At 38.6% G+C, this 40,442-nt stretch carries 36 protein-coding genes, 2 pseudogenes and 2 riboswitches; of the genes and pseudogenes, 15 read left to right on the top strand and 23 right to left on the bottom strand.

Translation table 11 applies throughout. The features are described from left to right. Positions 1-24: 24 nt before the first annotated feature. The 3 genes from murC to LACDD01_RS08250 all read right to left on the bottom strand — a co-directional run bounded on the left by murC (position 25) and on the right by LACDD01_RS08250 (position 5,281). Entirely contained in the window at positions 25-1,356 is a 1,332-nt protein-coding gene (murC, locus tag LACDD01_RS08260) for a UDP-N-acetylmuramate--L-alanine ligase (RefSeq protein WP_019292248.1), read from the bottom strand. Between the two features lie 50 nt (positions 1,357-1,406). Next, complete coding sequence (locus LACDD01_RS08255) at positions 1,407-2,036, bottom strand: hypothetical protein (RefSeq protein ID WP_019292249.1); 630 nt, start codon at positions 2,034-2,036, stop codon at positions 1,407-1,409. Positions 2,037-2,170: 134 nt separating this feature from the next. Continuing rightward, positions 2,171-5,281, bottom strand: coding sequence for a DEAD/DEAH box helicase (locus LACDD01_RS08250; RefSeq protein WP_061414318.1), 3,111 nt, complete (start codon positions 5,279-5,281; stop codon positions 2,171-2,173). Between the two features lie 561 nt (positions 5,282-5,842). Between LACDD01_RS08250 and LACDD01_RS08245 the strand changes: the two genes are divergently transcribed. Continuing rightward, entirely contained in the window at positions 5,843-7,183 is a 1,341-nt protein-coding gene (locus LACDD01_RS08245) for an amino acid permease (RefSeq protein WP_061414315.1), read from the top strand. A gap of 73 nt (positions 7,184-7,256) precedes the next feature. Here LACDD01_RS08245 and LACDD01_RS08240 read toward each other — a convergent pair whose 3' ends face one another. Both LACDD01_RS08240 and LACDD01_RS08235 read right to left on the bottom strand, forming a co-directional pair. Beyond that, positions 7,257-8,201, bottom strand: coding sequence for a serine hydrolase domain-containing protein (locus LACDD01_RS08240; protein WP_061414312.1), 945 nt, complete (start codon positions 8,199-8,201; stop codon positions 7,257-7,259). After that, complete coding sequence (locus tag LACDD01_RS08235) at positions 8,198-8,974, bottom strand: CppA family protein (protein ID WP_061414309.1); 777 nt, start codon at positions 8,972-8,974, stop codon at positions 8,198-8,200. The genes LACDD01_RS08240 and LACDD01_RS08235 overlap by 4 nt, the downstream gene beginning before the upstream one ends. A gap of 77 nt (positions 8,975-9,051) precedes the next feature. On the opposite strand from LACDD01_RS08235, the gene LACDD01_RS08230 reads away from it, so the two are divergent. From LACDD01_RS08230 to LACDD01_RS08215, 4 genes are all read left to right on the top strand, one after another. Beyond that, positions 9,052-9,840, top strand: coding sequence for a CPBP family intramembrane glutamic endopeptidase (locus LACDD01_RS08230; RefSeq protein ID WP_019292254.1), 789 nt, complete (start codon positions 9,052-9,054; stop codon positions 9,838-9,840). Positions 9,841-9,874: 34 nt separating this feature from the next. Continuing rightward, a riboswitch (TPP riboswitch) is annotated at positions 9,875-9,973 on the top strand. Between the two features lie 55 nt (positions 9,974-10,028). Beyond that, positions 10,029-10,565: an energy-coupled thiamine transporter ThiT gene (thiT, locus tag LACDD01_RS08225; protein WP_061414306.1), complete on the top strand. Its 537-nt coding sequence runs from the start codon at positions 10,029-10,031 to the stop codon at positions 10,563-10,565. 12 nt (positions 10,566-10,577) lie between these two features. Next, the gene (locus tag LACDD01_RS08220) at positions 10,578-11,057 is read left to right on the top strand and encodes an aminoacyl-tRNA deacylase (protein WP_061414303.1); all 480 of its coding nucleotides are present in this window, start codon (positions 10,578-10,580) and stop codon (positions 11,055-11,057) included. A gap of 108 nt (positions 11,058-11,165) precedes the next feature. After that, on the top strand, positions 11,166-11,522 hold the full coding sequence (locus LACDD01_RS08215) for a DUF3397 domain-containing protein (protein ID WP_019292257.1): 357 nt from the start codon (positions 11,166-11,168) through the stop codon (positions 11,520-11,522). Positions 11,523-11,592: 70 nt separating this feature from the next. On the opposite strand, the gene LACDD01_RS08210 is transcribed toward LACDD01_RS08215, so the two are convergent. Together LACDD01_RS08210 and LACDD01_RS08205 are read right to left on the bottom strand one after the other, a co-directional pair. Beyond that, complete coding sequence (locus tag LACDD01_RS08210) at positions 11,593-11,808, bottom strand: YdbC family protein (RefSeq protein WP_003133281.1); 216 nt, start codon at positions 11,806-11,808, stop codon at positions 11,593-11,595. A 48-nt stretch (positions 11,809-11,856) separates the two neighbouring features. Beyond that, entirely contained in the window at positions 11,857-13,122 is a 1,266-nt protein-coding gene (locus tag LACDD01_RS08205; protein ID WP_061414301.1) for a UDP-N-acetylglucosamine 1-carboxyvinyltransferase, read from the bottom strand. Positions 13,123-13,354: 232 nt separating this feature from the next. On the opposite strand from LACDD01_RS08205, the gene LACDD01_RS08200 reads away from it, so the two are divergent. Beyond that, positions 13,355-14,074, top strand: coding sequence for a hypothetical protein (locus LACDD01_RS08200; protein WP_019292259.1), 720 nt, complete (start codon positions 13,355-13,357; stop codon positions 14,072-14,074). A 104-nt stretch (positions 14,075-14,178) separates the two neighbouring features. Here the strand turns inward: LACDD01_RS08200 and LACDD01_RS08195 are convergent, their stop codons facing one another. After that, a complete protein-coding gene (locus tag LACDD01_RS08195) occupies positions 14,179-16,272 on the bottom strand; it encodes an ABC transporter ATP-binding protein (RefSeq protein WP_061414298.1) in 2,094 nt (697 codons plus the stop codon). A 52-nt stretch (positions 16,273-16,324) separates the two neighbouring features. Beyond that, positions 16,325-18,058, bottom strand: coding sequence for an ABC transporter ATP-binding protein (locus LACDD01_RS08190; RefSeq protein WP_019292261.1), 1,734 nt, complete (start codon positions 18,056-18,058; stop codon positions 16,325-16,327). 317 nt (positions 18,059-18,375) lie between these two features. Here LACDD01_RS08190 and LACDD01_RS08185 point away from each other — a divergent pair, with 317 nt between their 5' ends. From LACDD01_RS08185 to LACDD01_RS08175, 3 genes and pseudogenes are all read left to right on the top strand, one after another. After that, positions 18,376-19,590, top strand: coding sequence for a cation diffusion facilitator family transporter (locus tag LACDD01_RS08185; protein WP_061414295.1), 1,215 nt, complete (start codon positions 18,376-18,378; stop codon positions 19,588-19,590). 1 nt (position 19,591) lies between these two features. Continuing rightward, entirely contained in the window at positions 19,592-20,050 is a 459-nt protein-coding gene (locus LACDD01_RS08180; protein WP_061414293.1) for a MarR family transcriptional regulator, read from the top strand. A 96-nt stretch (positions 20,051-20,146) separates the two neighbouring features. Continuing rightward, positions 20,147-21,332, top strand: a pseudogene (locus LACDD01_RS08175) (MFS transporter). A gap of 10 nt (positions 21,333-21,342) precedes the next feature. Here the strand turns inward: LACDD01_RS08175 and LACDD01_RS08170 are convergent. Continuing rightward, on the bottom strand, positions 21,343-21,882 hold the full coding sequence (locus tag LACDD01_RS08170) for a folate family ECF transporter S component (RefSeq protein ID WP_019293643.1): 540 nt from the start codon (positions 21,880-21,882) through the stop codon (positions 21,343-21,345). Positions 21,883-21,925: 43 nt separating this feature from the next. Continuing rightward, positions 21,926-22,024: riboswitch (THF riboswitch) on the bottom strand. A 156-nt stretch (positions 22,025-22,180) separates the two neighbouring features. Next, positions 22,181-24,721 carry a M1 family metallopeptidase gene (locus tag LACDD01_RS08165; RefSeq protein WP_019291800.1) on the bottom strand — a complete coding sequence of 847 codons (2,541 nt, stop codon included), beginning with the start codon at positions 24,719-24,721 and terminating at the stop codon, positions 22,181-22,183. A 235-nt stretch (positions 24,722-24,956) separates the two neighbouring features. On the opposite strand from LACDD01_RS08165, the gene LACDD01_RS08160 reads away from it, so the two are divergent. Beyond that, the gene (locus LACDD01_RS08160) at positions 24,957-25,757 is read left to right on the top strand and encodes a hypothetical protein (RefSeq protein ID WP_061414290.1); all 801 of its coding nucleotides are present in this window, start codon (positions 24,957-24,959) and stop codon (positions 25,755-25,757) included. A gap of 9 nt (positions 25,758-25,766) precedes the next feature. Beyond that, entirely contained in the window at positions 25,767-26,243 is a 477-nt protein-coding gene (locus LACDD01_RS08155; RefSeq protein ID WP_061414287.1) for an effector binding domain-containing protein, read from the top strand. Between the two features lie 33 nt (positions 26,244-26,276). Here the strand turns inward: LACDD01_RS08155 and tsaD are convergent, their stop codons facing one another. From tsaD to tsaB, 4 genes are read right to left on the bottom strand one after another with little or no spacing between them, the layout of a single operon-like run. Beyond that, positions 26,277-27,296 carry a tRNA (adenosine(37)-N6)-threonylcarbamoyltransferase complex transferase subunit TsaD gene (gene tsaD, locus LACDD01_RS08150; RefSeq protein ID WP_019291803.1) on the bottom strand — a complete coding sequence of 340 codons (1,020 nt, stop codon included), beginning with the start codon at positions 27,294-27,296 and terminating at the stop codon, positions 26,277-26,279. Position 27,297: 1 nt separating this feature from the next. Then, the gene (gene rimI, locus LACDD01_RS08145) at positions 27,298-27,732 is read right to left on the bottom strand and encodes a ribosomal protein S18-alanine N-acetyltransferase (RefSeq protein WP_061414284.1); all 435 of its coding nucleotides are present in this window, start codon (positions 27,730-27,732) and stop codon (positions 27,298-27,300) included. Then, a complete protein-coding gene (rimI, locus tag LACDD01_RS08140) occupies positions 27,722-28,258 on the bottom strand; it encodes a ribosomal protein S18-alanine N-acetyltransferase (protein ID WP_061414281.1) in 537 nt (178 codons plus the stop codon). The genes rimI (LACDD01_RS08145) and rimI (LACDD01_RS08140) overlap by 11 nt, the downstream gene beginning before the upstream one ends. Further along, positions 28,242-28,952 carry a tRNA (adenosine(37)-N6)-threonylcarbamoyltransferase complex dimerization subunit type 1 TsaB gene (gene tsaB, locus LACDD01_RS08135; protein ID WP_046400855.1) on the bottom strand — a complete coding sequence of 237 codons (711 nt, stop codon included), beginning with the start codon at positions 28,950-28,952 and terminating at the stop codon, positions 28,242-28,244. The genes rimI (LACDD01_RS08140) and tsaB overlap by 17 nt, the downstream gene beginning before the upstream one ends. A gap of 408 nt (positions 28,953-29,360) precedes the next feature. Here tsaB and LACDD01_RS08130 point away from each other — a divergent pair, with 408 nt between their 5' ends. The 3 genes from LACDD01_RS08130 to LACDD01_RS08120 all read left to right on the top strand — a co-directional run bounded on the left by LACDD01_RS08130 (position 29,361) and on the right by LACDD01_RS08120 (position 31,980). Continuing rightward, the gene (locus LACDD01_RS08130) at positions 29,361-29,591 is read left to right on the top strand and encodes a DNA-directed RNA polymerase subunit epsilon (protein ID WP_017369648.1); all 231 of its coding nucleotides are present in this window, start codon (positions 29,361-29,363) and stop codon (positions 29,589-29,591) included. A 120-nt stretch (positions 29,592-29,711) separates the two neighbouring features. After that, on the top strand, positions 29,712-31,400 hold the full coding sequence (gene rnjA, locus LACDD01_RS08125; protein ID WP_061414278.1) for a ribonuclease J1: 1,689 nt from the start codon (positions 29,712-29,714) through the stop codon (positions 31,398-31,400). Between the two features lie 118 nt (positions 31,401-31,518). Then, positions 31,519-31,980: a VanZ family protein gene (locus tag LACDD01_RS08120; RefSeq protein ID WP_019293650.1), complete on the top strand. Its 462-nt coding sequence runs from the start codon at positions 31,519-31,521 to the stop codon at positions 31,978-31,980. Here LACDD01_RS08120 and add read toward each other — a convergent pair. The 6 genes and pseudogenes from add to LACDD01_RS08090 all read right to left on the bottom strand — a co-directional run bounded on the left by add (position 31,977) and on the right by LACDD01_RS08090 (position 37,800). Next, positions 31,977-33,026: an adenosine deaminase gene (gene add / locus LACDD01_RS08115; RefSeq protein ID WP_061414275.1), complete on the bottom strand. Its 1,050-nt coding sequence runs from the start codon at positions 33,024-33,026 to the stop codon at positions 31,977-31,979. The two genes, LACDD01_RS08120 and add, sit on opposite strands and share 4 nt — an antisense overlap. A 182-nt stretch (positions 33,027-33,208) precedes the next feature. Continuing rightward, the gene (locus LACDD01_RS08110) at positions 33,209-34,006 is read right to left on the bottom strand and encodes a DUF6273 domain-containing protein (protein ID WP_061414272.1); all 798 of its coding nucleotides are present in this window, start codon (positions 34,004-34,006) and stop codon (positions 33,209-33,211) included. A 106-nt stretch (positions 34,007-34,112) separates the two neighbouring features. Beyond that, the gene (locus LACDD01_RS08105) at positions 34,113-34,337 is read right to left on the bottom strand and encodes a hypothetical protein (RefSeq protein ID WP_061414269.1); all 225 of its coding nucleotides are present in this window, start codon (positions 34,335-34,337) and stop codon (positions 34,113-34,115) included. 11 nt (positions 34,338-34,348) lie between these two features. After that, positions 34,349-35,153, bottom strand: a pseudogene (locus LACDD01_RS08100) (DUF6273 domain-containing protein). A 99-nt stretch (positions 35,154-35,252) separates the two neighbouring features. Then, the gene (locus LACDD01_RS08095; protein ID WP_061414266.1) at positions 35,253-35,687 is read right to left on the bottom strand and encodes a SprT family protein; all 435 of its coding nucleotides are present in this window, start codon (positions 35,685-35,687) and stop codon (positions 35,253-35,255) included. Further along, on the bottom strand, positions 35,668-37,800 hold the full coding sequence (locus LACDD01_RS08090; protein ID WP_061414264.1) for a Tex family protein: 2,133 nt from the start codon (positions 37,798-37,800) through the stop codon (positions 35,668-35,670). Before LACDD01_RS08090 ends, LACDD01_RS08095 begins: the two co-directional genes overlap by 20 nt. Positions 37,801-37,896: 96 nt before the next feature. On the opposite strand from LACDD01_RS08090, the gene LACDD01_RS08085 reads away from it, so the two are divergent. Beyond that, positions 37,897-38,508 carry a nitroreductase family protein gene (locus LACDD01_RS08085; RefSeq protein ID WP_061414262.1) on the top strand — a complete coding sequence of 204 codons (612 nt, stop codon included), beginning with the start codon at positions 37,897-37,899 and terminating at the stop codon, positions 38,506-38,508. Between the two features lie 67 nt (positions 38,509-38,575). Here the strand turns inward: LACDD01_RS08085 and LACDD01_RS08080 are convergent, their stop codons facing one another. Together LACDD01_RS08080 and murQ are read right to left on the bottom strand one after the other, a co-directional pair. Continuing rightward, complete coding sequence (locus LACDD01_RS08080; protein WP_231863411.1) at positions 38,576-39,508, bottom strand: serine hydrolase domain-containing protein; 933 nt, start codon at positions 39,506-39,508, stop codon at positions 38,576-38,578. A 13-nt stretch (positions 39,509-39,521) separates the two neighbouring features. Beyond that, a complete protein-coding gene (gene murQ, locus LACDD01_RS08075; RefSeq protein ID WP_050810933.1) occupies positions 39,522-40,376 on the bottom strand; it encodes an N-acetylmuramic acid 6-phosphate etherase in 855 nt (284 codons plus the stop codon). Between the last annotated feature and the right edge of the window lie 66 nt (positions 40,377-40,442).

Raw genomic sequence — 40,442 nt, 5'->3', positions numbered from 1 at the left:
TCTGTTAAGGAAGTCTTTTTGTTTTTACAATGTATTTTTTGTCAACTGACTGAGCAAATCCTCAAAGGCTGCTTCATATTGTTGGATATTACCTGCGCCCATGAAAACATAAACGCCGCGGTTGTGATCCAAAAGTGGCGAAACATTTTCCACTGAAATAACACGAGCAGGCTTACGTACTTTATCCGCAAGGTCTTGTGCTGTAATTTCATGGTGGTCAACTTCACGCGCAGAGCCATAAATTTCAGCAAGATATACAGTATCTGCAGAATCAAGGACTTGAGCAAATTCATCTGCAAAGGCGATTGTTCGTGTAAATGTATGAGGTTGGAAAACGGCTACAATTTCACGATCTGGATATTTTTGACGCGCTGCATCAATCGTTGCTTCGATTTCGGTAGGATGATGTGCGAAATCATCAATAATGATTGTTTCGCCAACTTTTTTCTCTGTAAATCGGCGTTTTACACCAGAGAAAGTCAACAAATGATCAGCAATATCATTCATATCCAAGCCAAGCTGATGTGTTACACCAACTACCGCTAAGGCATTTGCAATATTGTGCTTCCCATAAGCAGGCACGACAAAGTGTCCGATTTTTTCACCACGGAAATAAGCATCAAAAGATGAGCCGCGTGTTGAGCGGATGATATCTTTTGCTTGATAATCATCTCCATCTTCAAAACCATAATAGTAAATCGGTGCTTCTGCTGTAATTTTACGTAAATAAGGATCTTCTCCGAAAACGAAAATACCTTTTTTAATATTTTGAGCATAGTCTTGGAATGCAGAGGCTACATCATCGATATTTTGGAAATAATCAGGATGGTCAAAATCAACATTTGTAATAATTGTATATTCTGGATGATAAGGCATGAAGTGACGTTCATATTCATCAGATTCAAAAACAAAATACTCACTGTCCGCATTTCCACGTCCTGTACCATCACCAATCAAGTATGACGTATCTACAGCGTTTTTCATGACATGAGCTAAAATTCCTGTCGTTGAAGTTTTACCATGCGCCCCCGCAACCCCAACACTGATAAAATCTTCCATGAAATGACCTAAAAACTCGTGGTAACGTTTAAAAGTGAAGCCATTTTTTTCAGCAAAAGCAATTTCTACATTATTGTCCGTACGGAAAGCATTCCCTGCAATCAACTCAACTTCTGGTGTAATATTTTTCTCGTCAAAAGGAAGAATAGGAATACCCGCTTCCTCAAGTCCACGTTGTGTAAAATAGTAGTCAGTTGTATCTGAACCTTGTACTTTTTTACCCATTTGGTGGAGCATAAGAGCGAGTGCACTCATACCTGAGCCTTTAATTCCTATAAAATGATATACTTTTTCCATGATAAATAAGAAATTTCAGTCGGAACTGAAATCTTTTCTCCTTCTTTTATTTAAAGTCCGCGGTCAAATAAGTTCTTCCGTTTATTATCGAAATACTCATTTTTTGCAGTTTTAGCCTTATCTTCTCCTTTTTGAGGAGAGCCAGAAATAATAGCTTCATCGAGGTTTAATCCTCGTTTTTTCATATCCCGAATCGGATTATTAGTGGCTGGACGTCTTGGAGACATCGGCTTTTGTTCGATTGTCTTCTTTTCACTCGATGCCGGTTTCGCTGCATTAAGTACTGCTGATGAACGGCGTAAAGAAAAATCATCTTTATCACGCTCTAGCGGATGAACATAGCCTTTTGGACGTTTAGGAGGTACCGCTGCTTCTCTTTTGGCCTTTTCTTTTGATTCATCAACACTCGTTTTTTTAGGCATTTTATCAAAAGAACTATACCCACTATGATTGCTATTTAATGGACGATGTTGAGTGCTATAGCTGACCTTTGTTTTTATTGGCTTATAGACATCTGAACGTTTTTTATCAGACATTTGAACACCACCAAAAGAAGCCTCGTCTTGTTGACTAGGATTCTTAGTAATCAGTTGTGAATTTGTCATGATGACGCGTGTGTCTTTTTCAAGCATTTCATCATCATCTATGATTGGAAATACGACTCTTCTTCCTTCGTTCATTGCTTGCCCTACTTAATTTTTTGTTTGTCTTGAAACTTTTCCTCTACGTTCCTTAAAAAGTTTGTTTAATCTTATTTTTTTCTTAGGTAAGTGTTTCAATTATTATTATATCGCATTTTCAGTGATTTTTAAAGTTATAGTCCCAAAATTTCTCTGATTTCTGCTTCGCTGAGCGTCTTATCAATCACATCACCGTCTAAAACATTTGCAATCAAATCTTTTTTACGTTCCTGAATCTCCATGATTTTTTCTTCAATCGTTCCTTGTGTAATCAAGCGAATGACTTCAACAGTACTCTTTTGCCCCATACGATGGGCTCTTGCAATGGCTTGTTCCTCAACCGCTGGATTCCACCAGAGATCGACCAGGATAACAACATCAGCACTTGTAAGGTTCAGACCTACACCACCTGCTTTCAGTGAGATGAGGAAAGCATCACGACTTCCAGCATTAAAGGCTTGCACCATTTCTAACCGTTCTTTGACTGGAGTTGAACCCGTTAGCTTATAAGCTGTGAGATCCAATTTTTCCATGGCTTCTTCAATGTAAGGGAAGGTTTTGGTAAACTGTGAGAAAATCAAAGGGCGATGACCAGATGCCTTGACTTGCTCTAAAAGCTCCATCAAACTGTCTAACTTCCCAGAACCACCTTCATAGTTGTCCATGAAAAGTGCCGGTGTATTACATATTTGACGGAGTCGTGTGATTCCTGCCAAAATTTCAATACGTGATTTCTTAAGACTCGCACTGTCCATTTGACGGACAGATTGTTGCATCAATTCCAATTGTGCTAAATATAAGAGCTTTTGCTCTTCAACCATGTTATTGCGTAAGGTCATTTCCATCTTATCAGGCAACTCTGTCAGAACTTCTTCTTTTTTACGACGCATAATAAATGGATGGATAATACGGGCAATAACTTCTGGCGACATCTTATTAAATGTTTCCCGTTTTGGTAAAAAGCCAGGCATGACCACTTGGAAAATAGCCCAAATTTCTTCTAAGCGATTTTCCAACGGCGTTCCTGATAAAGCAAAAGTATGCTCAACATTCAGTTGACTAAGTGCTCTATTTGTTTTACTGCTGTAGTTTTTCACAGCTTGTGCTTCATCCAAGAGAAGATAGTTAAGCTTCTTGTCTTGATAATCATCGAAATCCTTAAGGAAACTTCCGTAACTTGTAATATAAACTTGATGTTTCCCGTGAATCAAAGCATCACGATCGGCCTTCATCCCATCAACAACCACATAATCTACCGTGTCCGTAAATTGCTCAAACTCACTGGCCCAGTTGTAAATAAGGCTGGCAGGAGCAGTGACTAAGGCTGTTTCATCTTCTTTTAGATTTGATAGTAAATAGGTGATTGCTTGTACTGTTTTACCCAGCCCCATGTCGTCTGCCAACACACCTCCTAAGTGATAGTGCGTTAACATAGACATCCAACGAACTCCTGTTTCCTGGTAACTTCGCAGCTCTGCTTTGACATGCTCAGGTTTTTCGTAAGGGAAGGTTTCTGGGTGCGTTAAGTGCTCATAGAAGGCTTTAAATTCATTCGAAAAATTGCTACTTGAAATATTTTCAAATATTTTAGAAACTTGGAAGCTACGTGTCACATTGACTTCTAAGCTCGTTCCACTAATGGTAAAATTATCATCCAGTTCTCGTAAAGCTGATTTCAACTCACTGAACTTCTGGTCAAAGATAAATAATTTTCCGTTTTCACTGACATAATATTCCGCATTATTTTGCAGTTGTGCAATAACATTTGCAAATTCATTTTCGCCGATGCTTGGCATTTCAAAGGCGATATCCAACAAGCCTCCTCGACGATCAATCATGATTTCCGGCACTTCATCGACTTTCATATCCATTAGTCCAGGAGACAGTTTTACTTGACCTAATTTCTGGAATTGAGGCAAAATTTTAATAAAGAAAGTTTCTGCAAATTGTGCCGAAAGCGTAACAGAACTTGTAAAAGAACGTGTGAAACCAAAACGAGCCATGAGCGTAAATATCTTATTTTCTAGGCGTAAGTCTCTTGAAAACTCGAGTGTTTCTAATTCATGGAAGTGTTCCACTTTAAAATTTCCATAATCAAATTGAACCGAAAGTTCTATATTTTGTCCATCAGGATTAGCAAAGTTAAAAATCGGTGTAAAGGGGCGAATAACAAAATTTTCAGGAGCTGAGATTTGACCTAAACTAGAAAGTTGTTGCAGTGCTTGTGCTACTTTGTCCTTATCCATATATGAAAATTGATTATGTTTTTCACCCTCAAGTTCTTTTTGAACCAGCTGCAACAACCGTTTTTGTTCATGATCAACCTTATAAAAGACATGATTATAATATAAAAGCGAACCACTATAAAAAGTGCTGAAGGCATTATCTTCGATTTTTAACTCAATAAAGTCTCTTTGGCTTGTCACACTAAATTTAAAAATTTCTGAATCCTCGTCAAGAGTAACGAAGGTGAAATAGTTAACCAATGCACCTGATAATCTCAAGCTAAAACGTGACAAGTTAGAAGCCAAATCCATTGCCTCTTCAATAAAAAGATAAGGGAAGTTGAGGTAACGTCCATTTTTAATATATAGTTGATTGGCCATTTGGGCATCAAGTTTGCCATGTATTTTAAGCAAGAAATTCAAAAAGTCTTGACTGGCTTCATCGAAATTATCAAAAAAGAGATCAACATAGTGAAGAGCACCAAGCGAATATTGTCCAAAGTTTTGCAATGTTCTCAAAAAATATGGAATATCCTTAATCACATAAGCCCTACCTAAGCGTTCGCTATATAAGCGTAAGTCAAAATACATGAAGTAATCCATAGAAAAAACATCATAGAGTTGTGAATTATCTTCAACATGTACTTCAATCGAAAATTGCTCTGCTCCGAAATTAACTTGTGTTTCCCCATTCAAGGCATCTAAAAAGGCAGCGTTGGCAGCCAATTCATCATTTGCCACTAGCTCAATCTTTTCTATATTTTTTTTATCGTCTTCGATTTCTTTATTTTCATTCTTGAGGTATTCTTCTACTGCAGCAATGTGCTTACAATAGCGATGATTACGCTGAAAATCAGCACAAGAACAATAGTCCTGCGCTCCATCCATATCATAAATTACTTGTTCTCCGGCAACCTCTGCAGAAAGTTTAAATTCTTCTATTGACGGATCAATTAAAAGCCCCTGACTATACAGGGCTATTCCTTCACTGCGTACACGTGCTGGCATCATTCTGCTCATTTTATCTTTATCCTATTTTTGATGCCTTTTTGCACCAACTCTCCGTCTATTTTTTCTTCTAAATCCCTTTAAAATGTGCATACATTATACCATATTTGACTAATTTTTTCACGAATGCCCTAATAAAAAACGTATGTCCGTCTTCAATAAAAATTTTTTCTAAGACTTAGTTCCTTCAGTGTAAGTCAATGTAAAAACCTTTTGACATAAAAATTTTTTAAGTCCACTTTTAATTTTTTAATTTGTGCAAAAATTTGAATTTTTGTATTATTTGTATTATACTTTACACTATTAAAATAAAGAGGCTCAAAAAATGATTAACGCTTATCACACAGTTTTGTTGTTGATTATGGGCTCACACTAAGTACTGTAAAGTAAAGGTGTGAGTCCTCTTTGGCGTTGGTCAAAAAGGGGCAAAGAGATGTCCCTTTGGGCATCTTTTTTTAATTTATTTTTAACGATTATTGCTACTCAAACGTGACAATAAAATGAGAGGAGACTTAATTTGACTTAGAATTTTAAATTAAAAATATTTATTTTTATAACGAGAGGAATTTATAATTGGAAAATAATCAAAATTTACAAAAGAGAATGGCAACACGCCATATCACTATGATTGCTCTAGGTGGAGCAATTGGGGCTGGACTCTTTAAAGGGAGCGCTTCCGCTATAGAATCTGCTGGTCCTGCTGTCCTTCTTTCTTACTTTATCGGAGGCGTGGTTTTATTCTTCGTGATGAAGAGCTTAGAAAAATTAGTTCTCAGCTCGGATGAACCACATGGCCTTTCAGGTTTGGTTCAACCTTATCTGGGTAACCATGCGGCCGACTTTACCGACTGGGTGTATTGGTCACTTTGGATGATTAATATTATTGCCGAAGCTGTCGCTGCTGCTAGCTTTATACAGCTTTGGTTTCCTAATATCCCTTCATGGGCTTTTGTCTTACTCATCGCTATCCTAACGTCACTTATTAACCTACTGTCAGTAACATTCTTTGCCGAAACAGAATACTGGCTTGCTTTTATCAAAATCAGCGTTATCATTCTTCTTATTATTTTTGGTGTCATTTTAGTTGCACAAAACATTTTTAATACCAACTTGATATCTGCATTTTCAGGGATGACAAAATATGGTGGCTTTGCGCCACACGGACTTAAAGGCGTTATCAATTCTTTATTGATTGTTATCTATTCCTACGGTGGTTCTGAACTCATTGCCATTACTGTTAGTGAGACAGAAGATCCTAAAACTGCTATCCCACGCGCTATCCGAGGCGTTATTGGACGTATCATTTCTTTTTATATCGTCCCAATGTTCCTCTTGCTCCTTATCTACAACTGGAACGACTTGGCAACATCAACAATGAGCCCGTTTGTCATGGTCTTTAACAAAATGCATATTCCATTTGCTGCAGACATCATTAATTTCATTATTATTCTGGCGCTCTTTTCTTCAATCAACTCTGGCATTTATGCCTCTTCAAGAATTTTATTCTTCCGCTTAAAAAATCATAAAGGGAAGTTTTCGCAAAAAATTGCTACTTTAAATAAAAGCAAGGTTCCTCAAAGAGCTGTGCTCTTCTGCTCTGGGACATTGTATATTGGTGTTGTTCTTTCTTACTTCTTAGGAAACAGCTTATTCAACTATCTCGCTGGTTCTTTATCTTACACTGTCCTTTTAGTTTGGTTCTTAATTAGTCTTGCAGGCTTCTTATTAGCGCGTAAGACCAAAGCTTTAGGTACCATGAGCATGAGTCTTATTGCTCTTATTGCTTTGTTATTGATTTTCTTTGGTATCCTTACTACTAATCCTGTTGGAGTAACCCTCTTTACCGCACTACTTTACTTTATTATATTGATCAGTTATCGGAAAAAGAACGATCCTGTAGACAATATCAGTTAAGAAATATTAAACATTTTCCTTTTTAAAAGGAAAATGTTTTTTTATGTGGTAGTAAAAAAAGCTGACAGGACTGTCAGCTTAAATTTTTTATGAGTATTTCAATCAATACATCGCGATCTGCAATCCATTGTGCCCGCTCATCTTTCAGATGCACACGATTGGATAAGAAAATCACCGCTTTTTTTGCTTCCAGATTCATCAGGATGAAAGTTCCTGTGTAACCTGTGTGTAGCAACCATTGGTCATGTATGAAGTCCCAAGCTAAACTTCTTGGACGTTGACCCGCTGCAAAATTTTTCTGTAGGTCCAAATATTTTGTGTCTGAAAAATAACCTTGAACAAATTTCACCAAATCATTCATCGGTGCAAAAAGCCCTGCTGATCCACAATGTTTTCCTAACACTTTTGCTTTTGGATCATGAACTGTTCCCACTCTCGTATCTAGACTTGTCGGTACAGCATTGGTAACAGGACCAAAAGATGTGGCAGACATGTCCCATTTTTCAAAAACCTCTGCTTTAAAAACTACGTCTAAAGATTTCCCATAAAGCTTTTCAAGCATAAAGCCCAACAAAATAAAGTTAATATCTGTGTAGTGACAACTTTTGTCTTCCGTTACCTCGATATGGTCAATCGCCTCTTTTAAACCTTTAAAATCTAACTTATCACGGTTTTCAATAAACGGATTGATACCTGTTGTATGAGTAAGAAGCTGTCTCAAAGTGATGCTCTCATCATGAAAATCAGGATAATAATCCGTAAACGGAGCATCCAGACTTAACTTTCCTGATAAAACGAGGTTAATGACTACTGTTCCTGTACCTACAACTTTTGAAACGGAAGCTAAATCCCATTTTTTCCCTGCAACCAATGGTTCGACTTGTGGAAGTATTGCTTGATTGCCTCGAACAAACTCTTGAACCTTTGTTCCTTCTACAATAGCAATCTGGCAGCCTGGGAAAATTGCTTCTGCCACATAGTCATCAATTGTCGCTAAAAATTCTTCTTCATTTTTCATAGGCCTTGTTTTGTAAACCAAAGTTCCATGTGGTGTGGGATGTCAATAGCCAATGTCTTTGCTTTTTTATCCAGATACAATTTTTCATCAGGTAAATCATATGCAAACTGAGCCAAATCAAAAGATGGCGACACTTGAAAACGTAAAAGCATCAGGTCTAGCTTTTCATCCATATTAGCTGTCAAGTCAGGTCCATCATTTTGACACAAGACCAGATGCAAGCCAGCAAGATCTAAAAGATTCCCTTGCGCTTTTACACCAAGAATTTTTTCGTACTCTGAAATAATAGACTTTTCAGCAATATTAATTTGCACCTCTTTAATAGCGAAATCGGATAATCCTGTAAATTCTCCCTCATCAAAGTCAACTTCAGATTTAGCAACTTCCGTTAAGTCTGACCAATCATTTACAGATACCATCAGAAAAACATCACTTTCTGGAGAAACAGCTTCAAAAGCCCAACTGTCTTTTACCTGATAAAGATGTGTGACTTGGTCCAGATTGCGCGCTAAAAGCTGTTCGATTTCATCCTCATCAGCTTGGATGACTGTACGTCCATGTTTTTTCACACCTTGAACTGGAACTACACCTGGTGATTCCTCTAAGATTAACCTTGGTTGCTTTGCTGCATAACCAGATAAAAAAACTTCTGCATTTTCTTCGTGCAAGACTTTCATGCCAAGCACATCACGATAAAAATTTAAATTTTCTTCGCGATTGAGTACACGGTAGCCTGGTAAGCAAACTTCTAAATTATTTATGAATTCTTTCATTCTGATTCTCCATTTATCTTCTTATATTTTATTAAAACTTATACAAATTATCAATGATTATATGTTAGAATTGTTCTATGATTAAATTTCGAGACCTTATTAAAAAACCTTGGACCTGGACAATTCTTCCTGCTCTTCTCTTTGCCCTTCCTTTTTCTTTACGGGCTGGTTGGGGGCAATGGTTAGGACTCAGCCTCCTTCTTTATCTAATTAGTTTAATTTTTACTTATAAAAAATCAATCTGGCTTGCTTTCTTTGTACTTTCTTTATTGCCAAGTTTTGCTACGTCACTCATGAGCCAATTGCATTCTGGAAGAGCTTTTTCTTCTCTTGACCAAGTGATCTTTTTTATGATTTTCTTTATTGCTCTTGGCTTATCTTACTTTCTTGCTCGCCGCCGTAATATTATTCCACCGATTGCTATCAAAGAATTTCCCTTGGGCAAAATCGCCCTCGGATTTGGTGCGCTTTTCTTAGTTTCACTCTGTGTCAACATTTTAGCACAGGCGCTTGGTTTACACGCAAGTACAGAAAATCAAGAGGCATTGAATAGTCTCGCCCAGGTTATTCCTTTAGGCATCTTTGCTGTCCAAACGATTTTTGCCGGTTTCTTTGAGGAACTCACTTACCGTGTTGGCCCTTTCGAAGTTCTCTTCACAAAAAATAAATTTTTAGCTTTCATGACAGCAGCTCTGCTTTTTGCAGGTATGCACAGTCCAACAGATCTTTACAGTTGGCTTGTTTATGGCTCAATGAGTCTGGTGTTAACCACATTCTATTTTAAATACCGAAATTTTTACCTCAATATGGCCATTCATATGGCTTGGAATTTTCTGGGAATAAGTATGACATTTTTGCTAAAGTAAACATCTTATGGTATATTAAGATTGTAAAATTAAAAATTTGCACAATGGGTGCTCTAAGGGAAACCAAGAGCTGAGAAACACCATTTGACCTGATCTGGTTAGTACCAGCGTAGGAATGTGTTTGTATAGGGGACTGCTGTCTTCAATTCTCTCTAACCCTCCTTTGTGCCAACAAAAGGAGATTTTTTATGTCTAATTCTAAAGTTTTAGAACTTACCGAAACAGCTATTGCTGCTGCATTAGCTCTTGTCTTGAGTTTCATCTCGATAAACTATGCTCAAGTTTTTTATCTTGAGCTGGCAGTTATTCCCTTACTGGTCTTAGCCTTGCGCCGCGGCGTCTTTTGGGGCATGACAGGCGGGCTAGTATTTGGCCTACTTCTGATTGTATTAGGTCAAGCTACTATCTTGACTCCAGTACAGGCCTTGCTTGAATATATTGTTGCACCGATTTCTCTTGGTTTAGCTGGTGTTTTGCGCAAAAAGGACTCTAGCCAAACACGTACAATCTTTGCTGTAGCTTTTCTCGGCGTTCTTATCAAATATTTTTGGCACTTTGTCGCTGGTGTTATTTTTTGGGGACAATATGCTTGGAAAGGCTGGGGGGCTATTCCCTATTCATTTGTTGTCAATGGAATAAGTGGACTTGCGACTGCGGCTCTTGCTTCTCTAGTCCTTGTTCTGCTCTCCAAGAGTGCACCTCAGATTTTTCAAGCGAAAAAGTGATATAATGAACGCATGAGCAAGAAAAAGAAACTGAAAAAAACATTAGTTGAACAAATTCTGGACAAAGGTCAAGTCAATCATGAAGGGCTTGCTCTCAATGCTTTAGAAACAGAGCTCATGCCTGAAGACATCCAACGTCGTGACATTTATAAAACGCTCGCACTTATAGGAGATAAAACGGGTCCAATCGTAGGGATGCTTCCTCTGACAGAGCATCTTTCTGAAAAGAAATTAGCAAAGGTCTCCGGAAATAAGAAGGTCCACATGATTCCTCAAAAAGATTTGCAGAAAACTACTGGATACATCCATGGTGCTAATAATCCTGTCGGTATCTGGCAAACCAAAAGGTTCCCTATCTATATAGATACCATCGCACTGGATGCAGATAAAATCATTGTATCTGCCGGTGAAATCGGCCGTTCTATACGCCTCAACCCAAAAGAACTCGCAACTTTTGTACAAGCTGAATTTGCTGAAATTCGTGAAATTTAAATAAAAAGGAAAGCTTAACTATGGCTTTTCTTTTTATTTTTACATCTCGATTTATTGTTCCGACAAATAACACTTTACAAAAGTACCCAAAACCGCTAAAATTAAGCTATGTTACCTAAGATTATTGCCACTTTATATCCGCTTCTCAGCTGGATCGTATTGGTTTTCGCTTTTAAATTTTTACGTATTCGCCACTTGACTAATCGAAAACTTCGCATTCCTGATATTTTTGTCCTCTTTTTAATTTTTGGACTCCAACTTTTTTCAGAGCAATTTACTGCTATCAATATTTTGCCTTACTACTTTTTGATTCTTTCCTTCTTAGCTCTCGTCTTGTTGCTATTAGATTTGTTCTATTTTAAAGACTTCAAATATAAACGTTTCTTTAAGCTTTTTTGGCGCATTACTTTTGTGATTACTTTTGCTCTTTACATCGCTATGATTGTCATGATTTACATGCATTGATAAAAGAACCATACTAATGGTTTTTCTTTTTATATATGATTCATAAAAAAAACCAGAAAAACTGGTTTTTTTATTTGTTTCCGAGTTCTTTCAAAAGAACAGCAAATTCTTCATCTGTCAGCGTAATTCCCTTGCCCATCTTTTCATGGTCGGGCGACCACTGGCGCAAATCATACTTAGCTTCCATGCCATTCCATGACACGCGGTTAAGCTCTTTTGTCCAGCCTTTAGCATTTTCAGATAGAGTAATAAGATGCTCCTCAATTTCAAATTTTAAATCAGCCATATACACCTCCTATATTAATGATACGTAAAAAGTGTTAACTTTTCACAATTAATCTTCAATAAGTTGAATATCAACACCTAAAGCCGTCATTTTTTCTATGATACTATCGTAACCTCGAAGAATAAATTCAATATTTTCAATCGTTGTTGTACCTTCGGCGATAATACCAGCCAAAACTAAACTTGCTCCTGCACGCAAGTCGGTAGCACGAACATGAGCACCTTGAATCTTATTAGGTGCTTCATAAATAATATGATCATCTACAGTTGAGATTGTAGCACCCATCCGTGCCATTTCTGGCACATGGTTGACACGTTTTTCATAAATCGTATCCTTAATCCAACCACGGCCTTGTGCTTTCAGTAATAACGGTGTGATTGGTTGTTGTAAATCAGTCGCAAAACCAGGGTAAGGTACTGTCTTAATATTGATAGCTTTTAAGTTTTCTGAGCGATGAACCTCGATAGAGTCCTCACGAATGGTCATGCGTACACCCATTTCTTCAAGTTTAGCAATAAAAGATTCTAAGTGTTCGTAGATAACATTGTCAACGATGACACCGTCTCCCATAGCTGCAGCCAAAGCAAGATAAGTTCCTGCTTCAATACGGTCAGGAATGACCGTATGACGTGCACCGTGCATTTCTGATTTTCCTGTAATACGAATCACATCTGTGCCAGCCCCACGTACCTTTGCGCCCATGTTATTCAAGAGTGTAGCTACATCAATAATTTCTGGTTCACGTGCTGCATTTTCAATAATGGTTACACCTTCTGCTGTACTCGCTGCAAGCATTGTATTAATTGTTGCACCTACAGAAACCATATCCATATAGATGGTTGTGCCATGTAATTTTTCTTCTTTAGCTTCAAGGTGCATGGCATCTTCAAGGTAAGATAACTCTGCTCCTAAAGCTTCAAAAGCTTTAACATGAAGATCCATAGGACGTGGACCTAAATCACATCCCCCGGGCAAACCAACTGTTGACTTCCCAAAACGACCAAGAAGTGCTCCATTAAAATAATACGATGCACGCAAAGAGTTTATCTTACCATAGGGCAATGGCTTTGAAACAACGTCACGTGTATCAATCGTCAAAATACCCGCATCAGTATCACGTTGAATTTTTGCGCCCATGATTTCCATGATATCAACCAAACTTGCAACATCTGAAATATCGGGAACGCCTTCAAGTGTAACAATATCGTTAGCTAAAATCGTTGCCGGAATAAGGGCAACTACACTATTCTTAGCTCCAGAAATCGTTACCTTCCCTGAGATACTTTTACCACCATTGATTACTATTTTTTTCATAAATTTATTACTCTATCACTTATTGTTTTATTTGAGACATGAAATACATGTACCCTCTATTCTACCATTTTTCCCGTCTTTTGAATAGATGAAAAGCATCCTTTTTTCTTCGCAGATCTTCATCTATGAAATGTATTCATTTATCTGTCTAAAATCTCATTGTATATTATTATTTAACATTAGAAAAAAATGATAATATAACATTAAACACCAAAAATAAAGAAAGGGATAAATGATGAATTTTTCACTCAAAACTTCTTTCATCCCAAACAAAAAGAAAGCAACCTTTTTTAAAGCAAATTATTTTTTCAATATTAATAATGACATGCTCAACCATTTGGAACGTGCTCAAATAAGTCCAGTGCCTTCTCTTAATGAAGCAGATTATCAAGCTTATAATAAAATAATAAGTGCTGAAGGGAAATGGATTGGCATGAGCTCGGAACTCCTTCCTAAAAGTCAAAGCTATTCTCTCAAGAACAAAACCTTAAAGCTCCCCGGCTATACCTTTGAAGGATGGGCTAAAGTCCGTAACCGTCACAATGTACTTGCTCACCCCCAATCTCAGGAACAAGCCCAACTGTATGCTGGACCAACTTCAGTTATTCATCGCACCAGAGTCTATAATCCCAGCTTCCTCTGGAAACCTCAAGAAAAACATCACTTCGAGCCTATTGGGCAAATCTATGACTTTCATGCACAATGGACACCAATCAAATATCCTGTACGCTACAGCGCTAAAACAATTTGGAATGAACCACTTGAGTGGGACCATCCTGAAGGTATGCGAAGCATTGAACAAGGCTACATCTCACCAGCCAAAGTCAAATTACCTCACTATCACTTTGTCGGCTGGCAAGTAGAGGATGCTCCCTTAAGCAAAGAGCAGCTAATTATTCCTGCTGGTATTGGTCCTGTCGATATTATCGCTATTTTCGAGCAAATATCCTGATTCAGTATGATCAGCACTTTCCCTTATTTTAGGAAATCTTGACCACATTAAAAAAAACGCTCGTTAAAGCACGAGCGTTTTTTATATTAAGATACTTCTTAATTTTATTCAAAGACAAATTGGTTGTGATAAAGCTCAGAGTAGAAGCCACCAAGATTTACAAGCTCATTGTGGTTTCCTTCTTCAATAACTTCGCCGTCCTTAAGAACAACAATTTTATCTGCATTAAGTATTGTTTTCAAACGGTGGGCAATAACAAATGAAGTACGACCAGCAATTGCTGCTTCCATAGCCATTTGAATTTGTTCTTCTGTCACCGTATCAACGTTTGATGTTGCTTCGTCAAGAATAAGCAAATCAGGGTTAGTCAAGATAGTACGGGCAATCGAAATTTGTTGTTTTTGACCTACAGAGAAAACATTATCGTCGTCATCCACAAGCGTTTCATAGCCATCTGGTAAGCTCTCAATGAATTCGTGGATATGTGTCGTCTTGGCTACTGTGATAACTTCATCCATAGTCGCATCTTTTTTACCAAACTTGATATTGTCCGCAATGGTTCCAGAGAAAAGGACAGATTCTTGCAAGACGATCCCAACTTTTGAACGTAATGAATCTAAGTCAAATTCACGAATATCGGTACCGTCAAACTTTATTCCCCCTTTGTCCACATCATAGAAACGATTCATGAGGTTCATAACAGTTGTTTTACCTGATCCTGTTGGACCAACCAAGGCAACCATTTGGCCTTTGTTTACATTAATGTTGACATCTTTGAGGACCGGCTTGCCAGGAAGATAACTAAAGTCAATATCTTCAATGTGTACACCTTCAGAAATACCTTCAAAAGTTTTACCATTTTCAGGACGTACTTCTTCTTTTTCATCAAACATCACATTCAGACGTGTTGCACCAGTTACCGCAAGTTGCAATTGACCGAAAGATGAAGAAATCTGCATGATTGGGTTGTAATATTGTTGCGCATATTGGATAAATGTAGCAAGCAAACCAAAGGCTGCAGCAGTTGATAATGAAGCATCATTAAGGAGGATATTAGCACCTGCAAAAATAACCAAAGCCAAAGTCAAGAGGGAGAAGCCATTCATCAATGGGAAAATCATACCTGACCAAGCTTGAGCTGCGAAGGTTGTTTTACGTACTTTATCATTACGTACTTCAAAACCTTCGATTGCATCTGCTTGAAGTCCTTCAACGATAATCGCTTTTTGCCCAGAGATTTTTTCATCCATATAAGCATTAAGTTCGCCGACTTCTTTTTGTTGTCTATCCGTGTATTTCTTAGCTTGAATAATGATAATCACAGCGCAGAGAACGGCCACAGGAGTTGTAGAAATTGTCACTAATGCCATCTTGACATTTTGGTCGAAAATCATATACAAAATCCCGATGAACAGGGCAAAGTTAGTGGTAACGTTCACTGCTGCTTGATTCAATGTGTTTTGAATATTATCCAAGTCTGAGGTAAAGCGGGCGAGAATATCTCCATCCGCATGACGGTCAAAATACGAAATTGTTAGGCGTTCCAACTTACCAAAGAGACCTTTACGCATACGGTTTGTTGAGTGTGCAACGATACGTGTAAAGAGCAAGCTATAGATAAGTTGCGCAATACCTGTCATCACGTAAAAAGCAAGTAGCATCCACATTGAACGCATAAAGTCAGCCTTGCTTGGTGCATGTGATGTAGCTACCTTCATCAAGTCAGAAATTGACTGACCGTTAAGGTTAGCACGAATAGCTTCTGGAACATTGGCATCTGTAAGCTGGTGCCAATCTGTCGGAATATTAGCCATGGCTTGAAGACTATCAATTGTTGTTCCTGAAGGAAGGTTAGAAGTTACCGCAGTTGGTACATTAGCAGATGTCAGACTATGCCAATCAACCACTTGTCCAGTAGCTTTCCCCATTTGCGCAGCAATCTGCTGCAAGGCGTCCTGAGCTTGGTTTGCTCCTGCCGCTATTTGTTGTAAACCTTTCATCGCTTCATCAGCGTGTTGATGACTAAAATAATCACCAACGTAAGTCGAAAGATGTGTGATAGAATCCCCGAGAAGTACGGGCGCTTTAACTTGCAGATAAGTAGCCGCAATGATAAATATCGCAATCACGAGGAATTGTAATTTATATTTTTTGAAGTAGAGATAGAAGAACTTCAATGCACGAGATGTATCATTCATAATCTTTTTTCATTTTCTTGTTTTTCATAAACAATTGAAGAACAATGAAAATTTAGTCCTCCTTTGCTTTCTGTGTATCATAGATTTCACGGTAAACTGCAGAATTCTCAACGAGCTCTGCGTGTGTGCCTTGCGCCACAAGTTTACCTTCATCAAGGACCAGAATATTGTCCGCATGAACGACAGATGAAATCTTTTGAGCGATAATAATTGTTGTCGTATCTTTTAAGTCATTGCTCAAAGCTTCTTGTACTAGTTTTTCTGACTTGGCATCAAGCGCTGATGTTGAGTCATCTAAGATAAGGACTTTAGGATCTTTGATAATACCACGCGTGATCGACATACGTTGCTTTTGTCCGCCTGAGAAGTTATTCCCACGTTCTTCAACCTGTGATTCATAATGATCGGGCAGTTTTTCAATAAACTCTGCTGCCTGCGCAATGCTGGCTGCACGGCTCATTTGCTCCAAGGTCGCATCTGCTTTCCCTTGTTTCAGGTTGCCAGAAATTGTCCCAGAGAAAAGAATTGCTTTTTGTAAGACAATTGAAATTGTGTTTTTCAGAGTAGCTTTAGAAACATGGCGTAAATCTTTTCCACCTACACTTACTGTACCTTCAGTTGGGTCAAAAAGACGCGGAATCAATTGAGCCAGGGTTGACTTACCAGAACCCGTTGCTCCGACAATACCAACCATTTGTCCAGGTTGAATTTCAAAGCTGATGTCTTGTAAGGTTGGATGTTCATCGTTAGGATAAGCAAAAGAGACATGATCAAACTTAACAGAACCGCTAAGTTCTTCGTCCGCAACATCTTCAAACACCATCGCAGGTTCAGTTTTTAAAATTTCGTTAATACGTCCAATAGAAACGAAACCACGAGAGGCAAACATTGACATCATACCGCCCATGATAATCGCCATCATGATTTGCATCATGTATTGGATAAAGGACATAATCCCACCAAGCGTATTAGCGGCGGTATTCAAATCACGTGTTACATAAGTAGAAACCAGTAAAATTGCGCCAAAAACAGCCAATTGTGAAATGATTGTAAATGCGGGAATCATCGCAGCAAAAGTGTAACCTACAGCCATATTATGACCCAATAACTCATCAGATGTGGCATCAAATTTTTGGATTTGATCTTTTTCTTGAACAAATGATTTAACGACACGAGCACCACGTAGGTTTTCTTTGGCAATTCCATTAATACGGTCCATCAATTTTTGGAAAACCATAAAGTGAGGACCCATAGATTTCATGGATAACATCGTCACTAACACAATAAGAACAACCATCACAATAATAATCCACCAAAGTTCTGGCATCGTGATAATAGACAAGATAAAAGCACCAATAAAGAGCAACGGTACTCGAATCAAGACTTGGAAAGTCATCATTAGAAGTGTTTGCACTTGGTTGATATCGTTAGTCATCCGAACAACAAGATTACCTGCATTAAACTTCTCAATATTTTCATAAGAAAAAGTTTGGATTTTTCGGAAGGTTTCTTCACGGATATCCGCCGATACAGACTGAGCAATCTTTGCAGCAGTTACTGTATTAAGGATAGAACCAATTAATCCCACAGCGGCTATAAGTAGAAGATATACCCCATAATGATTAATTTTATCGACCTTGTCCGATATCGAAATAGATTCTGCCATAACACTCAAAATGTTCTTCATATATTGGGGCTGCCAAAGAGCGGCACCAACTTGAAGAAGCATGGTAGCAAGGGCAGCGAAGACAAGCAATTTGTACTTGCCGATGGCTTTCATTACCATAAATAAAAAAGTTTCCTTTCATTTTCTTGTCAAAAATAACAAGAATAAATACGTTAGCTGAAAAATTATAACATTTAAGCATCTATTTTGCAATGCTAATAACTAACACTATTAGTCTTTTCTTTAGTTTATAACAAAAATAAACTAACAATTTAATTTTACCGTTTTTTAATAAGAGTGTCAATCATTTGCGACAACTTATTAATAATAGAAATTAAGCTCAAAAGCTTCCACGTTCAAAGCCGAAAAGCGACCTTATAGGATATTATTTCGTCCTTTAAAAGCAGCTCCTCTGCTTTTTTGTTATAATTAAGCTTATGAATAATAGCAAAATATCACGCTCTCATAACCTTAAACTCGCCGAACGAGGCGTGTGGGTCAGTATAGCGGCTTATATATTTCTGTCTCTTTTACAACTTGGTGTAGCTCAAATCACCAATTCAGCCTCCCTTCTCGCGAATGGTTTTAATAATGTCACCGATATTTTAGGAAATATTGCTATCGTGATTGGTTTGCGTATTGCGCGTATCCCTTCTGATAACGACCATACGTATGGGCACTGGAAGGTTGAATCAATTGCTAGTCTGATTTCTAGTTTCATCATGTTCTTCATTGGCTTTGAAGTTTTGCGCCAAACAATCGTTGGTTTTATAGAAGGAAGTTCCACTGAAATCAACCCCGTTGGTGCAGCAGTGGCTTTATTTTCTGCCTTTGTGATGATTGGCGTTTACCTCTACTCTAGCCGTTTAGCGAAAAAAACTCAATCGAAAGCACTTGAAGCTTCCAGTAAAGATAACCTTAGTGATGCACTAACATCCTTGGGTACAACTGTCGCCATTGTGGCAGCTGCCTTGCATTGGATATGGCTTGACCGTATTATGGCTCTTGTTATCTGCGGTTTCATCCTGAAAACGGCTTATGATATTTTCCGTGATAGTGTTTTTTCACTTTCCGATGGTTTTGATGACAATCTTTTAGCAGATTATAAAGAAGCGATTGAGCTCGTAAACAAAGTCAAGTCTGTAAAGATGATTCGGGGTCGTACCTATGGCAGTAATATCTTTCTGGATGTTGTCGTTGAGATGTCCCGTGATCTTTCTGTCTATGAAAGTCATGCCGCTACCGAAAAAATAGAACGCATGCTCATGGCTGGTTTTGATGTTTATGATGTTGATGTCCATGTTGAACCCGCTGCGTTACCTGAAGAAGAACACTTTGCTTCACGTGCATTAGAGCTTTTGCCCAAAGAAGAGACCCTTCTCAACGGTAAACATCTTGATCAACTTTTAGCGCCTCAATTTCAAGCAATTACGACAAAGGGTAAAATTATTCAACAGGAAGAATATATAGCAAGTGCTGTTGAAACAGAAGATTTAGCCATCAAAAATTACCAAGCAGAGCAAGTCAGCAAAAAGACATTTATCCTCACCTATCATTACTTGGACAATCAAAAAAGTTACACTGTATCAAGTATCTGGCGCAGAAATGAATATTGGCGTTGCATTTATCGTCAAGTGACAGGAGAAAGCTAGTATGAAACAACAAGAAGAAATTATGCTGAGCCTTACAGATCTCTTTAATAAAATGGATCAACTTCGAAAACCTCAAATGGTCGAAAAATTCAAAGGTTATTCTTTTTTGGAAATCGCCTGCATTGAGTTCATTGCCAAGCTTAATAACCCAAATGTCACACGGTTGGCAGAAGAACTATATGTCACTCGAGGAGCAATTAGTAAAGCAACAAAAAAACTCCTCCAAAAGCAAGATATTATAACATTTAGAAATCCCAACAACAACAAAGAAATTTATTTTAGACTGACTTCAAAAGGAAGAAAAATAAATCAGCAGCACGAAGATCTTCACAAAGCTTTTCTACTCAATGATCAAGCAGTCTTTGATTCCTTCAGTTCTGAAAAATTAGAAACGATACTAGAGTTTACTCAACTTTACAATCAACACCTTGATAAAGAACTCCGTAACAACTCCATATAGAATGGGGTTGTTTTTCTTAATTTAGTTTTTGTTGACAAAGAAACAATAATAAGTTATACTTTTATAGTTTCCGCGGAAACATTAATAAGGAGTTATATGCATACACTAAATAAACACGCATTGAGCTTTGGCTTATTTTCCGTTTTTCTTACAGGCCTTGGCTTTACCATTATCAATCCTGTGGTTCCTTTTTTACTGGAGCCCTATACCTCATCACAAAATCAACCCTTAGTCATCAGCTTCTTGACCTCTATCTATGCCTTATGCACTTTTCTTGCAGCGCCAGCTCTAGGAACATTGAGTGATCGCTATGGCCGTAAACCGATTTTACTTTTCTGCTTACTTGGCTCTGCCTTGGGTTATCTCATCTTTGGCATGGCTGGAGCACTATGGCTCTTTTTCCTTGGCCGTATCATCGATGGTATTTCCGGAGGAAATATTGCCACTTTATTTGCCTACTTTTCCGATATTACGCCAGCTGCTTCCCGCACTAAAATCTTCGGATGGATTTCTGCCCTTGTTGGAGTCGGAACATTGTTAGGTCCAACTTTTGGAGGACTGTTAGCTCATTATGGTAACCGCGTTCCCTTTTATTTTGCTGCTGTTCTCAGCTTATTCAATCTCCTCTACGGCCTTTTCTTTATGCCTGAAAGCCTTTCACCAAAAGAAAGACTTATTAAGCTAGATCCACATCAGCTTTATCCCTTTGCACCTCTCAAAAACTTATTTGAGATAAAACAACTGAACCGTTTATTTCTAGCTGCACTGTTGTTGTGGCTTCCAAATGGTGCATTACAAGCTATTGTTGCTCAGTTTTCTTTAGATAACTTCTCTTGGCAACCCGTACAAATCGGTCTTCTATTTTCTATTATGGGACTTCAAGATATTTTTAGCCAGGCGCTCATTATGCCTTTTCTATTAAAAAAATTGACGGACCAATCCATCATTAAATGTGCGATAGTTGCGGAACTCTTTGGCTATATTTTTATGGCTGTCTCTGCCTTTACCCTGCACCCTTTCTATTTTGTAATTGGTATTTTTATCTACGGTTTTGGTGATTCGATTTTTGCCCCACCATTCAATGGAACTCTCTCTAAATCAGTCACTGAACACCAACAAGGACAGATTCAAGGGAGTAGCCAAGCTTTACAAGCACTAACGCGTATTTTAGGTCCTATTATTGGGGGACAACTTTATGTTCTCTTCGGCTCCTGCCTGCATGGGAGTTATCCTGTTAATCGTTGCTCTGACAATTTTCAAAACAAAAAACCGTCAAAAATGACGGTTTTCTTTTATGTTTTTAGACGCCTCATAATCTGCGGTAAACGTTGAATATTATCAAATACCAACATGAAAATAACCGTTCTTATAGGAATCTGTACAAGCAAAGGAAGTCGCGTAGCTAATAGAACCTTAAAAGGTGTCTGATACATGAGCGAAAGCCAAAAAGTATTAAGTAACACGGTTTGGAGAACCATTGTTACACTTACAACAGCTAAAATGTAGAGCCAATCTTTACCTCGTGTTAGACTGAACTTCTTGTTATAAAAAGCCCAACCATAGATAAATCCGACTAGAGCTGCTGTTATAGTCATACCTGGCGAGGAAATACTTCCTCGGAACAAAACGCCAAATATATCACCCAGCCCTAAAGCTAAACCTGCCCATAAAGGGCCAACAAAGAAGCCAATCAAACCATCAGCAATAAATCCTGGCGATAACTTCCAAAAACTGCTCCCAAAAGTGAAAGAACGTAAAATGATGGACAATGCCAGCAAAATCGCCAAAAAAACAAGCTGTATGAGTGACAGCTTCACAGTAAATCTTTTCATATAGTACCTCCCAAGGATCTGGTGAGTAACTGATTATATGAGAATCAGCGGATGCAAGCCTCTACCGCACTTGAAAAATTCAAGTTTCGTCTGTGAACGACATCCCATTTCACAGCACTTAACGCATTGGCCCTACTCTGTTAATTTTTTTACTTTTATAGTTTATCACATACCTTGTTCAGATAATTCTCAATTTCAAGGCTTTTTTTTTACATTGGGTTTTAGATGTTTACAGAAGTTTGCTACACAGAAAAAACCTCTTAGAATTCAGCTCTTTCTGATTTCTAAGAAGTCTTTTTTACAATTCTTTTTCTACATCTACGATGGCAGCTTCGACTGCACTCTTTTGATTATTAATCAATGATACACGTGCATCAATTTGTTTAATCGCCATCTCGATTGAACGTTTAAGTCCTGGGTTACTCAATTTTGGTTCAAAGAAAGCTTTATATTCTTCAAACTTTTCGGCTGTCTTAAAGACATTACCTGGATAGATGACAAACTTATCATAGCTCATATCACCGCCAAGTTTTTCGGCAATCCAATCCCAGTTTTCTTGCTCCCAAGTCCATGCAGCATCTTGAGCGAAGTCTTTCGCTAAGAGGTAGAACCAAGAGAATGCAATATCTTGAGGTTTAACGATATCCGCATTTTTGAAATCTTCCAAGAGTCCTTTAATTGCTGCTTCATCACGGACATTGGCTACAGCTGCAGCTAATTCACGTTTTAGTTCTTGGAGACTTGTTTTCACATAAGTATCCATATAAGAAGCTACAAGTTCCGCAGAATTACTTGTTTTTATTTCGTTATTCAAGACAATTGGTCGAATATCCGCAGGAATAGTTGCTACATTGTCTTTATGCGCTGCGTAAATCTCACTCGCTTTTTCTACTGCTTCAGGGTTTTCAGAGTAGAGAGTCCGTGAGAGTACTGTCCCACGTAAAGTTTCGTCTCCAGCTGATTCACCAGCTTTTTTCTCCCATCCCAAACGTGCATAGTTTTTAGCAAAAACTTTACCCACAAGTGATTTGTAAGATTTTTCTGTAGCTGACTCATCATCAATAAAGATATCTAGCTCACTAAAGATTTGGTTAAGCGCTTGGTTGACGATATAACTTTCTTCATTGGCAAAGGCTGGTAAGATATTCACAACATCAGCGTAGCTGATAACCTCACCTTTAGCAAGATACTTACGGTCTTGAAGAATTTGGAATTTCGTAATATCTTCCAGTTTCTCAAGATCGGCCAAAAGGTTATCTAAAAGCTGACCTTTATAATCAATAATATAATGTGCTGCGTGTGCTTCGTTGAAGAAGAGCGGTTGGCCTTCATTTTCAGCCTTAAGTGCTGCATAGCCCGGAATTTCAACTTTTTCCGTAGTCAACGTATCTGGCAAGCCTTTCCAGTTTGTGTTCAATGGAATTTGCCACAAGCGCCCTTTGTCTTCCCCTTTACCAATGAAGAATTGTTGTTGGCTTAAAATAAGTGTGTCATCAACAACTTCCGCAGTCAAGACAGGATAACCGGGTTGGTTTACCCATGAATGCATAAATTCGCCCACATTTTTACCTGATGTACTTGAGAGTGCATCCCAAAGATCATCACCTACGGTATTGCCATATTGGTGCGTTTCAAAGTATTTGCGAAGTCCTGCAGAAAAGTCCTCATCCCCCAACCATTTACGGAGCATGACCATCAAGCGTGAACCTTTAGCATAGACAATAGCAGCATCAAAGAGTGTACCAATTTCGTCAGGATGATTCACATCCACATGAACAGATTGAACACCATCTGTAGCATCACGATCTAAAGCAAGGCTGGCTTCCTTAACAGAGAAGCTTTCCCAAACTTTCCAATCAGGTTCAATAGCATCAATTGCCACGTATTCCATGTTGTTGGCAAATGATTCATTGAGCCACAAATCATCCCACCAACGCATTGTTACCAAATCACCAAACCATTGGTGGGCTAACTCATGCGCAATGACTGTTGCTACATATTGTTTGCTGGCAACTGTTGCATTTTCTGGGTCAACCAGCATGCAGACTTCACGGTAAGTGATACAACCCCAGTTTTCCATAGCACCTGCTGAGAAGTCAGGCAGTGCAACATGCCAGCTGTGTGGCAATGGGTAAGGGGTTTTATAGTAATCCTCGTAAAATTCAATCGAACGAATCGCGATATCCAAAGGAAAATCTAAAACATCTTCAGAATGTGCTTTCGTTGAGAAAGTTCCTACTTCAACACCAGATTTTGTACGTCCTTTTTTATACTGCATATCCCCAAAGACAAAAGCAAGAAGATAAGAACTCATACGAACTGTACGTTCAAATACGTGAATTCCTTCAATATTGAGAAGTTCTGGCATATTGGAAATAATAATATCACCTGGTTCTTCATCAAATTTAACCGATAGGTCAAAAGTAGCCTTAGCTTCTGGTTCATCAATTGATGGGAAAGCTTGACGAGCAAAATGTGATTCAAATTGCGTACCGATAAGCATTTTCTTCTCACCGTTTACTTCGTAATATGAAGGATAAATGCCCATCATATTATCTGTGATTTTACCTTCATATTCAAAGGAAACAGTCACTTGACCTTTTTGGCCCACTTTAACTGTAAGTTCTTCGTTGGCATTATCCACAGTAAAGTCTGCTTCAACACTAAAAGCAGAAACTTTAGTAATATTCAAATCTTTTTGGTGGAAATAAATAGTTTCAGCTTTAGCTTCACCTTTGATTGCCACCTGACCTTTGAAGGTCTTTGATTTGCGGTCAATATCAAGGAAAATTTTATAATTTTCTGGTACAAATGTTTCAATTAAACGTTTTACTGCCATAATGTTGTTCGCTTCCTTTTTCGTTAGTTTACTTAATTATAGCAAATTGTTTAGAAAATTTCGAGAAAAGCTTTGCTTTCCCACATTTAATTTTTAAAGGTGCTTACATAAATTATTAAATGGTCTATTTTTCATTTATAGGAAAAAAGTTTATTAAATAAGTAGAAACTCTTTAATTAGATAAAGGGTATTCAAAAAAAGATGAAAAAATAGACTTTTCTGTTAAAATAAAGTTATGAAAAAAACAAAGTTTTCAGTAACGATTGATGAGAAGGGAAAACTCCTTCTTGAACTTTCCTCTGGTGCCACGATCCGTATCTTTGATAGTAATAATAGTCGTTTTGCCCTCAAAAAAGGCGAAATATTTTTCCTAACGAAAAAAAGCCAGATTATTATGATTGCTGCCGATAAAAAAATAATCCCTAAGTTGGAATTTGATAAAGTTATTGTCCTTGATCCTAAGGCATATGAAATAGACACTGCCTATCTTGAAGCTTTTCTCCTCGACAAAGCTCAAGAAGCTTCTATGAAGTTAGCCGTCTTTCCTGAAAGGATTAAACTCCCCTCAAATGTCTATACCATCTGTAGTAAAGCTGCTGATGAATTTTTGCCTAGCCTTGAAGCGTTCGGTTTTAAACTCGCAAAGAAGAAAGCTTTTTCAGCTAAAGCGCAACACCGCTGGAAAAAGGCTATCTCAGATATTCCATTTCATATTAAACATGAAGGAACATCCGGCACAGTTATCTGGCAAAAATCTACCGAAATGCGGCTGCTTGCAGGTGCAAAAATGCTACCTAATGAGGCAGCGCCTAAAAGGGCCGATGGTACCCTTGGCTTCACTGCAAAATTTACGTTAAACCTTAGGGAAGAAAATCAAGAAAAATTCGATCCTGAAACTTGGACCACTACTGAAGACATCATTCTGCGTTCCGTCAATGAAATCGGCCATTTTCTCTACTTTGCAGGAACAAACAGCTGGTTGGAAATGTTTGATGACCAAGGACGTTCAATCCATGAACTAACCGTTGTTAACTAAGGAGCGACTATGATTGATTATACTCTAGAGCATAAAAACCCGTTCATCTTAGCGGCTTATGGTTTTCCCATTCAAGCCGCGCTGCAAGACTACCGCTCTTTGGCCCTCGAAAGAGAAATATTTGAGTTGGGTTTGCAAAATGATGGCCGCTTAGCAAAGCTCAAGAAAAGAGCTAAAAATGAGCGGGAGTGGTCTGTTCATACGGATTACCTCGGAAAACCTTGGAATTATTTTGCAGTGGAGAGTCGCAAAGAGCTAAAGGAGGACTGTCGTTTACTCAAATTTCCTGAAAGTAACTATATTGTAATTTCTGATACAGCAGCTAAGGGAAAAATTTTTGAACATTTGTCACATCAAGCTTTTCGAAAAATTCTCCCCAAAGTTATGGACTATACCTATCTTGGTGGTCCACATCTTGCTTATCGTCAAGAGCGACCTGATGGCAGTTATTACGGTGAGATTTGGTTACCGGTCATTAAAAAATAAAAAAAGCTCAGAAATACTCTGAGTTTTTTTGCTTCAAATATCACCAAAAACAAGGCTCGGGCGCGCATTAAGTGATAAATCAGTAAAGTTTTCCCTTTCCATCTCTATAGTTGCTGCTGCTGCTATCATTCCAGCATTATCACCACAGAGGCGAAGGGGAGGCAATATGACTTTAATATCCTTCATATCGGTGGCAAGCCGCTCACGTAAACCTTGATTAGCGGATACTCCTCCACCAACGATTAAGGTTTTAGCTGGGTATTGTTCAAGGGCACGTTTGGTTTTAGCAATTAAGACATCAACCACCGCTGCTTGAAAACTGGCAGCTAAATTTTCTAAGTCTGTAGCCACTAAATCTTGTCCTTGCTGTTTTGCATTATGAACAAGATTGATAAATGCCGATTTCAGACCACTAAAAGACATTTCCAAACCATCTGCTGCAGTCATCATTGCACGTGGAAAAGCATAAGTATCTTCTCCTTTATGTGCCAACTCATCAATCTCCTTCCCTGAAGGATAAGTTAGCCCCATGACACGGCCGACTTTATCATAGGCTTCCCCTGCTGCATCATCTCGTGTTTCACCAATTTTTTTATAGTTTCCCTCAGATTCCACATAAACCAACTCTGTATGCCCACCACTGACTAAAAGAGCCATGGCTGGGTATTCAATAGTATCTACTAAAGCTGCAGCCATAAGATGACCAGCCATGTGATTGACAGGAATTAATGGAAGCTTGTTGGCCCAGGCAAAAGTTTTAGCGGCCATGATACCCACAAGTAAAGCCCCAACAAGTCCTGGACCTTCTGTCACAGCTACAGCTGAGAGTTCTTTTGCAGTAATACCAGCTTGCTCTAAGGCCTCATCAATACAGGCGGTAATTTGTTCCACGTGATGCCGGCTAGCCACCTCAGGGACTACTCCACCAAAACGTTTATGGCTATTCACCTGACTTGCAATAACATTAGAGAGAAGTTCTGTGCCATTTTTCAAAACAGCGACAGATGTCTCATCACAAGAGGTTTCGAAAGCTAATATATATTTGTCATTCATTTTATTGTATCTTCCTCATTAGAATCGCATCTTCTGTCGGGTGCGAATAGTAGTTTTTCCGAGTATAGAAGGCCTCGAAATTATATTTTTTATAGAGATTTTGCGCTGGTTTATTAGATTCCCGTACTTCTAAAAACAGGGTACCAGCAAAATCAGCAACTTGATCCATCAACGTGCTGGCTATTTTGTTACTTTGAAATTCTGGCTTCACTGCAAGATTGGTAATTTCCATCTCTTCCATGACCACTTGAATTGCTAAAAAACCAACAAGCTCATCGTCTACTTCAGCTAGAAAATAGATATCCCTTTTCAGGTTGCTAAGGAGATAGGGTTCAGACCAAGGTGATTCTCCATAGCAAAGCTCTAAAATTTCTTTTAGCTTACAGGCTATGTCCTGCGTATCAAACTTTGCAGAATCAAAACGTTCAATTTTCATGTTCAGCTCTCAACTGTCTTGACATCCACACAGCATCACCGCCGTCCTCATAATAGTGAGAAATCAGCTTCCCTGTTGAAAAACCTAAGCGACGGTAAAGACCTTGAGCTTTTGTATTGTCACGCCGCACTTCAAGCGTCATCTGCTGCTTACCAAGAAGTGTCATTAGACGAATCATTTGGTTGACGAGATTACTCCCAACACCCTTACCTTGATAGGCTACAGCAACTGCAAGATTTGTGATATGCACGACTTTACCACGTTCTGTAAGGCGAACCCCAATGAAACCAATAAGTTTATCGTCAACGACTGCTGAAACAAAGAAGGCATTCTCATCCTGAACTATCTCGTGTTCAAAATGCGAAAAAGTCCATGGAACTTCTCCATCATAAACATCACGCTCAATCGCAAGCATGTCTACAATATCTTTACGCTCTGCCAAGCGATAATCTACACCGTCAATATTTGACTTTAAGTCCACCTCATCCATATTAAGATAACGACGTGGTTCAAATCCTTTGAACATATTCGCCAGTAGCGTTTTCAGATTCTTCATGTGTCTCCAACCATTTCTCTTCTGCTTCAACTTTTTTCAAATAATTTGGAGCAAAGCCGTGAACCGCTACAGGTTTTAGGTTTTTGCCAAATAGGGCGATTTGATAAGCTGAAGGTAGTTTGTCTAAGCTGTCTTCAATAATTTCAAAGTTTGTAAACCCTGCAGCTTCAATGTCAGCCACAAAGTTTTCTGTTTCCCCTGTAAATACAAGCGGAAGATTCTTATCTAAGTTTGCTAAGAAGTCACGAAAGACACAATGCTGTCCTGGGACAACTTCTTTATCTTCTTGGTAAAGCGCAGCATAAGCGTTACCACGACGTGCATCCATCACAGGAACAACGGCTCTGTCCGTTTTCAATCTTCTTGCAATAGCGAAAAGACTTGAGACACCAACGATGTCCTTATTTAAACTGTAGGCAAGCGTCTTCCCGACAGTCGCTGCTAAACGCAATCCTGTATAAGATCCTGGACCTTGGGCTACAACAATGCGGTCAAGTTCACTCGCTTCTACTGCTGATTGGTGCATCAAAAAGTCAACAGATGTCATCAGAGTAGTGCTATGATTTTTCTTTAAATTTAGAGTAATCTCTCCCAACAAAACATCATTATCGACAAGTGCCACAGACAAGGCCTTACTTGAACTGTCAAAAGCTAAAATTTTCACGAGATTCTATTCTCCATTCTTCTTATTTTATTATACCCTAATATCTGCATCTCAGTAATTACTTTTCACACTATCGAATATGCAAGTCAGAACAAAGTGTGTAGCTCTTTTAAACATCTAGAAGTATACGATAGTATCTATTATAACATTTTTTATATTTCTTGAAATTTTTCGCTTTCCTATTTTGTATTTTTCTTTATCACTGACAAAAGTATTACTATTATTTTCACTCAACTTTTTGTCTGTCTTTTACTTCTTTGAAAAAGCTCTTCTTGTTCTAAATGCTTTGGCCCTATAAACCTTTACTTTTCATTATCTCCATTTTATGCTAAAATGAAAGTAACTGTAAAACTGAAACACTCGGAAACAAAAGAAAGGAAAGCGAATTTTTATTCGCTCAAATATAATATGATTTTCAAAGCATTTTACCAAGAAGACAAAACACGTTCACCACGTCGTGAAACAACTAAGGTTCTCTACCTTGACCTTGATGTTACAGATACACGTGAAGGTGTCATCTTAGCGCGCGAACTTTTAGCTGCAAACACAGACTATCACGTTGAATTCATCGATTCACTTTCAGACGAAGCCGTTGAATATGAAAAAGAAAACGGTGGCCTTGAAATTACAAGCTTTTAATTAAAAAAAGATGCTTGCAACCTGCATCATCAAAAGATTTACTGCAAAACACTTTAGAAAGGGACAAAAGTCACCACTCTAAAGTGATTTTGTCATACAAATATGTATAGAAAGAAAACAATGATTAAACCATTAAAAATTAACTCCGACGAAGTCGCAGTTTACGCTATTGGCGGACTGGGCGAAATCGGAAAAAACACATATGGTGTCGAATATCAAGATGAAATTATCATCATCGATGCCGGTATAAAATTTCCAGAAGATGACCTATTAGGTGTCGATTATGTTATCCCAGATTATAGTTATATTGTCGAAAATATCGACCGTATCAAAGGGCTCTTCATTACACACGGACACGAGGACCACATCGGTGGTATTCCCTTCTTGCTTAAGCAAGCGAATATCCCTATTTATGCAGGTCCGTTATCACTTGCTTTAATTCGTGGAAAATTGGAAGAACACGGGCTTTTGCGTGATGCAAAACTCTTTGAAATTCATGCGGACAGCGAAATTAAATTTAACAACTTAAGTGTTAACTTTTTCCGTACAACTCACTCCATTCCAGAACCTTTGGGTATTGTTGTGGAAACACCTCAAGGTAAAGTTGTAGCCACAGGTGACTTCAAGTTTGACTTTACGCCTGTTGGTGATCCCGCTGATTTACATCGTATGGCGGCTCTTGGTGAAGAAGGTGTTTTGCTTCTTCTCTCTGACTCAACCAATGCCGAAATTCCAATCTTCTCTCACTCTGAAAAAGTTGTTGGCCAAAATATCATGAAGATTTTCGAACGCATTGAAGGACGCATTATTTTCGCTTCTTTCGCTTCAAACATCTTCCGTTTACAGCAAGCTGTTGATGGTGCTGTGAAAACCGGACGCAAGATTGTTGTCTTTGGTCGTTCTATGGAAAAAGCCATCGTTAACGGACTTGAACTTGGATATATAAAAGCCCCTAAAGGAACTTTTATTGAACCAAATGAGGTGAACCAATACAATTCAAGCGAACTACTCATTATGTGTACAGGTTCTCAAGGTGAACCAATGGCTGCTCTAAGCCGTATCGCTAATGGTATGCACCGTCATATCACACTACAAATGGGAGACACTGTTGTGTTCTCATCTAACGCGATACCAGGTAACACACATGGTGTAAACCAGTTGGCTAACACAATCACCGAAGCTGGTGCAACCGTGGTTTATGGTAAGATGAATAATATTCATACTTCTGGGCACGGTGGACAACAGGAGCAAAAATTGATGCTCCGTTTGATTAAACCAAAATACTTCATGCCTGTCCATGGTGAGTACCGCATGTTAAAAATTCATGCCGGGCTCGCTCAAGATACTGGTGTGCCTAAAGAAAATTGTTTCATTTTCGAAAATGGAGATGTTCTGGCTTTGACTGCTGATTCAGCACGTTATGCTGATCATTTCCCTGCTGCTGATACTTATGTTGATGGCTCAGGTATTGGTGATGTCGGTAATGCAGTGCTTCATGACCGTCATGAGCTTGCTGAAGATGGTATTGTTCTTGCTGTTGCTACTGTGGATTTCAAAAATAAAACAGTGCTTGCAGGTCCTGATATGTTAAGTCGCGGCTTTATTTACATGCGTGAGTCTGGGGATTTGATCCGTAATGGTCAACGTGTACTTTTCAATGCTATCCGTGAAGCCATGCTCAATACCGAAAATGCTAATGAAGCTGTTGTGGCACGGGCAATGCGTGAAGCGTTGGCTCCATTCCTCTATAAACAAACTGAACGTCGTCCACTTATCGTTCCGATGATTATGACACCTGACGAAAAATAATACAAAAACCACATCTTTCGATGTGGTTTTTTATTTCCTGTTCTAGGCGCATTAAGCTTATTTTCAGTTATTTTACTATAATTAAGGATAAAAAACGTTTGAATATCTGAGGACTTTCATGTATAAATTCTCCAAAATTATCTTTGCTTATTATCTTCTATTTCTATTTTGGGGGATTCTTTTTAAATTTGATATCACACATACGATAAATACAGCACATTTGTTCCCTTCACGTAGCTTAAATGTTTCACCTTTTGATGCTTCTGGTGGACGTTTAGAAATCCTTTTTAATATCCTTATTTTTATTCCTTTTGGTTTTTTTATGGGTCGCTTTTCAGAACGGAGCTTTCTTGGAAAATGGGGAACAATTTTCCTTGTCAGTCTCTTTGTCGAAATCCTTCAATATATTTTCGGCATCGGAGCCACCGATATAACCGACATCATCACAAATACTTCCGGTGGTTTGATGGGACTCTTGCTTTATCATGCCTTTCAGAAAAACGAAAGAAGACAAGATGTAGTAAGCTTGTTTTTTGGTGGCTTTCTTCTCTTCTTTACTTTCATTCTTTTACTTCATTAAAAAGAGCTGATGTTAATCAGTTTTTTTATTTGGGCATACTCAATGGAAAACCGCTGATGGAGAGCTTCTTTTTCTTCCTCACTAATAAAGGCGCCATCAATAGCATAATGATTGATTTTTTCAAAATCATTCACCTGAAAATCATACCATTCTGCAATTTTCTCATATTCCTTTTGCAAATTGGTATTACTTACTGTGCGATTGTCAGTATTTATGGTTACATGAAGACCTTTCTTATACAATTCTAAAAAAGGATATTCTTCAAGATGGCGGATAGCTTTTGTTTGAAAATTACTGGTTGGTGCCATTTCCAAAACAATACCCAACTCTATCAAAACATGTTGATAGTCTGGAAGCTCTTTCGTCATAATGCCATGTCCCAAACGTGTTGCTCCCATCTCGACAGAATCAATAATGTTTTGTTCGCACCCTGGACACTCACCTGCATGCAGTGTGACTTGTACCCCACGACACGTCACCTTATCCAGCAAGTTTTTAAATTTTACTTGAGGGTAGTTTACTTCATCGCCTGCCATATCAAAGCCAACCAAATGCTCATCATCGATTTCATCAAAAAGCGGAACCAACTTTTCCAAACGCTCGATTGGCACCTGACGAAGACCACAGAGAAGAACATTTGCGACAATATCAAAGTCTTCTTCAGCACGAGAAACACCAGCAATAACAGCTTCTACAGCTTCTTCAAGTTCTAGATTTTTTTCCAGATGCTGACCAGGTGCAAAGCGAATTTCAATATATTTGACATTATCCTCAGCAGCTTGACGAACCACATCATAAGCTGCCAGCTCAAGATTAGTATAGCTTTGTAGTAACGGAAGAACGAAGTCAAAACGCTCCAGATATTCCAAAAGACTTTGAGTCGTTTCTGGCGCTTGTGCACAATTCAGTATTTCATCATCACTCATATTAAAATCGTACCCTATGTTATTAGCCAGCTGCTTAATACAAGGCAAACTGAGTGAACCATCAAGATGACAATGAAGTTCAACTTTCGGCATTAAAGCAATGGTTTCTGAATTAAGCATTAGATTAGAGCCCCCATAAAAATATATTTTTTCTATTTTACGCTTTTTTCTTACGACATGCAAATTTTTTCGTCAAGAAAAAAGATATTGGAACACGATATTCTTACATAGCATTGGTGAGCGATTTTATTTTTGAAACTTTAAGCGAAAGGAGTCCAATGTTAATTTTTACCCCAACCTCTTTACTTATCTATTTTAAGCACATATTCCTTGTGCCCTTTGATTTCTTTCTCCTCCACCTTCGTTTCAGGCTGAAGTGTGAAGGCTGGGCGGACATAGGCAGGGTAAACTACGCCATTTCCTCCAAACCTCCCCTCATAACCAATCACTTTAGCCACTGCAGAGGCAGTTTCAAAAACTGTACGCAACCACCAAGGATAGCTAACAAGGTCTCCTTCTAAATAGGCAAGTCTATCCTCTCTAATCCCTCCTTTTCGTCTGAAATATAGTAAGTTACAGTCACCTTCCAAACGGAGTCCGTCCTTAAAATTTCCTACATCAATATCCGAAAGCAAGAAAAGCTTCCGCTCTATTTTTTCCAAATATCTTTTTGATGATGTCGGTTCTAAGGGTTCAATCGCAATTTCTGTGAGAGGGATCCGATCCTTCACTTCTTTGGAAAAACGCTTGATAAAGTCTTTGTGCATAAAAGCATCCGGTATGCTATGTCCGTAGTAGGCTTCCTCCCAGCCTTCCCGAAAAGACATGGGCGGATCTACAAGATGCTTTCGAAGCAATAAGACATTGCCTTGATCAATATAATTTTTCGTGAGCACCAGATAGGGCACTAACTTACCATCTTCTTTGATGTGAACAGTATATCCTAAGCGTTTATCCTTGTCATAAGCTAAATCTCTTAGGATTTGTGGTTCTTTTGCAGGAAACAAATATACAAGCTCGTCTCTCTTTATGAGGGCAATTGAGAGGACAATACTTAAGAGGAGTGAGGCAATAAGAAAAAATATTTTTTTACTGGTCATCTGACCTCACCTCTCTAAACTTCGCAATAAGTTCTTCCTCCGCAATGTGGTGCACCTGCTTGGACGCACCCGACTCTTTTACAAACTTGCCAACCATATCTTTGGTCTACTTGACGCTTCTTCCACCCATACTTCTGGAGCTGTCCATCAGAAAAATGCTGCACTGTTTTATTTTACTGTCATCGGGAGCTTCAAAGCTTATCTTTTGTCTTTGAACTTCTGACAAACTGATACTTAAATCCAAATCTTTCACTACTGTAGCAGATACACGTGCACCAAAAAATATGGGTTGACACAGCACAAACAACAATAAACATAATTTTTTAAACATCTTCTTCTCCTTTATTTATCTGTCTTAAGCACATATATTGTCTGCTCGTCGTTCTCTTTTTCCTCCACCTCTGTTTCTGGTGGCAGTGTGAAGGCTGGACGGACATAAGAGATGTAGGCAACACCATTTCCTCCAAGCCTCCCTTTATAATTAACTACACTAGCTACTACAGAATCCGTCGCAAAAGCAGTACGGAGCCACCAACTGTAAGGAGTTGAATTCCCATCTGAATAAGCTAACCTGTCCTCTTTTACTCTACCTTTTCGCTTAAAATAAAGTAAATTACGGTCATCCCCCATACGATGCTTGCCTCTATCATCTCCAACATCAACGTCCGAAAGCAAGAAAAGTTTCCGCTTTATTTTTTCTATATGCCCCATTCCTGCATTTTTTTGCCGAGGGTTTTATCCCCAGCTCTGTAAGGGGGATATTTTTCTGCACATCTTTAGACAAACGCTTGATAAAGTCCTTGTGCATAAAGGCATCCGGTATGCTGTGGCCATAATAAGCTTCCTCCCAGCCATCTCGAAAAGACATGGGCGGATCTAGCAGGTATTTGCGAAGCAACAAGACATTGCCTTGATTAATGTAATTTTTCGTGAGCACCAGATAGGGCACCAACTTTCCTTCTTCTTTGATGTGAATGGTGTAGCCCAAGCGTTTGTCCTTGTCATAGGCTAAATCTCTTAATACTTGTGGCTCTTTTGCGGGTAATAGATAAATAAAATCCTCTCTTTTCACAACTATAAACACAGCAATAAGTATTTGTAGCAAACTTAAGACTAAAAACATCATCATCTTTTTTTTACTTTTCAATCGTCTTTCTCCTTAAAAATCGTGATAAATCCTTCACTAACTAATACGAGAAAAAAACGAAATTAACACTAAAAAAAGCAAAGAAAAAAGAACAAGAAGTTATCCTTGTTCTTTTAGTTTGCCGCGGCATTTGCCACAGGCATATTTTTTTATATCAATTTTACGTTGACGTTGATAAATCTGCTGACAGCTTTGACACACATAAGTATGTTTAGCCTCTCTTATTGATGGAGCATAACGTAAACCTCCTACTTGAGCAAGTAAATCCTTGAACTCCCTGTCTTTATGCTTATAACCTCGTTGCTGGTCATAGAGATGATAATGAACCAGCTCATGGAGAATAATACCATCAAACTCTGCTCGATTTGCCATTTTAGGGTTAAAATCCAAATGCATATCCTTAGGAAAAAAGCGACCGCCCGTACTGCGTAACCTATTATTCCACTGAGCAGTATGCAGAAATGGGCGCGCAAATTTCTCTATAGAGAGATGGCGCACATAGTCCGTTAATTCCTCATTGTTCACGTGGTTCAACCAAAGTTAAATTAATCTTACCACGCTCTTGGTCAATTGATTTTACCCAAACGGTTACGATTTGTCCGACAGCAACAACTTCATGAGGATTTTTCACAAAGTTTTTGCTCAGGTCAGAAACATGAATCAATCCGTCATTTTTAATACCAATATCCACAAAGGCACCAAAATCGACAACGTTACGCACTGCTCCTTCAAGTTTTTGGCCCACACGTAAATCGCTCGCGGAAAGAACATCTTGGCGTAAGATTGGTGCATCAAAATTATCACGTAAATCACGTCCTGGCTTTGTCAAATCAGCAATAATATCTGTCAATGTTTCGCGACCAACCCCAAGTTTTTCTGACATTTCGGAAATATTTACTTTTTTCAAAATTGCTGCGGAATTCGCATCGAGGTCAGCTATATCAAGTGTTTCAAGTAATTTTTCGACCACTTGATACGACTCTGGATGGACTCCAGTGTTATCAAGGAAATTCTTTGCTTCAGGAATACGAAGGAAGCCTGCTGCCTGCTCAAAAGCTTTCGCCCCTAAACGTGGAACTTTTTTCAACTGCGCGCGGCTTTTGAGAGCTCCATTTTCCTCACGAAACTTCACGACATTGTTGGCTAAGGTTTTGTTAAAACCAGCAACATGTGAAAGTAGCGCTGGACTTGCTGTATTTACATTGACACCAACTTGGTTGACGACCGTTTCAACAACAAAGTCCAAGTTTTCGGTAAGTTTCTTCTCTGCAACATCATGTTGATATTGTCCTACACCAATAGCTTTCGGTTCTATTTTCACCAACTCAGCCAAAGGATCTTGCAACCTTCTTGCAATGGAAATAGCCGAACGCTTTTCTACCGTCAGGTCCGGAAACTCTTCACGCGCCAACTCTGAAGCCGAGTAAACAGAAGCCCCAGATTCACTCACGATAACATAAAAGACATCAGAAAGACTGTTTTCTTTTAAGACTTCGGCCACAAAGGCTTCGGATTCACGACTGGCTGTTCCATTACCAATAGCTATCATATCGACCTTATATTTAGAGATTAGTGCTGCTAACTCCTTTTTCGCTTGGGCAATTTGACTCGCATTAGCAGGTTTTACGGGATAGATAACTGTCGTCGTCAAAAGTTTACCTGTTGCATCAACAATGGCGAGCTTTGCTCCTGTACGATACGCGGGGTCAAATCCCATCACTGTACGCCCTTTAAGCGGTGCCACCAAGAGCAGGTTTTTCAAGTTTTCACCAAATACTTCGATGGCTGCATCTTCAGCTTTTTCTGTTAATTCCCCCCGTACTGCGCGTTCCATCGCTGGAAGCAGCTTTTTCTTCACTGCTTCTTTTATGGCTAAACTCATATATTTGTTGTTTCGCGCAGCAAAACGATTTTCAAAAAAGCGTAAAATCTTATCTTCGTTATGTTCAAATTTTACAGAAAGAACGCCCATCTTTTCGCCACGATTCAAAGCGAGTACACGATGATTAGGAAGCTCAGATACTTTCTCCGCAAATTCATAATAAATTTGGAAGACTTTTTTCTCATCAAGGCTTTGCTCTTTCAGACGACTTTCTAAGAGGCTATTTTGTTTCACTTCGCTCAATAGCCAGCTCCGCAATTTAGCATCCTCAGAGATCGCCTCTGCCAGGATATCCATGGCACCTTGAAGCGCTTTTGCTACTGTGGCGAAAGTTTCATTCGTATATTTCTCTGCTTCTGCTTCAAGACTTGGTGTATTTTTAACAATGAGTTGTGCAAGCGGGAAAAGACCATTTTCTTTCGCCACTGTGGCTTTTGTGCGGCGTTTTTCTTTATAAGGAAGGTAGAAATCTTCAACTTCGGATAGCTTCTCAGCTGCTTCTATTTGAGCCTTAAGCGCATCCGTTAATTTGCCTTGCTCCTCAATCTTGGACAGCACTGCTGTTTTTCGATCCTTAAGTTTTGTTAGACTATCATTTTCGTCAATAATTTTTTTGATTTCAACTTCATCTAAGCTGCCCGTAACTTCTTTTCGATAACGGGCAATAAAAGGTACTGTGTTACCTTCTGCTGTCAGTTCAAGTACTTTTTGAACTTGTGAACTTTTAATATTTAGTAATTCAGCTATTTTTTGCGTATTTTCCATTCTTCCATTTTACCATATTATCACCATTTTCAATTCATGTGATTTCGATGTTTATTTGCTAAAATAGCTCTAGTAAAAAATTAGAAAGTGGAAGAAATGGAATATTTAGAATTAGCCCAAACACGCCATGCCGTCAAAAAGTTTGATAGGAAGAAAGTTCCTCTTGAAGAGATAAAAGGCATTATTAAAACTGCTCGTTTAGCCCCTTCAGGCATTAATATACAAAGTTGGCACTTTGTCGTTATTGATTCAACTGAAGCCAAAGCCGCACTTTTAAAAGAAGTCAATCCTTCAAATCACGAGCAGATTGAAACAGCAGGTGGCTTGATTATGATTTTTGCGGACAGTCAATATGCCGATCGCCTTAAACTTATTAGCGAGCGTGGCAGTGAAGAACTTTCAAGCCTTGACATTGAACGCTTTACTCAACGCTATCAAGCTTATGTCAATAGTTTTGATGCTGAATATCTCAATACCTATATGTCTATAACAACTGGCCTTGTCACAATGAACTTGCTCTATGCTATCTATGATAAAGGTTATAAAGCCAATGTTGTCCTTGGCTATAAACGCACAGAAAAAATCAATGAGATTCTCAACGTCAATAAAAAATACCGTCCAGAACTCATCATCCCTTTTGGAACTTCTGAGGAAACTGGCCAACCAAGCTTTCGTTTGGGGCTTGAGGATATTATGGAAATTCGGTGATAAAAAATCTGCATTTAAGCAGATTTTTTATTTTATCTCATAAAGCTAAAGTATCTTGGAATCTTTCCTAAATCTCACTTTCAAAAAATTTTTCTATTATATCTTGTCGAACACAAATATAACTCTTGTTTTCCCGATTAGGATATGTTCGATTACTCAGCACAACTAAAGCACGCATCTGTAAAAGATCTAAACATATCACACCTCCCGTAAAACCTGTATGATAGAGCTGCCCAGCACCACGAGAAAGCCAGCCTAGTGTCCGTCCCGAAACCTCAAATGTCTGTAAAGTCGTTAACAGCTCATCAGATAAAATATCCCCTGAAAAAACTGCTCTAACAAAAGTTTCTAAATCTCCAATCGTGCTGAAAAGTCCCGCATGACCTGCTTCTTTTTCCCAGAGATAGGCTTTCCCATCGTGAACAATACCTTTAATCTTACCTCGAGATAGCGTAATCTCTGTCGGTACAGCAGAACTTTCATCTGGAAAATAGGTCGTCGATACCATACCCAAAGGCTCAAAAACATGAGTGCGAAAACTCTCTTCAAGTCCACAACCGTCTATTTTTTCAATGATTTCTCCCAGGAGTAAATAACCAATGTCGGAGTAAATCGTGTGCCTTTCATTAGGCAAAGGGAGGTTAATTTTCTTCAAAAAGTTCCAAAAGAATTCCTGTGAAAAATCTGTTTTATCTGTAAAGTCAGCAGGAAAGCCTGCACGGTGCAAGAGAAGGTCTTCGATTGTTAATTTCAACTCTTCAAGCATAGGAAAAAACACGCCGATCGAATCTGAAAGAGATATTTCTTCGCGGTCTATAAGTTGAAGTATGCGCGTTGTTGTTCCGACAACTTTAGTCAGGCTAGCCAAGTCATAAAGGGACGATGAGGTGACTTTCTCAACATAATCTATTGTCCCACCATATACAGTTTGACTGTGTTGGTTTTCCATATAAAAAGCCGCAAAGCCAGGTGTATCTTCCCGAACTACTGCGGCTTCCAATATTTAAAAAATATCATTTGCTTTCTCGGATAACATTGGCGATATTTCCATCTTTTTCCTCAAGTAATTTTTTAGCTTCATCGCTTGAAATACTTAACTCCAGCATCAGAATTGCGACATTCACACGTTCTCCAGATTCATAAAAGACTTTTTCAGCTTCTTCAAAACTAACACCTGTTGCTTGAGAAACGATACGAATACCACGATTCACTAACTTCTCATTTGTCGCTTGGACGTTAATCATCAAATTCTGGTAAACCTTACCTGTCCTAACCATAATTCCTGAAGAAATCATATTTAACACCATCTTCTGTGCAGTGCCTGACTTCATCCGTGTTGACCCTGTGATAACTTCAGGACCAACAGCAACATCTATCCCCACATCAGCTACTGTAGCCATTTCACTGTTTGGATTTGCAGATACTGAAATCGTCAGTGCGCCCACTTTTTTGCCATATTCCAACGCTGCCAAAACATAGGGTGTCCGGCCACTTGCAGATAACCCAATCAATATATCTTGAGGCGTTAGCTCAACTGCTTTTATATCAGCCAATCCTAGTTCACGAGAGTCTTCGGCACCTTCAATGGCCTTGTAAACTGCTTCGTCCCCTCCTGCGATAATTCCAAAAGCTCGTGTTGCGGGAACACTGTAAGTTGGTGTTAATTCAACACCATCCAAAAGTCCTAACCGGCCACTCGTTCCTGCCCCTATATAAATGATACGCCCGCCTGTCGCAAAACGTTCAGCAGCACGATCAATAGCTTGAGCAATTTCAGGTAATACAGTTGAAATCCCTGCTGCTACTTTCGCATCTTCATTGTTCATGATTTTAACCATTTCTAAAGTCGAAACTTGGTCTAAATTCATGGAATTCGGATTACGTCCTTCTGTAGATAAACTCTCAATTTTATTCAATTTTTTCTCACTTCATTT

The sequence above is a fragment of the Lactococcus sp. DD01 genome (genome assembly GCF_001578715.1).
GTDB classification, from domain to species: Bacteria; Bacillota; Bacilli; order Lactobacillales; family Streptococcaceae; genus Lactococcus; species Lactococcus petauri.
This window is presented reverse-complemented; position numbering and strand designations above follow the sequence as displayed.

What these genes read in the sequence shown, in the direction of transcription:
- LACDD01_RS08160 (WP_061414290.1), top strand. Translation starts at nt 24,957, where the DNA reads ATGAAAAAAACAAAGTTTTCAGTAACGATTGATGAGAAGGGAAAACTC.
- LACDD01_RS08255 (WP_019292249.1), bottom strand. Translation starts at nt 2,036, where the DNA reads ATGAACGAAGGAAGAAGAGTCGTATTTCCAATCATAGATGATGATGAA.
- rimI (WP_061414281.1), bottom strand. Translation starts at nt 28,258, where the DNA reads ATGTTCAAAGGATTTGAACCACGTCGTTATCTTAATATGGATGAGGTG.
- LACDD01_RS08200 (WP_019292259.1), top strand. Translation starts at nt 13,355, where the DNA reads ATGATGAATTTTTCACTCAAAACTTCTTTCATCCCAAACAAAAAGAAA.
- LACDD01_RS08130 (WP_017369648.1), top strand. Translation starts at nt 29,361, where the DNA reads ATGATTTTCAAAGCATTTTACCAAGAAGACAAAACACGTTCACCACGT.
- LACDD01_RS08170 (WP_019293643.1), bottom strand. Translation starts at nt 21,882, where the DNA reads ATGAAAAGATTTACTGTGAAGCTGTCACTCATACAGCTTGTTTTTTTG.
- thiT (WP_061414306.1), top strand. Translation starts at nt 10,029, where the DNA reads ATGTCTAATTCTAAAGTTTTAGAACTTACCGAAACAGCTATTGCTGCT.
- rimI (WP_061414284.1), bottom strand. Translation starts at nt 27,732, where the DNA reads ATGAAAATTGAACGTTTTGATTCTGCAAAGTTTGATACGCAGGACATA.
- LACDD01_RS08215 (WP_019292257.1), top strand. Translation starts at nt 11,166, where the DNA reads ATGTTACCTAAGATTATTGCCACTTTATATCCGCTTCTCAGCTGGATC.
- LACDD01_RS08240 (WP_061414312.1), bottom strand. Translation starts at nt 8,201, where the DNA reads ATGAAAAATGAAGAAGAATTTTTAGCGACAATTGATGACTATGTGGCA.
- add (WP_061414275.1), bottom strand. Translation starts at nt 33,026, where the DNA reads ATGCTTAATTCAGAAACCATTGCTTTAATGCCGAAAGTTGAACTTCAT.
- murQ (WP_050810933.1), bottom strand. Translation starts at nt 40,376, where the DNA reads ATGAATTTAGACCAAGTTTCGACTTTAGAAATGGTTAAAATCATGAAC.
- LACDD01_RS08085 (WP_061414262.1), top strand. Translation starts at nt 37,897, where the DNA reads ATGGAATATTTAGAATTAGCCCAAACACGCCATGCCGTCAAAAAGTTT.
- LACDD01_RS08120 (WP_019293650.1), top strand. Translation starts at nt 31,519, where the DNA reads ATGTATAAATTCTCCAAAATTATCTTTGCTTATTATCTTCTATTTCTA.
- LACDD01_RS08250 (WP_061414318.1), bottom strand. Translation starts at nt 5,281, where the DNA reads ATGAGCAGAATGATGCCAGCACGTGTACGCAGTGAAGGAATAGCCCTG.
- LACDD01_RS08230 (WP_019292254.1), top strand. Translation starts at nt 9,052, where the DNA reads ATGATTAAATTTCGAGACCTTATTAAAAAACCTTGGACCTGGACAATT.
- LACDD01_RS08155 (WP_061414287.1), top strand. Translation starts at nt 25,767, where the DNA reads ATGATTGATTATACTCTAGAGCATAAAAACCCGTTCATCTTAGCGGCT.
- LACDD01_RS08185 (WP_061414295.1), top strand. Translation starts at nt 18,376, where the DNA reads ATGAATAATAGCAAAATATCACGCTCTCATAACCTTAAACTCGCCGAA.
- tsaD (WP_019291803.1), bottom strand. Translation starts at nt 27,296, where the DNA reads ATGAATGACAAATATATATTAGCTTTCGAAACCTCTTGTGATGAGACA.
- LACDD01_RS08235 (WP_061414309.1), bottom strand. Translation starts at nt 8,974, where the DNA reads ATGAAAGAATTCATAAATAATTTAGAAGTTTGCTTACCAGGCTACCGT.
- LACDD01_RS08180 (WP_061414293.1), top strand. Translation starts at nt 19,592, where the DNA reads ATGAAACAACAAGAAGAAATTATGCTGAGCCTTACAGATCTCTTTAAT.
- LACDD01_RS08220 (WP_061414303.1), top strand. Translation starts at nt 10,578, where the DNA reads ATGAGCAAGAAAAAGAAACTGAAAAAAACATTAGTTGAACAAATTCTG.
- LACDD01_RS08210 (WP_003133281.1), bottom strand. Translation starts at nt 11,808, where the DNA reads ATGGCTGATTTAAAATTTGAAATTGAGGAGCATCTTATTACTCTATCT.
- LACDD01_RS08165 (WP_019291800.1), bottom strand. Translation starts at nt 24,721, where the DNA reads ATGGCAGTAAAACGTTTAATTGAAACATTTGTACCAGAAAATTATAAA.
- rnjA (WP_061414278.1), top strand. Translation starts at nt 29,712, where the DNA reads ATGATTAAACCATTAAAAATTAACTCCGACGAAGTCGCAGTTTACGCT.
- LACDD01_RS08195 (WP_061414298.1), bottom strand. Translation starts at nt 16,272, where the DNA reads ATGAATGATACATCTCGTGCATTGAAGTTCTTCTATCTCTACTTCAAA.
- murC (WP_019292248.1), bottom strand. Translation starts at nt 1,356, where the DNA reads ATGGAAAAAGTATATCATTTTATAGGAATTAAAGGCTCAGGTATGAGT.
- LACDD01_RS08190 (WP_019292261.1), bottom strand. Translation starts at nt 18,058, where the DNA reads ATGGTAATGAAAGCCATCGGCAAGTACAAATTGCTTGTCTTCGCTGCC.
- LACDD01_RS08110 (WP_061414272.1), bottom strand. Translation starts at nt 34,006, where the DNA reads ATGACCAGTAAAAAAATATTTTTTCTTATTGCCTCACTCCTCTTAAGT.
- LACDD01_RS08090 (WP_061414264.1), bottom strand. Translation starts at nt 37,800, where the DNA reads ATGGAAAATACGCAAAAAATAGCTGAATTACTAAATATTAAAAGTTCA.
- LACDD01_RS08205 (WP_061414301.1), bottom strand. Translation starts at nt 13,122, where the DNA reads ATGAAAAAAATAGTAATCAATGGTGGTAAAAGTATCTCAGGGAAGGTA.
- LACDD01_RS08105 (WP_061414269.1), bottom strand. Translation starts at nt 34,337, where the DNA reads ATGTTTAAAAAATTATGTTTATTGTTGTTTGTGCTGTGTCAACCCATA.